Source organism: Pseudomonas sp. IT-93MI4 (assembly GCF_949767635.1).
Classification (GTDB): domain Bacteria; phylum Pseudomonadota; class Gammaproteobacteria; order Pseudomonadales; family Pseudomonadaceae; genus Aquipseudomonas; species Aquipseudomonas putida_A.
This window is the reverse complement of the sequence record NZ_CATKPP010000022.1, coordinates 168935-226605: the sequence shown is the minus strand read 5'-3', so window position 1 is coordinate 226605 and position 57671 is coordinate 168935. Positions and strand designations below refer to the sequence as shown.

The window sequence follows — 57671 nt, the reverse complement described above, 5'->3', positions numbered from 1 at the left end:
TGGTCTACGCCATCAAGCATTCACCGACATTGCGTCAGTCGGTCCTCGCCTGGTTGCCGGACAGTGCGCGCGCCAACTATGCCAATTACGTATTCAGCGATGATCGACCCTCGGTATGGTCGCTCTCACAACTGCTCGCCGATCCCCTGACTTCCTTGCAGATGAGCGGCACGCTGACCTTGGGAACAGCAGTCATCGCTACCAATTACCTGGCTTTTCTGTTCAAGGCCAACGTCAGTGCAATGGTCGAACTGGCGAATCGGCAATCGGTGTCCAATAGCGAAAGTCGCTGGGAAAGCTTCAAGCATGCGAGCTGGATGATCCTCAGCGCCGCACTGCCGTTTTTCGGTCGAACCGTCGGTACCGCCGCCTGGATCTGGCAAGTGCTGGACGACCTGCAACAAACCTTCGACGCCGCCGCCACAGGCGACACCGGGCAGCAGAAAACCGCGATGACCGATCTGTTGCTGACCCTGGCCATGGTGCTCGCCCATCACGCCAGCACTCGTAACGCGACGCCTCGGGACATCACTGAAAAGAAGCCGGTGACCGTCGAAACCGAGCCCAAGGAGCCGGTGCCACCAACGCCGGTAAACATCGTGCAACGCCCTGATGTGATCGGTGAGTATCCGGCGCAACATCAGACTTCGTTGATGACCGACACCGTGCTGAGCCTGACCCAAACCCTGGATCGCTTTGCCGTTACGCGCCCCGAAGCGCTCACCCCGACCGCCAGCGACGCCGGTCTTTATCGCCACCTTTATCGACATGCCAGCGGGTACTACGCACCCGTGGGTGAGCGCTGGTTCGAAGTGGCGGTCGCCGACACCGGTGAGGTTTCGATCATCAATTCGCAGCGACAGCCCGGACGTGCGGGTCCGGGCTTGATCCGCAATCGGCGGGGCGAGTGGTTCGTCGACACTCGCCTGCGTCTGCGCGGTGGTGGTCTGTCGAGTCGGCGCAAGGCCAAACGACGGGAAAACAATGAACGCATCGCCGAACTCAAGAAACAACTGACCGAGTTCGATAACACGCGCGAGCAGGCCCGCGCAGAGCTGACAGCCGCTCACACCGCCATGACTGCGGCCAGCGACGACACTCTGGTGGCGCAGCAGACCACGTTTCTTGCAGCACTTGAACGCCGCACCGAGGAATACGCGGCGCCCATCGACCAGCTGAAATCGCTGAACCTGCTTGAGACCGTACCCCATTTCCGCACCGCCATGACCGAGATGCTCGGTACCCAGTTGTTCTTCAACCAGACATGGCTCGCTCAACGTGATCCCCTCTTCGCCAGAACCCTCAAGGAAACCCTGGTGCTGCTCGAGGCCGAAGAAACGGCGGCAGGCACCGGTGACCCTGTCACCTACCGCAGAATGTACGATTTGACCGAGGACATGATCAGCAAGATCGAGTTTGCCCAGTCACGTTTTCAGGAGTTGAGCCGACTGGGCAAACGTGCCGCTGAAGTCGCCAATACCTATCGAGCAAAGCTGCCTGTGTTCAGTCTCAATGATCTCAAGGCGCTTCAGGTGTCGCTGGCTCGCGACATCTGCCTGAAAGACCAGGCTTCGCCAGCGCTGACTCAGGCGCAAGGCGATCTGGTACGCCTGCTCGACACAACCAACCTGGTGATTCAGACCTCCCAGGAACTGCTGCTTGACCACACCAGCCTGGGGGCCAACGAGCGGATCGAAGGCCTCAACGGCATGCTCGAACAGTTTGCCGCCATCGATCAGTCGTTTGAGGATTTCGCCCTCAACCACAAGGATGTGCTGCTCGACGAGCCCTTCAGCCACACGCGTAAACGAATCAACGAGTTTCAACGCCAGACCGAAGAGCACCTGGCGCAATTGCTCCTCGAACACCGGCCGGTGGAGCCTCGGCCCGGTCCTTCAAGGCCAGCGCCAGCCTCACGTAAACGGATTATCAAAACCCGCTTCAAGGGCACAGTGGTCGGCGAGTTGCGTTCCTCGGCGCCAGGGCAACCGGTTCTGCTTGACGTGAAAGCGCCCATGACCGGGAACGTCATCGCCACTTTTCACGAGAAAACGCCCGGTGTCTGGGTCGAACGCATTCAGCCCGGACGGCGCCGCCCGCCTGCTCCGGTAGCGGATCTCGCCACCCAGATCAGCCAGGGCCAGGCGCTGCTTGATGGCGTAGAAAGCTTCATCCGGCAAACCGAAGCCCATGCCAAAAAACCCGGTCGGATTCCGGTCGAGATCGAAGAGCAGTTCCAGCGCAAGGCCGAACAGCTCGACGAAAGCGCGAAAAGCCTTGAACAGGCCCGGCTGCGGGCGAACAGCACCGAGGAGCCGCCAGCCCTGATCGCCCAATTGAACCAGGCGGGTGAACGCCTGTACGCCGAGGGCTACCGGATACGGGTCGAGATGACCAAGCAACAACCGCCAACTGCCGCCCGGGTCGAATGGTTATTGCACAAGGATGAGATCGACATTGTGTCTGGCGGTGCCCGGCGTCGCCTCAAAGGCCCGCGCAGGGATTATCTGCAGGAGTACGAAATTCGCGAGCGGCGCACCGGCAAGACGTTGTGGTACGCGCACTTCCATTACAACAGCCCCGATGCACCGGCCGACGCCTTCACCGCCGCCCATTTGAAACTGCAGGAGCAACGGCGGATGGCCGGCGCCTTCGACCTGGACTCAGCCACCAGCAACCCGCAAATCATCGCTATCTATCGCAGCGCGATCAGCCCGCAGCTGGCGCGTTCGCTGTTTTTCTCATAAGCCCCAAACGTCAAAAAGGACAATGACAATGACTGAGCATTCAGCGAACACCGAAACCCATGCATTGCTGCAAAAGAGCCAGATCGTCCATCAGACCAGTCGCGGACCCACAGTCGATGAAGTCGCCAGCGCAGTGCTGCGTCAGGCGCTCGAAGCGCTGTATCCACAACGCAAGATTGATCCCGAGCAGGCCATGATCGGCACGCCACAATGGCAATGGCTAAACGCGGAACGAGTGGCCCTGCCGACCCGATTTGAATCACTGACAGAGGCACTCGTCCGGCAATTTTTCAACGGCTCCAGCGCCAACTATCTGGAGGGTGAACACTTTCTGACCTTGAACCACCAGGCCACGCCAGTGGTGCATATGGATGTCGATATCGAGGCCATTGCCGATCTGCTCAACGATTATGCGCCCCTGTTGTTTGTTGCCTTCGCCGAGCGACAGCTGGATTACTGGAACAGCACCCGACGCCAATTGCCGCGCTGGCAAGAACTCTCCGATGCCCTGCGCGAAGCCCTGAACGTCCATAACGCCGAGGGCTGGGACGATGAACAGTGCCTGGTCGCCCGGGCGATTTCGCGGCGCCCGGACAAACAGGAGCGCCAGCGTCACGACATAACACTGTCGGACATCCGCGTGTGCCTGATCGACATCGACTCGGTCGATGCTCAAGGCGCTGCCCGGCACCTGATTCTGGGCGGCGCCGTGGTGATTTTCGGACGCTATGGCCTGCGCGATCTGGTCATGATGTACACCGTGGAAGATGGTTACGAGACATTCGACTCTCTGCAGCAACTGGGTGAATCACTGCCGCAGCGTATCGAACTGTTGCCGGCCGGACAGAATCTGCAGTGGCAGTTGTTCGAACCCGAGGGCAATTTTTTCGACCACATGGCGTGGGTCCTGATTGCCAACCAGCTCGATGCCATCCGGGCAATCACCCGACAAAGTCTCGACGAGGAGACCGAGGACGGTATCTCCCTTCTGCCCCTGATCGAGCAAGCCAGCGAACCGCAGAAAAACACCCTCATCGACCTCGATGATTCGATACCCGACTGGTTGCTCGACGCTTCGGCTTCCGAGCTCGATCAATACAGCCAGTCGATCAATGCGCTGGGCCAGTTGTACCGGCAGGCAGACAAGGCGCTGATGCCAATCCCGTCGATTGATACGTATGCGCACAATTGCATGCGTGAGGCGATCATTGCCGATCAGCCATCGGCGGCCAGGCTGCCTTTGGACAAATTGCAAATCCGCATCACCAACAGCTTCGAATCGGGAGGCGTGACACTGCCCGATCCGCATGACACCCATATCGAAACCCTGGGCGAGTACGCCTTGCAAAACCGCACGCCGTATCTGGCGACGCTGCAATTCGACCCGCCACAAGCGCTGCCGCAGTGGCTGACTGTCGCCTACCTGACGAAGATGGCAAACAAGATCGACATGGGTGAGGTATACCCCGGCTTGATCAGGGACAGGCTGATCAACGATCCGCTGCAGGCCCCCCTGCAGCAGCGCTTTTACATCCGCCAGTTGCACGCACTGCTGCCGCTGATTGCACTGGAATCCAAGCTGCGTCGCCTCGGCGGCGTGGATGAGCAAGGTTATCGCTGTGTCCAGGAGTGGCTCAAACCGATACCCGGTCATCCACACACTGTGGTCATTCGCCCGCTGACGTTTATCCATGCCGGGGAGACTGTTGGCGATGTTGTCACCAACATGTTCATCATTGCTCCGCGTCTGCCTGGAGCCGGGCCATGCCTGCTGTATCGTCCGCTGCTTGAGCAGCCATTGCTGCAATTCCCCTCAACGCAAAACCTGCTGTACGCCATACATCAGCCAGGCGAATTGAGAGATTCGGTGCTCGCGTGGCTGGCGGATTCGCAAACCAGTTTCAAATATGCCCAATACACCTTCCCCATCGGTCTGCCCAGTCCGTGGCTGGGCGCGCAGTTGCTCGCCGAACCCTGGACCAGCGTCAAGTGGGCCGGGCCGGTCGGGCTTGCCTCCACGGCGCTGACTGGCGACGTGTTCCCGGTGCTGTTCAAGACCCATGCACTGGCGATGGCCGAACTCGCCGACCGACAGTCGTTGTCCAATGCGCAACGCCGCTGGGCCTTGCTGCGAGACAGCGGGTGGGCGTTGTTCAACGTTGCCGCGAACTTTCTCTGCGGCCCGGCAGGCGCGGCGATCTGGGTCTGGCAAAGCATCAGCGAAATCGATCAGGTCGTGGATGCCCACAACCGTGGCGATACCCACGCCCAGTGGAGCGCGGTTGCCGATATGTTGCTGAACCTGGGCATGATCCTGGCCCATCATGCGGCCACCCAACGCACAACCGGCCCCCGCACAGCGTTGCGCAGCGAAGGCGCAAGCGATATCGAAAGCGAAGGACTGCCCCGGATCCAGACCGCCCCTGCACAAGCGCCTGTCCCGCCCACGGTTACACACGTCACCACGCTGTTGAGTGACCCACTCCCGGCCAGCCATTACTCCTCGCTTGAAGCCTACGGCTCGGTGCCCCGGCGTTCGCCCGGTGCCTTGGCAACGTTTCTGAATACTCTGGCCGTGCCGGCTCCCGACCTCACGGTAGCCGCGGTGGAAACCCTGCTGCGCGGCAAGGCGACCCTGTATCGCCTCGCTAACAGCACCTATGCGCAGGCGGGCGATCGCTGGTTCCGCGTGATTGAAAACGATGACCAGCAGGTGCAAATCGTTGATCCGCAGACACCGTCAAAAACCGGTCCGCTGCTGATTCACAACCAGCAAGGCCAATGGTTCGTGGATACCCGACTGCGTCTGCGCGGTGGCGCCGGGGGCACCAGCCTGCAAAGTCAGCTCAAGGCCCAGCGCAAGGAAAAGGAAACCCAGAGGAACCAGCTCGGTACGGCTCTGGAAGCATTCAGAAATCAGGAAGCCGTCGGCAACGCTGCTCTGGAACAAGCCCAGTCAGCCATGCTTGGCGCCTCCGGACAAGCCCACGAAGAGGCGACCCGGCGTTACCTTGAACACGTCGAAAAGCTGATCGGGGATTACGACGAGGCCTTGAAAATACTCGGCCAATGGCGCCTCAAAGGGGGGAGCGATGGCTATTTCGTCGAATTGCAGCGCATGACCACTTTGCTGCAAAAAAACCTCAGCCTCTGGTTCGTTCTCAAACGCAACGCTTACGCAGTATTGACCCGTAAATTGGCTCAACACACGGTCATCAATACACCGCAAGCGCTGCAAAGTTACAACGAGGAACTGCACCAGGCTCTGGCTTTGAGCCAGGACATGATCGCCCGCCTGCAGCTTTCCCGTACCTCCTTGGAAACCCTCGACACCATCGGCAGTGCAGGCATGACCACCGCGCAACGCTTGCGCCAACTGCTCCCGGCGTTTAACCAGTGGGACCTGAAATCCAATGCCATCGGCATGTCTCACGAGTTGTGCATGCAGGAAACAGCCACCGAAGCGGCGCGGGAAGCCACCGGTTGGCTGATAATCGAAGCCGCCACCGCCACACACCGCCATGCCGCCCTGATCAGGAAACCCGACAACGGCGACAGCACGGCGCTGCGCATTGATCGTCTGAGCCGACTGATTGATGTCTATGTCGATGCCGATCAGCGTCTGGGGGACTTGCCAGGCGAATATCCGGGCATGGTGGTTGCGGCAGAACTGACGCGGCTAAGAAGCTTGCTCGGCGAATTCAGACAACTGGCGCAGGAGCAACTGAGCGAACTGCTGCCGGAAACCGGAGCCCGCAGCACGCCGGCCACACCGGGCCCCTCTGTCGCAGGACCGTCCCGACCGGTTGGCAAGGTCACCAAAAGCCGGCCTCGTGACCCTGCGCCCGCCAGGCCCGCAGCCGCCAGCGAATCACCTCTGGAAGAAATGCTTCCCGTCAGACCCACCGCCTCCCCGACGACGCAGGTGGGCGACATCGAGTTCATTGCCGATGCCCTGAACCAGAATGAGCGAGTGCAGGCGTTCATTGACCGGACCCGGCGTGACGCTCTGAGGCCCAACCGCATACCGGCAGACATGCAGGATCTGTTCGATCAGCAGGCTCGGCGACTGGAACAGATTGCTGCCAGCGTCGAACAGGCGCAGGCACGCATTGTCGCCTCTGGAGGCACGCGGTTGCCGGTGGGCAACTTGAGTGCGGAACTCAACAGCGCCGCGATCCGGTTACGTGCTCAAGGCATCGCCGTGCGCGCCAGTCTGCTCAAGGACCGCCAACCTCGACAAGCCTATTTGCAATGGTTGCTGGACAATCATCAGGTACGGATCGTCAGGAACGTCCAGGGCCGGATCAAGACCAAAAAGCGCCAGGATTATTTTCAGGAGTATCAGATACTCGACAGCACCCAGCATGATCAGCCGTTATGGCTCGCGCATTTTCACTACGACTCGCCCGAAGCCGCGCCGGAACAATTCACCGCGGCGCACCTGAAAATCGCCGATGCGCATTTGAAGACCCTCAGCGCAGAACGTCGACAGGCTCTGACAAGTCTGACGCCAATCGATTACGTGCTGCGCCGGATTGGCGATCCGAGCCTGTTCCTGCAACTCGAAGCACAACCGTGATACCGCCGTCGGGCGCGTCGATCCGCGCCCGCTTCAGAGGGTGTGCCACACGGTTCGCAAACGCTCGAGCGCCGCTTCGATTGCGCGCTCAGGCACCGCGGCAAAGCCCAGCACCAGTCCGGCGCGCTGGTCGACCGGGGTCGTGGAATCAGGCAGCCAATAGCTGCTCAGACCATTGATCTCGACGTCAACGCTACGCGCCAGTTCGATCAGTTGGCTTTCACGCGCCACACTGGCGACCGGCACGGTCAGGTGCAGCCCGGCGGCAACGCCGGGCAACTGGCCGACGCCCGGAATTTTCTGCGGCCAGCCACCGAGCAGGACATTGCGTCGGCTCAGCGCCGCGCGGCGCATGCGTCGGATGTGCCGCTGGAAATGCCCGGCGGCCATGAACTCGGCCATCACCGCCTGGGTACTGACTTCGGAGTGACGCACATCCACCGCACGCCTTTGCGCAAATGCCTCCACCAACCCCGGCGGCAACACCAGATACCCCAGGCGCAACGCCGGGAACGCGACCTTGCCGAACGTGCCGACATACAGCACTCGCCCCTGTCGATCGAGAGCGGCCAAAGGCGCCAGCGGCGCGCCGCTGTAACGATACTCGCCATCGTAATCATCCTCGACGATCCAGCCCTGCGTGCGCTCGGCCCAGGCCAGCAATTCGAGGCGGCGGGCCAGACTCATTACCACCCCCGTGGGGTACTGGTGGGATGGCGTGACATAGATAAGGCGGCAATCGGTCAGTCCTGCCAGTTGCTGACAGTCGATTCCCTCGCTGTCCACCGCCACCCCGTGCAACCGGGCACCGGCCACGGCGAAGGCATGACCGGCCGCTCGATACCCGGGATTTTCAATCGCTACGCCGTCGCCCGGCGCTACCAGCAACTGTGCACAAAGGCTTATGCCCTGCTGTGCGCCACTGGTGATCACAATTTGCTCAGCCGTGCACTGCATGCCCCGTGAGCTGCGCAAATAGGCCGCGATCATCCCGCGCAACCGCGCATCGCCCGCCGGATCGCCATAACACAACTGCTGCAAATCCGGCTTGCGCCAGAAAGCCGCGTTCAGCTTGGCCCAGACGTCAAACGGGAACAGATCGAAGGCTGGAACGCCGACCCGAAAAGCACGCGGCGGACCACTGGGTGGCAGGGCCAGATGATTGTTTTCAACCCGCCGCAATGCATCGCTGTGGATAACTTTACTGGATGGAACCACAGGTAAATCCAGCCAATTTGTGGATAAGGCTGTGGGTAAGCTTGTTGAAAACCCTGTGGATACTTTTGTGGATAGTTTTTTTGTGGGCAATGCGCTTTGCGGCAATTGCGCCACATACGTGCCGTCCCCGACGCGGCCCTCGATGAAGCCTTCGGCGTACAACTGATCGTAGGCGCGCACCACGCTGTTGCGGGAAATCGCCAATGCCGCCGCCAGATCACGGCTGGCCGGCAGCCGCGTGCCACTGGCCAGACGCCCGTCCAGCACCCGCAGGCGCAGCGCCTGATAGAGCTGGCGGCTCAAACCCTGACGGCGGTCGAGCTCGATACCGGCCGGATTAAACGGCATGGACAGCGTGGGCGATTCGGGCATGACAATGGACCTATGAAATTGGTCATCAATGGCTCTTACAACAGACCAATAGCCTGCCTAGGATGCAGGCATTCGCCAAGGAAAATCTATCCATGTACACGCCCCGCGCCTTTGCCATCGACGAACTGTCGCAACTGCACGAACTGATCCTCGCCACTCGCCTCGCGATTCTGGTGAGCCACGGTGAAAACGGCCTTCAAGCCAGCCACGTGCCAGTGCTGCTGCACCGCGAACAGGGTCCGAACGGCACGCTGTACGGGCACCTGGCCAAAGCCAATCCGCAATGGAAAGACCTGCGCGACGGCGCTGAAGCGATGCTGATTTTTGCCGGCCCCGACGCCTACGTCAGCCCGGGGTTTTACCCGAGCAAGGCCGAGCACGGCAAAGTCGTGCCGACCTGGAACTACGTCGCCGTGCACGCCTACGGCCACGCCGAAACCTTCAGCGACGGCGGGCGCCTGCTCGACATCGTCAGCACGCTGACTGATCGCCATGAAGCCGGTCGCGCACAACCGTGGAAGGTCGACGATGCGCCGGCCGACTACATCGACGGCATGCTCAAGGCCATCGTCGGTTTCGCCATTCCCATCGACCGCCTCGAAGGCAAGCGCAAGCTCAGCCAGAACCGCAGCGCCGAAGACATTGCCGGCGTGCGCGAAGGCCTGGCTGCCAGCCCCGACATCGCCGACCGAACCCTCGCCCACTTGATGCGTTAAGGAAATCAGCATGAGTCAGATCCAGATCCGCCCGGTGACCGCCGGTGATCACGCCGCCTGGTTGCCGCTGTGGCAGGCCTACCTGCGCTTCTACAATACCGAGTTGCCGGACGCCGTCACGCACAGCACCTGGCAGCGTTTCCTCGACCCGAGCGAACCAACCCACGCCGCCCTCGCCTGGGCTGACGGCAAAGCAGTGGGCATGGTGCATTTCATTTATCACCGCTCCAATTGGAGCATCGAAAACTCCTGCTACCTGCAGGACCTGCTGGTGGCGCCGGAGACTCGTGGCACCGGCGTCGGTCGCTTGCTGATCGAACACGTCTACGCCACTGCCAAGGCCGACGGTTGCTGCAAAGTGCATTGGCTGACCCACGAAACCAATGCCACCGCGATTCAGCTCTACGAGCGCATCGCCGAGCGCCCGGGATTCATCCAGTTTCGCAAAGCCATTTAAGGAGCCGCGTACATGACCACTGCACTTGCCGACTGGAAAGGCGTCCCCGCCCCCACCGCCACCTTGCTCGAAGGCCGCTTCATCCGCCTGGAACGCCTCGACCCGGCGCGCCACGGCGACGAGTTGTTCAACGCCCTCGAAGGCCCCGGCGCCGACCCGAAGCTGTGGGATTACTTGCCCTATGGGCCGTTCCCCGAGCGCAGCGTTTTCAATGACTGGTTGAACAACCATGCGGCCAGCAGCGATCCGTATTTCTTCAGCGTGATCGACCGCGTCACGGGCCAGGTGCAAGGCATTCTGAGCCTGATGTCGATCGTCCCGGCGCAGGGGCGCATCGAGATCGGCCACGTCACCTTCGGTGCGCCAATGCAACGTTCACCGAAGAGTACCGAAGCGGTTTACCTGTTGGCCAAATACGCCTTCGAACAGGGCTATCGTCGCCTGGAATGGAAGTGCAACAACGGCAACGCCCGCTCCAAATACGCCGCCGAACGTCTGGGTTTCAGCTTCGAAGGCGTGTTCCGCCAGCACATGGTGGTCAAGGGCCAGAACCGCGATACCGCGTGGTATTCGATTGTGGATTCGGAGTGGCCGGCGATTGCGACAGGGTTCGAGCAGTGGTTGAGCGATGCCAACCAGACGCCGACCGGGCAGGTGAAAGGTTTGGTCGAGTGCCGTAATTAAATCGTCAAAGCAAAAGATCGCAGCCTGCGGCAGCTCCTACAGGGTGAACGTCAATCCCATGTAGGAGCTGCCGCAGGCTGCGATCTTTTGATCTGTTGTTTACCCCAACTTTTGCGCCAGCACCGCGATGTGTTCCGGGCCGATCCCGCAGCAACCGCCCAGGTGACTGGCACCACGCTGCTGCCAATCCTTCGCCCAGTGCAGATACCCTGGCGGATCCAGATCGTCGCGCAGCGGGTCGAGACCGTCGTTAGCGGTCGCCTCTTTCGGTTGCGGTGGAAACGCATTGGCATACGCGCCGATATGAATCTGCACACCCAGGCGTTCGAAGGTATCGCGCGCCGCATCAATCGCCGCACCGATCACTTCCGGCTGGCTGCAGTTGAACAGCAGCGTCTCGACGCCCAATTCCGCCGCCACCGCCGCTGCTTCGGCCACCGGTTCGCCGGAACGCAGACGCGGCACCTCATCGGTGTCTTCATCCTTCAAAGTAAACGACAGCCAGAACGGTTTGCCGTCCTGCGGCAGACCGGCGCGAATGGAACGCGCCTCGATGATCGAGCTCTGGGTTTCCGCGAGCCACAGGTCGACATGTGGCGCCAGGCCGGTCACCAGTGGCGTCAGCAATTCGTTCACCCGCGCCGCTTCGAACAGATCCGGGCGATAGGAGCCGAACAGCGGCGGCAACGAACCGGCCACTCGCACCGCTTTGCCCGAGGCCTGCACCGCACGCTGCGCCAGCTCTCCGGCCAACGCCGCCAGTGCCTGACCTTCAGCGGCAAACCGCGCCTCGCCGATGTGAAACGGCACGACCGCATAGCTGTTGCTGGTGATCACATTGGCGCCGCTGGCGATGTAGGCGGCGTGCACCGCTTCGACAGCTTGCGGTGCTTCGATCAGGGCCAGCGCCGACCACTCGGGCTGCCGAAACGGCGCCCCGGCGCGTTGCAACTCACGGCCCATGCCGCCATCGAGAATTACCGTGCTTGCTGTGCCCATATGCTTTTCGCTCATATGCTTATGAAAATTACTCACTACCAGAGTGGTTCTTATAACTATTTAATACGCACCATTCGGTTAATAACAACCCCTTTTTTTCAGGTGTCGACTGTGAAACTTCAACCGCTACTGGCCCTGGGCCTGACGATTCTGGCCGCGTCCACTCAAGCCTTCGGCGGCGCCACACTCGATCGCGTCGAACAGAAAAAACAACTGGTCGGCGTGCTGATGGAAAGCTACCCACCCTTCTCGTTTCTCAATGAGCAGAATCAGCTCGACGGCTTCGACGTGGACGTCGCCAAAGCCGTTGCGGACAAGCTGGGGGTCAAGCTGCGCCTCGAAACACCCTCCTGGGACGTGATCGCTGCCGGCCGCTGGAGCGGGCGCTATGACATCTGCATCTGCTCCATGACCCCGAGCAAGGCGCGCGCCGAAGTGTTCGATTTCCCGGTCGAGTACTACGCCTCGCCCGCCGTGATCGTGGTCAACGCCAAGGACGATCGCATCCACGGCGCCAAAGACTTGAGCGGCAAGAAAGTCGGCCTGACCAGCGCCTCCAGCTACGAAAGCTATCTGAACAAGAATCTGGTCATCGAAGGCGCCGAAGACACGCGTCTGGAGTACCCGTTCGAGGATGTGCAGATCGCTCCGTACGATACCGACAACGTTGCCTTCCAGGACCTGGGCCTGGGCGCCGGTGTGCGCCTGGACGCCATCCTCACCAACCTGGTGACCGCGCAGCCGCGCCTGAATCAGGACCAGCGCTTCAAACTGGCCGGCGCGCCGCTGTACTCGGAGCCGAACTCGGTGGCCATCGAAAAGGGTGATGCCGAGTGGGACGCCAAAGTGCGCGAGGTGTTTGCGCAACTCAAGCAGGACGGCACGCTGAGCAAGCTGTCGCAGAAATGGATCGGCGCCGATATCAGCCAATGACTGCCTTCCCGACACCTCCACAGCCGCCGCAACCGGTGGCTGAATCGCGCCTGCAACGGCTGCTTGGTTTCCGCACGCGCCTGTACCTGACCTGGGCGGCGATGTTCAGCCTGTTTGCCGGTTTTTTCCTCAGCTTCGACCTGAAGCTCTCGATCATCCTCGACAAGCTGCCGAATCTGCTCGGCGTGCACCTGGCGCCCAACGGCTTTCTGCAGGGCGCGGCCCTGACCCTGTTTCTCTGCGCCTGCGCGATCGTCGCCTCGTCCTTGCTGGGCTTCGTCACCGCTCTGGCGCGCCTGTCGAAAAGCGCCGTGGCATTCGGGATCGCCAGTTTCTACACCTCGTTCTTTCGCGGCACGCCGCTGCTGATCCAGATCCTGCTGATCTACCTCGGCCTGCCGCAACTGGGTGTGGTGCCCGGCGCGGTGGTGGCGGGGATCATTGCCCTGTCACTTAACTACGGCGCCTACCTCAGCGAAATTTTCCGCGCCGGTATCCTCGGCGTGCCCTACGGCCAACGCGAAGCTTCGCTGGCGCTGGGCATGCGCGAGAGCGTGATCTTCTGGCGCATCACCCTGCCCCAGGCGATGCGCACGATCATCCCGCCGACCACCAACCAGTTCATCTCGATGCTCAAGGACTCGTCACTGATCTCGGTGATGGGCGTCTGGGAAGTGATGTTTCTGGCGCAGTCTTACGGACGCTCGAGCTACCGCTATATCGAGATGCTGACCACGGCGGCGATCATCTACTGGCTGATGTCGATCGGTCTGGAGCTGATCCAGGCGCGCATGGAGCGGTATTACGGCAAGGCTTATGTGCGGCGTAGATAGGTTAATCAGCACCTTGCGCCAGCGTCGGTTTTTAATTGATCTCTCGTCGGATCCGCACCACGCCCATTTTCAGTCCAAACGGACGAAACACCGCATTCAACGATTTCAATGTCTGATTGCCCTCGCCATGCTCGATATGCACCAGCGTGCGAACCGATATTTTGCACATCCTGGCAAACTGGGTTTGATGCAGACCGGTCACTTCCACGCGTAGACGACGAACCGCTTCACCGATCTCCAGTGTCCCTTGGGCCAGCGCCTCTTGAATGTTTTCGATGAGCACCGTGCGCTCGGCTACTGTCATGCTCATTTCAGATCCCACTCTTTCAAGCGTTGCTCCAGATTTTTCAGATGGATTCCCGGGTGGTTCATCGTTCTGTCGGGCAAACCACTCGCCGTCAATATGTCGGGGAGCGCCGACAGACGCTGGGCATCTTCACGCAAGCGTTCGAAAGGATCTGATGCGTCGGTCAAACCTGCCAAAGGGTCTTTAGGATCGGTGATATCAGCCAATGCGCGGCACACTCCCCGCCAATCGACCTCTCCCGCCCTCTCCAGATCTTTTGGCCATTTGGTTGTACGGGTCACACCCTCGTCATCCATGACCATCGGGGCCAAGTCATAGATCGGCGCCAGACGAAACGAACTTTCCTGGCGAATTATCGCGGTGTTACGACCATGGTTATCCGAGTTACCGAGGATCTTGTTGATCAGGTCCCGACGTAAGTAATCCGTCACCAGTGCGGGAATCTGACTGGCCTGTCCTGCTTTTCGCCAGAGCCCGGCGAGCATGCGGATGACATCCATATGGTTCATTGCACTTCCCGGCGCCGTTACTTGAGCCAGTGAATAAATCGACTCGACAGCAAAACGACTGACTTCACCGTTCGTTACTTCTCGATCAAAGCGCTGCATCCACAAGCTCGGCTTACTCGCCTCTTCTAGTGCCAAACCTTCTACCGCGATCGTTTCAATGCCGAGTTTCTGAAGCGCCTTGTAGTAATGGAACTCGCTGCGCAGGATATCTTGATCGACCAGACTTCCTTTGTTTCTGGCAAATTTTATAAACCAATGCTGCCTGACCTCTTCATCGCCCAATACCGCATCGGGGTACAAAAGGCCGGCCTTGTTTTCAGTCAACAATAGCTTCGGTGCTTCACCGCCTGCCCCTGTAGCACCACCAATTGCCGCACCTTGCTCATAGGCATATTCCAGAAAGCGACTGTCGCGGTGAACAACATCCTCACGCTTGAATCCGATGGGCTCACGCTCATCGACAGCCTCGGCCGACTCTTTTATGCGCATATTGCCAATGGGAGCTGGAGTGCTCTGGCCGAGCAGATACAGATCGGCACCGATATGCGCCGGTTTCTCCTGCCCCAGACGCGCAAGCAGAAATCTTTTTGCCGCTCCTGCGGGGGCAGTGTCATAGACAAATGCGGGCGTACTGGAGCGTCGCCCTTCCCAATCCAATGGATACAACGCACTGACGGCCTTGGAAAACGGAGAGCCTGTGGCTTCAATATTTTCGACAAGGTATGGCGTCTCGTAGCCGAAGCTGCAGCGACTTTCGAACCCCTTTTCAGGATTGTCGAACCTGAGAATCATTGCGTCGTGCCATTTTCCAGCACTGAATATCTGTAATGTCAGGTCGTACATGTCTCGACACCTGCATTTAATTGCATTCAAACAGGCGATTTATTGCCCGCAGATGCAATATAGTGCATTTCGACGGATGATGGGGCGTTGCAATCTGCAACAAAATGCAGATACGACTGAGCTTAAGATCATCTGAACGCAAAATAATGCAGGTCATCCTCCGACTTCATTCTGTAAGAACCCCTCGATTTACGGACCGCCCGCTAGTAACAAAAGGCCCTCCATCCATGCCTTTCTCGCCCTGCAGCGGCGAGATTGGAAGCAACAGTCGCAACCACGGGTTGATCGGCACTGGCAAATGAATTTCTGATCATTACAAGCGGCTAATGGCAATTCAATTTGTAGGAAAAGACAACGCGACGGCACGACGTAATCCGCCAATTTTTGTCGAGCCGCTCTTTTCCGAAGATCAAACAGACGCAGCCCGCAGCACCGAGCGATCCGGCTGACATCGGCGCCTGCCGGCTCCAACTTAGAGTTTGGCCTCCTTCCACGAGAGGCTGAACTCGATGCCCGTTCAATTCCACTTTCGACCAAAACACCTGACATTAGCCATTGCTTTGGCCATGGGATGTGCCGATCTGTCCATGGCTCAGGACGCACCGCCTGAAACTCAAGGCATCTCTCCCGCTTACCCTGAAACATTCAAATCAGCGATCAACGCTTTCACCAATCATCCGGAAACCGTCCAACTGAAGGTCAGCAAAGCCTATCCGGCACAGGAGGGTGTGGCGCTGGCGCTCGATGAGCGCAATGACCTTGTCACAGTGCAATCTCGGGGCAGTTTCGCCGGCCTGGTCGACGGTGGCGGGGGCGATAACCTGCTGCAACTCGACGCGAACAGGAAAGGCGTGCTGGGTGAAACCCGTAACTTCAGTGGGCTGGAGGTCAGGCGCGGGAGCTGGACCCGCAGCGGACCGGGTGATTTCAGCCTCGGTGTACTGGTTCATCCGAAGGCTCTGCTGGTCAATGAAGGGCAAATTCTGGGCTCGGCAGTGACCGAGGGCATCTTGATCAACAAAGGGGCGATCAATGGCGGCGCCACTGTCGCGTCTGGCGGCGACCTCACCAACCAGGGCCTGATTGACGGCATGGTGGAGGTTCAGGAAAACGGCCATATAGCCGGGAATGGTGCGGTTAATCATTTGAACGTGTACGGACGCATGACCGTCGACGATGTCTACGGCGCCCCCAAGGTCGCGGGAGATCTGCGCCTGACCCGTTCTGCCGTGCTGGCCTATGCCGTGGATGCCTCCGGTAACAGTCCGACCGTGATCGTCAAGGGAACTGCTCATTTGGGTGACGCCACCCTGAAACTCGTCACCGCCGGCGACTACCCGCAAAGCAGTCAGCACACCGTTCTGGAAGCGGGAAAGATTGAGGGACAGTTCGGCACCATTGAAAACGATCTGGCATACATGACCCCGACGCTGCACTACGAAACACAACGAGTGGGCTTGCTCTATGCCCGTAACGATGTGCCGCTCGAAAACCTTGCGACCACGCAGAATAGTCAGGCGCTCGCGCAAAGCATTGACGAGACACCCTCCACCCCTCAGCAACCTCAGCAACCTCAGCAACCTCAGCAACCTCAGCAACCTCAAGAACCTGCGGTATCTCGCCAACCAAGCACAGCCATGGGCGCGGCCACACCTCAAAATACTGCCGTCACGGCCCTGCTCGGCGCCAGCAAGCCAACGGCCAGCGTGGCTCTCGAACAACTCGCCGCCGGCAGCAACGCCAACCTCGCCAAAGCCACACTGAGCAGCGTCAATCCGCTCAGCGCCAGCATGCTTTCGGCCATGCATCAACTGGACAGCGCCAATGGAGCGCGGAGCTCAGGGAATGCACCACGTCTGGCTGCTTCCGACGAAGGCAATGGACGGGTCTGGCTGCAAGCGCTGGGGCATGGCGGCAAGGTCGACCGGGACGCCGACAGTGTCCTGAAGCATTCCACTCAAGGTCTGATCATGGGGGCCGACTGGCGAATCGACGAGCAATGGCATGTCGGCCTGATGGGCGCAAAAGCGCAAACCCGCTTCGATGCCCGGCAGTTCGACGGTGATCTCGACAGCTGGCACCTCGGCGCCTACGCGCTGCGTCAGGACGGCCCGTTCGCCCTGCGCCTGGGCGCCTCGTACGGTAGTCATGACGGCAGTGGCAAACGTCGCGTTGCCTTCAATGGTTTCAGTGATCGCCTCAAGAGCAGCTATGACGCCAGCACCCAGCAGGTGTTTGCCGAAGTCGGCTACAACCTGGGACGTGGCAACGTCAGCTTCGAACCGTTCGCCAGTGTCGGTTATCAACGCTACCAGCGTGATGGTTACACCGAGAAAGGTGGCAATGCGGCGCTCAAGGTTCAGGGGCAGACCCGGGCGAACCCGAGCAGCACCGTCGGCCTGCGCCTGGCGAAAACCAGTCACCTGGCCAACGGCATGCAGTTGACGCCACGTCTCAGCGCCAGCGTGAAACATACCTACGGCGAGCTCGATAACGAAACGCGCCAGCAACTGGTCAAGGGTGGCAGAAGCTTTAAAGTCGCCGGGGCCGAGATGGATCGCAACAGCTTCACGCTGGACGCCGGTCTGGATCTGACCCTGTCCGCCCGTAACACTCTGGGCGTTGGGCTCACTGGCGAGGCCGGTAGCGACAGCCGCAGTTACGGCGTGATGGGCCAGTGGCGCATGGCGTTCTGACACAAAGCGACGTGTAGCTGCCGCAGGCCCGAGCCTTCGGCAGCTCCTACAGAGAACGGCATATTGCAGGCGAAAAAAAAGGGGAGCACATGCCCCCCCCGAGGTTTAAAACGTTGAATCGCGGCAGTTATCTCAGCCTTCGATCTCGATCAGGATTTCGCCAGGATTCACCCGGTCGCCCTTGGCCACATGGATGGCGGTGACCTTGCCGGCAATCGCTGCCTGAACTTCGGTTTCCATCTTCATCGCTTCGGTGATCAGCACCGACTGGCCAGCCTTGACGGTGTCGCCTTCCTTCACCAGCACATCGACGATGTTGCCCGGCATGGTGGTGCTGACGTGGCCCGGTGCCGATGCTTGTTTGCGTTTGCTGCTGCCACCGCCGACAAATTCGTTGAGCGGTTCGAACACCACTTCTTCCGGCATGCCATCGATGGACAGGTAGAAGTGACGCTTGCCTTCGGCCTTCACGCCGACACCGGTGATGTCGACGCGGTAGGTTTCGCCGTGGACGTCGATGACAAACTCGGTCGGCACGCCTTCGCCGCCGGCCTTCGCCACACCACCGGCCTCAGGGATCGGCAACAGCACTTCCGGAACGAGAGTGCCGGCGGCACGCTCTTCGAGGAATTTGCGGCCGATGTCCGGGAACATGGCGAAAGTCAGCACGTCTTCTTCAGACTTGGCCAGTGCGCCAATGTCGGCACGCAGCTTGGTCATCTCCGGCTTGAGCAGATCGGCCGGACGTACGTCGATCACCTCTTCGCTGCCGATGGCCTGACGACGCAGTTTTTCGTTGACCACGCCCGGCGCCTTGCCGTAACCGCCCTGCAGGTACAGCTTCACTTCGTTGGTGATGGTCTTGTAACGCTCGCCGGCCAGCACGTTGAAGAACGCCTGGGTGCCGACGATCTGCGAAGTCGGGGTCACCAGTGGCGGGAAACCAAGGTCTTCACGCACCCGCGGGATTTCCGCCAGCACTTCGGCCATGCGGTTCAGTGCGCCCTGCTCTTTCAGCTGGTTGGCGAGGTTGGAGATCATCCCGCCCGGTACCTGGTTGACTTGCACGCGGGTATCGACTGCGGTGAACTCGCTTTCGAACTGGTGGTACTTCTTGCGCACGGCGTAGAAGTACAGACCGATTTCCTGCAGCAGCTCCAGGTTCAGACCGGTGTCGTACTCGGTGCCTTTGAGCGCAGCAACCATCGACTCGGTGCCTGGATGGCTGGTGCCCGAGGCGAAGCTGGAGATCGCGGTATCAATGTGATCGGCACCATTTTCGATGGCTTTCAATTGGCACATCGCCGCCAGACCCGCCGTGTCATGCGAGTGGATGAACACTGGCAGCGACTGCTCGGCTTTCAGTGCGCGAACCAGTTCGCCGGTGGCGTACGGTGTCAGCAGACCGGCCATGTCCTTGATCGCCACCGAGTCGCAACCCATGGCTTCCATCTGCTTGGCTTGCGCCACAAACGCGTCGATGGTGTGCACCGGGCTGGTGGTATAGGCGATGGTGCCCTGAGCGTGTTTGCCGGCAGCCTTCACCGCTTCGATCGCTACGCGCAGGTTACGCACGTCGTTCATTGCGTCGAAGATGCGGAACACGTCGATGCCGTTGACCGCTGCCTTGGCAACGAAAGCTTTGACCACGTCGTCGCTGTAGTGGCGGTAGCCCAGCAGGTTCTGCCCGCGCAGAAGCATTTGCAGACGGGTGTTGGGCAGCGCGGCGCGCAGTTGGCGCAGACGCTCCCACGGGTCTTCTTTCAGAAAGCGCACGCAGGCGTCGAACGTCGCACCGCCCCAGCACTCCAGCGACCAGTAGCCGACCTTATCGAGCTTGTCGCAGATCGGCAGCATGTCTTCAGTGCGCATGCGGGTGGCGAGCAGCGATTGGTGAGCGTCGCGCAGGATGGTGTCGGTTACGAAAATTTTCTTGGACATTGTTGTATTCCTCACAGGCCTGCGTGGGCGGCGATGGCGGCGGCGATGGCCAGGGCCAGCTCTTCGGGTTTGCGCTTGATCGAGTAGTTGGTCAGTTCAGGGTGGCTTTCAACGAAGCTGGTATTGAACTGGCCGCTACGGAATTCCGGATTGCGCAGGATTTCCTGGTAGTACGCGGCGGTGGTTTTCACGCCTTGCAGACGCATGTCGTCGAGGGCGCGCAGGCCCCGGTCCATCGCCTCTTCCCAGGTCAACGCCCAGACCACCAGCTTCAGGCACATCGAGTCGTAGAACGGCGGAATGGTGTAGCCGGTGTAGATCGCCGTGTCGGTACGCACGCCGGGGCCGCCGGGGGCGTAGTAGCGGGTGATCTTGCCGAAGCTCGGCAGGAAGTTGTTCTTCGGATCCTCAGCGTTGATGCGGAACTGCAACGCGAAACCACGATGCTGAATGTCTTCCTGCTTCACCGACAGCGGCAGGCCGGAGGCGATGCGGATCTGTTCGCGGACGATATCGATCCCGGTGATTTCTTCGGTGATGGTGTGTTCCACCTGCACCCGGGTGTTCATCTCCATGAAGTACACCTCGCCCTCGGCGAGCAGGAACTCCACGGTGCCGGCATTCTCGTAGCCCACAGCCTTGGCCGCACGCACCGACAGGTCGCCGATGTAGGCGCGCTGTTCCGGGGTCAGTTGCGGGCTCGGGGCAATCTCGATCAGCTTCTGGTTGCGGCGCTGAATCGAGCAGTCACGCTCGAACAGGTGCACCACATTGCCGAAGCTGTCGCCGAGGATCTGCGCTTCGATGTGCTTGGGATTGACGATGCACTTCTCCAGGAACACTTCCGCCGAACCGAAAGCCTTGGTCGCTTCGGAGATGACCCGAGGGAAGTTCTGTTCGAGTTCTTCGCGGCTGTTGCAGCGACGAATGCCGCGCCCGCCACCACCGGAGGTGGCCTTGAGCATCACCGGGTAACCGATGCGGTCGCCCTCGGTCAGGGCTTCTTCGATGCCCGACACGTTGCCTTCGGTGCCCGGGGTGACCGGTACGCCGGCCTTGATCATGCTGCGCCGGGCTTCGGTCTTGTCGCCCATGCGGCGAATGACTTCCGCCGACGGGCCAATGAATTTGATTCCGCGTTCGGCGCAGATGTCTGCCAACTCGGCATTTTCCGAGAGGAAGCCGTAACCGGGGTGCAAGGCATCGCAACCGGTTTCCACCGCCAGGTTCACTAGCTTGCGCGGGTTGAGGTAACCGGCCAGTGGCTCGGCACCGATGCTGTGGGCTTCGTCCGCACGCTTCACATGCAGGGCATGGCGATCGGCGTCGGAAAAAATCGCTACCGAGCGAATGCCCATCTCGGCGCAGGCCCGCACGATTCGTACGGCAATCTCACCACGGTTGGCGATCAGGATCTTTTTTATCACTTGGAAATTCCCTTGAGCCGGTGGCACCACGACCTGCTAGACCCAGGTCGACGCGTGACCAAATGTTTCAATCTGGTCGCGCCCCCACACTAGCCCTCACAAGGGATTAACAAAAATGAATAAAAATTGGGTCAGGCATAAGCAAAGACTTATAGTTAAACCATCAGCCTGCCGTCAGAGCCTATAAAAAATGCGTAAGTCCTTGATGCGTATGACATTACGCCAGTTGCAGATCTTCAACGAAGTGTGTGATTTACGTTCCTACAGCCGCGCAGCCGATGAAATGTCTCTGACACAACCGGCCGTCAGCCTGCAGATTCGTCAGCTGGAAGAGCTGATCGGGCAACCATTATTCGATTATGTCGGCAAAAAACTCTACATGACCGAGGCCGCCGAAGCCCTGCAGCGTGCCAGCCGGGACATCTTCGGCCGCCTGGAAAACCTCGACATGCAGCTGTCGGACATGCAGGGCTCGCTGCAAGGCCAGCTGAAACTGGCAGTGGAATCCAGCGCCAAATACTTCGTGCCGCACCTGTTCGCCGCGTTCAAGCGCCAGCATCCGGAAGTGAATCTGCAACTGACGGTGGTTAACCGTGGCCAGGTAATTCGTCGCCTCTCGGACAACCGCGATGATCTGGTGATCATGTCGATGGTGCCGCAGGACATGGGCCTGGAGTTCCTGCCGTTTCTCAATAATCCGATTGTCGCTGTCGCGCGTCCGGACCATCCGCTGGCACACATGGGGCCGCTGCGCCTGCAGGATCTTGAGCCTTACACACTGCTGATCCGCGAACCCGGTTCGGGCACGCGACTGGCCTGTGAAGAGTATTTCAAGGAGAAACGCGTGCACTTTACCCAGACCCAGGAAGTGGCGTCAGCCGAAGCCCAGCGTGAATGCGTGGTGGCGGGTCTGGGCCTGGCGCTGTTGACGCGCCACGCCCTGAACCTGGAGCTGGCGACCGGCGGCCTGGTCGAGCTGCCGGTCGAAGAGTTGCCGCTGTTTCGCAGCTGGTGCCTGGTGCAAGCCAAGGCCAAACGCCTGTCACCGGTGGCGCACGCCTTCCTGGCGTTTATCCGCAGCGAACGGGTGCAGATCAGCGCGCTGGTTGAACGCTTCGACGGGAAGCTGCGGGCGCTGCCTGCCAGTAGTTGAGTTCGATGTCCTCGGGAAAATCGCTGATTTCGCTTTGAAGCTGACGAAGTTCGAAGCGATCTTCGATCGCGCGACGGAATTCCATGCGGCGCTGGTCTTCCTGCTGACGACGGGTTTTCGCGGCGCTGTTGCGTTCTTCGTAGGGCTGAGCCATTTCGAGTCTCCCAAGGCGAGTACGGGAGTTTCACGATAGGCGGGACGGATGACGGTTTGGCTGCGCGGGGATGACAGTGCGATGAAACTTTTGAAAAGTGCGGTGCTATTGAGGACGCCTTCGCGAGCAGGCTCGCTCCCACAGTGGATCTTCTGTGAGCACAAATTTTGTGTCACACCGAGATCAAATGTGGGAGCGAGCCTGCTCGCGATTAAGGTCGGAACGACCTTAGATGACTTCAGTCGTCCAGGGCTTTCACGGCCTTGGGGGATAGCCGCAAGCTGCGCAGGCTGCGCTTCACGCTCTTCAGGTGGTTGACCAGACTCGGCCCGCGCGCCATGGCCACGCCCATCGCCAGCACGTCGATTACCACCAGATGCGCGATTCGCGAGGTCAGCGGTGTATAGATCTCGGTGTCTTCGTGCACATCGATCGCCAGGTTGACGGTCGACAGCTCAGCCAGCGGTGTCTGGCTCGGGCACAAGGTGATCAGCGAAGCGCCGCTCTCGCGAACGAGGTTGGCGGTGATCAGCAGATCCTTGGAGCGCCCGGACTGGGAAATGCAGATCGCCACGTCGGTCGGCTTCAAGGTCACTGCAGACATCGCCTGCATGTGCGGGTCGGAATACGCCGCCGCCGTCAGCAGCAGACGGAAGAACTTGTGCTGCGCATCCGCCGCCACCGCGCCTGACGCACCAAAGCCATAGAACTCGACACGCTGCGCCTGAGACATCAGCGTCACCGCACGCTGCAATTCCACTGGATCGAGCTTCTCGCGAACCTCCATCAGAGTGTGCAGGGTAGTGTCGAAAATTTTCAGGCTGTAGTCGGCGACCGAGTCGTCCTCATGGATCGCGAACTGACCGAAGCTGGCACCAGCGGCCAGGCTTTGCGCCAGTTTCAGCTTGAGATCCTGAAACCCGGAGCAGCCGATGGCCCGGCAGAAACGCACGATGGTCGGCTCGCTGATACCAACGCTGTGGGCCAGATCGGCCATGGAACTGTGCATCACCGCCGCAGGGTCAAGCAGCACGTGGTCGGCGACCTTGAGCTCCGACTTGCGTAACAGGTGACGTGACTGGGCGATGTGTTGCAGCAGATTCAAGGGGCTGGACTCTTCTTATGGGCAAGGATGTAGCACGCTTGTAGTTATACTACATGAATTGGCTTTTTGCCTGCTCAATGCGTAACTCCATGTCCCCGTATCAGGCGCGATGGAGTGCATGTAGCCCTTAAAGCGGATTTCCCTGTTCGCGTAAAAGCCCAGCCAGACGCTCAGCCTCCACCGGGCGGCTGATCAGATACCCCTGAACTTCGTCGCAGCGCTCAGCACGTAAAAACTCCAGCTGCTCCTGCCGCTCGACACCTTCGGCGACCACTTTCAACGACAGCCCGTGAGCCATGGCAATGATCGCCCGAGTGATCGCCGCATCCTCACTGCCCTGCCCCAGCCCGCGAATGAACGCCTGATCGATCTTCACGTAATCCACCGGAATCCGTTTGAGGTAACTCAGCGACGAATAGCCAGTGCCGAAGTCATCGATCGCCAGCTTCACTCCCAAATCGCGCAGTTGCTGGAAGGTCGCGATGATGTGTTCGACGCTGTCGAGCAGTTGACTCTCGGTGAGCTCCAGTTCGAGGTAGTGCGGCGCCAGCCCGGTTTCCTCCAGCACCTGGCGCACCAGACTGACCAGTTTGCCCTGACGCAGTTGATGCACCGACAGGTTCACCGATACCCGAATCGGCTCCAGCCCTTGCCGCTGCCACTCGCACGCCTGCCAGCAGGCCTGACGCAGCACGAATTCGCCGATCGGGCCGATCAGTCCGGTTTCCTCGGCCAAACCAATGAAGTCCCCCGGTGGCACCCGGCCCATGCTTGGATGATCCCAGCGCACCAGCGCTTCCGCCGCATTCAGGCGCCCGGTTTGCAGGCACAGCTTCGGCTGATAGAACACCTTGAGCTGCTTGTCTTCGATGGCTTTGCGCAGCTGGTTTTCCAGTTGCAGGCGCTCAAGGGTACTGGCCTGCAAGCTGTCGGTGTAGAACTGGAAATTGTTGCCGCCCAGATGCTTGGCGTGTTGCATGGCCATGTTCGATTGACTGACCAGCGCAGAGATTTCCCGGGCGTTGTCCGGCAGCATACTGATGCCCATCGAGGCACTGACCACCAGTTCATGCCCTTCGACCGTCAGCGGCAGACGTAGCTTGCTCGACAGCCGCGTAGCGACCCGCGCCAAGCTCGACAGGTTGCCGTAGGCATCGAACAGCACGGCAAATTCATCACCGGATAGTCGGGCAATGGTGTCGGCCTCCGGCAAGGCGTTGACCAGGCGTCGAGCCATTTTCTGCAACAGCTGATCCGCCACCTCGTGGCCTAGGCTGTCGTTGAGCAATTTGAAGCGATCCAGATTGATGTGCAGCAGCGCCAGACTGCGGCGCCCGCCCTGACGCACGCGCTGATGGGCTTCGTGCAGGCGTTCGCGGAACAGCGAGCGGTTGGCCAGCCCGGTCAGCTCATCGTAGTGCGTCAGGAAGCGCATGCGCTCCTCGGATTCGCGCCGCGCGGAAAGATCGGCGAAGAAGCCGACGATATGGCTGACATTTCCTCGACTGTCGCGCACCGCGTTGAGTTGCAGCCACTGCGGATACAGCTCGCCGTTCTTGCGGGTTTCCACCAGTTCGCCCTGCCAACTGCCGTGCTGCTCTAACGCGTGGCGGATCGAAACGTAATGCCGGCGGGCGTCGCGGCTGCACGGCAGTTCGACGACGTTGCGCCCGAGCATGTCTTCAATGTCATAACCGGTGACGCGGCTGAACGCCTGATTGATCGCGATCAAGGCGTAGTTCGGATCAAGAATGACGATGCCTTCGCTGGCCGCTTCGAACACCGTGGCCGCCAGTCGCTGCTGTTCTTCGAGGCTTTTGCTCGCGCTGATGTCGCGCCGGGTGCCGACCATGCGGATCACCCGCCCACTGTCACTGCGCTCCACGGCGCGACCGCGATCCTCGATCCACACCCAATGACCGTCGCCGTGACGTACGCGGTATTCGATCTGATAGTCCTCGGTGCGCCCTTTCAGGTGTTCGATCAGCGCCTGCTTGAGCCCTGGCACATCCTCCGGGTGCAGGCGTGGCTTGAGGTCGCGCAAGATCGCCGTGACGTACTCCGGCGCGAGGCCGAACAGCTCCTGAATCTGCGTGTGGTGGACTTCGTCGGTTTGCAGGTTCCAGTCCCACAGCCCCAGTTCACTGGCCTTCAACGCCAGGGCCAGACGGGCTTCGCTTTTGCTCAACGCCTGATTGGCCACGTCCAGTTCGCGACTGCGCTGGGCCACGCGATCTTCCAGCTCGATCTGTGCTTCACGCAATTGGCCCTCGGCACAGCGCCGCTGTTCGATCTCCTTGGCCAGCGCCTGATTGAGCTGCTCGCTGCGGTTCTGCGCTTGCTGCAGGTGTTCGATCAAGTGCTGATTCTGAAAGCGTCGCAGCAAGCCGCGATCAATCAGCCGATTGACCTGCCAGGCGACCACGCTTAGCGAACCGAGCAGAATCAACCCGAGCCAGCCCCAACCGCGCGCTTGCTCATCACCGCCCCAGAAAAGGTAACCGATCGCCGGCAGCAGGCACGGCAAGGTAAAGGACAGAAACGCCGGCAGGCTGACGGCGTAGGCAACGCTGGCCGATAACGTCGCGGCACCGATCAGGCCGAACACCCAGGCTTGCTGCATGAAGTTGTCGGCGGGCACCAGGGCGATGCCGGCACCGGCCAGGGTCAGACCGGTCATGGTCGAGCCGAGCAGGAACATGCGAAACCAGATCGGCTGAGCCTGACGGTCCGGGATCGCCGAATCGAACGCCGCGACCTGAATCACCCGCAGTGCCACCAGCGACAACAACCAGACCAGCCAGATGCTGACCACGAAATAGCGCTGCGGGCTCCAGAGCAAAGCGGCGCAGACCAGACCATTGAGTAACATGAACATCGTCGGCAGCAGCGAGCCCTGATACAGCAGGCGCGTGCGTTCGACCGCCATTTCGACGGCGTAATGCTTGCGGATGACCCGGGGTTCCACAGAGGGGCCCGACAGGTCTGAGCTGAGGGTCTTGTGCAATGTTGTTGTTCTTATAAGAGTGAGCATGGGCCCGAAACGTGGACGGAGCATACACAAGCCAACCCCGTTGCCAAACTGCTCCAGATCATAATTTGCCGGAAACTTTCCGCCGTCCGATCACTGGCAAAACCCGCAGAGTGAGGCGGGCCGAAGCCTGTAGCCAGTGACCGACCGGTCGTCATCGGCGGCACTTTCATCGGCTAATGCAAAGCTCGGTTTGCCCGGGCCTGCGGCGCACCCTAGAATGCCCCGATGCGCGATGATCTCTCCCTTCTGCTGAACTCCCTCAACGATGCCCAACGCCAGGCCGTAGCAGCCCCCGTTGGCCGTCAGTTGGTCCTGGCCGGTGCCGGTTCCGGTAAAACCCGAGTGCTGGTGCACCGTATCGCCTGGTTGATCCAGGTCGAAAACGCCTCGCCCCACTCCATTCTGTCGGTGACCTTCACCAACAAGGCCGCTGCCGAGATGCGTCATCGCATCGAGCAGTTGCTGGGTATCAACCCGGCCGGCATGTGGGTCGGCACCTTCCACGGCCTGGCGCACCGCTTGCTGCGGGCGCACTGGCAGGAAGCCGGGTTGAGCCAGACTTTCCAGATTCTCGACAGCGACGACCAGCAGCGGCTGGTCAAGCGGGTGATCCGCGAGCTGGGGCTGGACGAACAACGCTGGCCGGCCCGTCAGGCCCAGTGGTTCATCAACGGGCAGAAAGACGAAGGTCTGCGTCCGCAACACATTCAGGCCAGCGGCGACTTGTACCTGGCGACCATGCGCGGCATTTACGAAGCTTACGAGGCGGCCTGCCAGCGCGCCGGCGTCATCGACTTCTCCGAACTGCTGCTGCGCGCCCTCGACCTGTGGCGCGATCACCCGGGTCTGCTGGCGCACTATCAGAAGCGCTTCCGCCACATCCTCGTCGACGAATTCCAGGACACCAACGCCGTGCAGTACGCCTGGTTGCGCCTGCTCGGCAAGGGCGGCGACAGCCTGATGGTGGTCGGCGACGACGACCAGTCGATCTACGGCTGGCGCGGGGCGAAAATCGAGAACATTCATCAGTACTCGTCCGACTTCCCGGATTCGGTGACCATTCGTCTGGAGCAGAACTACCGCTCCACCGCCGGCATCCTCAAGGCGGCCAACGCCCTGATCGCCAACAACACCGGACGTCTCGGCAAAGAGCTGTGGACCGACGGTGGCGATGGTGAAGCGATCAACCTGTACGCCGCGTTCAACGAACACGACGAAGCACGCTACGTTGTCGAAACCATCGAAAGCGCGCTGAAAACCGGCCTGGCTCGGAGCGATATCGCGATTCTCTACCGCTCCAACGCCCAATCGCGCGTTCTCGAAGAAGCCTTGCTCCGTGAGCGCATTCCGTACCGCATCTATGGCGGCCAGCGCTTCTTCGAGCGCGCGGAAATCAAGAACGCCATGGCTTACCTGCGCTTGCTCGAAGGCCGTGGCAACGACGCCGCGCTGGAGCGGGTGATCAACGTCCCGGCCCGTGGCATTGGCGAGAAAACCGTCGAAGCGATCCGCGACCATGCACGTCACAGCGATGTGTCGATGTGGGAAGCGATGCGCCAACTGGTCGCCAATAAAGGCCTGACCGGTCGCGCTGCCGGCGCGTTGGGTGCGTTTATCGAACTGATCGAGAACCTTGCCGCCAAGTGCATGGAGATGCCGCTGCACTTGATGACGCAGACCGTCATCGAGCAATCGGGGCTGATCGCCTATCACGAAGCGGAAAAAGGCGAGAAAGGCCAGGCCCGGGTGGAAAACCTCGAGGAATTGGTCAGCGCCGCGCGCAACTTCGAAACCACCGAAGAAGACGAAGAGCTGACGCCACTGGCGGCATTCCTCGGCCATGCTTCGCTGGAAGCCGGTGATACCCAGGCCGACGAGCATGAAGACAGCATTCAGCTGATGACCCTGCACAGCGCCAAAGGCCTGGAATTCCCTTACGTGTTCCTGGTGGGCATGGAAGAAGGCCTGTTCCCGCACAAGATGAGCCTGGAAGAACCGGGGCGCCTTGAAGAAGAACGTCGCCTGGCCTACGTCGGCATCACCCGGGCCATGCAGAATCTGGTGATGACCTATGCTGAAACCCGGCGCCTGTACGGCAGCGAAACCTACAACAAGGTCTCGCGTTTCGTCCGTGAAGTGCCGAAGGGGCTGATTCAGGAAGTGCGCCTGTCGAACAGTGTCAGCCGACCGTTCGGCGGCAACCAGTCGATGAGCGGCAGCAACCTGTTCAGCGGTAGCGAGATCCCGGAAACCGGCTTCAGCCTCGGTCAGGCGGTACGACATTCGATCTTCGGCGACGGCGTGATCCTCAACTTCGAAGGTTCCGGCGCGCAGGCGCGGGTGCAGGTGAACTTCAGCGAAGGCAGCAAGTGGCTGATGCTGGGATACGCCAAGCTGGAAGCCATCTGACGCCGGTTTCGCTTTTCTGTGGGAGCGAGCCTGCTCGCGAATGACATCACCGTGGTTGATCTGATAAACCGCAGCGTGGCTTTCGCGAGCAGGCTCGCTCCCACAGGGGTCGGATGATCTAACAAGGATATTTGCATGGGCTCAGGCTTCTTTTCTTCCTGGACATTCTGGGCCCTGCTCTCGGCGACTTTTGCCGCGCTGACGGCGATCTTCGCCAAGATCGGCATCGAAAACGTCAATTCCGACTTCGCTACCCTGCTGCGCACCATCGTGGTCCTGGTCAGCCTGGCCTTGATTTTGTACGCGACGGGCCAATATCAGTCATTGGGATCAATTTCCGCCAAGAGCTACTTGTTCCTGCTGTTATCTGGCCTGGGTACCGGCGCATCGTGGCTGTGTTACTTCCGCGCGCTGAAAGTCGGCCCGGCTTCGCTGGTCGCGCCAGTGGACAAGCTCAGCGTGGTACTGGTGGCGGTGCTCGGCGTGATCCTGCTGGGCGAGAAACTCGACCTGCGCCAATGGGGCGGCATCGGCCTGATCACCGCCGGTGTGGTAATGCTGGCGTTGCGTCGATAAGCAGGTTTCCCGCTGAACCTATCCCATTTTCCTACAGACAAAAGTACATGGCCTTATTGCTTCGATGGAGCTGAACCTAAGCTGTCAGGCAAAAGCCCGAAACACTCTCTCGCTAGCCAGTAACACTTCAGCTGTGCAACATGGCGCGCGTGTCTCCACAAACGGGAATTCCCTTTATGAAACGTTTTCTTAGCATCGCCATGGCGTTGTGCATCGGCCTGACGATGAGCCTCGACGCCAACGCCAAGCGCTTTGGTGGTGGCAAAAGCGCCGGCGCTGCGCCGACGCACCAGACCAGCCAGATGGCTCCTTCTTCCCCAGGCATGGGCGGCGCAGCAGCGACCGCTGGTGCAGCCGGCGCTGCCGGTGCCGCGGCCAAGGCTGGCGGCGCTTCTAAATGGCTCGGCCCTCTGGCCGGTATCGCCGCCGGTGGCCTGCTCGCGTCCATGTTCATGGGCGGCGGCTTCCAGGGCATGCAGATCTTCGACATCCTGATCATGGCCGTGATCGCGTTCGTGATCTTCCGCTTCATCGCCGCGCGTCGACGCAAGCAGCAGGAGCACCTGGCTCCGGCCGGCGCGCCGATGCAGCGTGAAGTGTTCGAGCAGAAGCCTGCCGCCATGGGTTCGATCTTCGGTGGTTCGGCCGCGCCGGTTGCCGCTCGTCCGGTGATCAACGCGCCGGCCTGGTTCAACGAGCAGAACTTCCTTGCCGCCGCGCGCAGCCACTTCCAGTCGCTGCAGCAGCACTGGGACGCCAACGAAATGGACAAGATCGCCGAGTTCGTGACCCCGCAGATGCTCGACTTCCTCAAGCGTGAGCGTGCGGACCTGGGCGACGGCTTCCAGTCGACCTACATCGACAACCTGCAGGTGCAGCTGGACGGCGTGGATGATCGTGCCGACAAGACCATCGCCACCCTGACCTTCAGCGGCGTGTCGAAGACCTCGCGTTTCGACCAGGGCGAAGTGTTCAGCGAAAGCTGGAACATGGAACGTCCGCAGGGCGAAAACCAGCCTTGGCTGGTGGCCGGTATCCGCCAGAACGGCTGATCCCCATCGCGTTACGCATGTGGTAATAAAAACCCCGGCCTCGGCCGGGGTTTTCTATTTCGCAGTTGCATCTATAGCGAGCTACTGTATAAACCGGCCCATATAAACCGCGCCATTCAAGCAAGAGGATCCCGGACGTGGAAGAAATCATCGAACAACTGCGCGAAGCCAACGAACCCGTACCGGTTCCCCTGGAGTTGCCCGACGAAGACCAATTGGTGGAGATCGAAGAAGAACTCTTCATCAACATCCCGTTCGTCTTCAAAGAGTTTCTGCTGACCGTCAGCGACGTGGTGTACGGCAGCCTCGAGCCGGTGACCGTCACCGACCCGCAATCACACACCTACTTGCCGGATGTCGCGGCCAATGCCTGGGACGCTGGCGTACCGCGCGACCTGATCCCGATCTGCCAGGACGGCGACAACTACTACTGCGTCGAAGAAGACGGCACCGTGGTGCTGTGGTCCGGCGAAGAAGAGCTGATCACCGAAGAGTCCTGGGAATCGGTGTGGCACTGGGCGCGGGACGTCTGGCTGGAAAGCTGATTCGCCAGACGCCCGGGTCGGTCAGTGCCCCGACGACTCCTTGTGGTTGTCGAGGGTTTCCAGCAGGGCCACCTGCATCCGCGTGTGCACGCGGATGAACCAGCGCCAGAGCAGCGCCGCCACGGCGGCCGCGACCACGGCGACCAGCACCAGCAACTTGTTGGTCGGCAGGATACTGGCCGACAAGGCTGCCAACAGCAGGAAGATCACCAACAGCGAGAGGATCGGGATCACTTCGGAGATCACCCGACGCACTCGCTGCGTGTGACGCCCGGCCATCTCCGGCTTCACACCCATCTCCGCCAACAGCATCGACAACGCCTTGAGCTTGCGATACGCCGCAATCAGGAACGGCAGCGACAGCAACAGTGCCCCGCCCCAGATCAACGCCTTCTGCCAGCTCGGATCAGCGATCCAGTCCTGCATCCACACCGACAACCGTCCGGCGAAGAACGCGCCGCTGAAGAAGATCGCGATCACCAGCGCCAGATTGACCCCGACCTGCAACAGGATCCGCCGGATCATCGCCGCCAGCATCGCGCCCTCGCCTTGCGGTTGAATGCTGCGCAGCCATTCGCCATACATGCCGAACACCCGGCCCAGACGCTTGGGCACCGCCGCCGAGAGCTTGATCGACAGCGGATCGGCCGCACGGATCAGATACGGCGTCAGCAGCGTGGTGATCACCGACACCGCCACCGCAACGGGATAAAGGAAGTTGCTGGTGACCTGCAGCGTCATCCCGAGCGCGGCGATGATGAAGGAAAATTCGCCAATCTGTGACAGCCCCATCCCGACCCGCAGTGAGGTGCGTCCGTCATTGCCGGCGATAAACGCCCCGAGGCCGCAGGACAACATCTTGCCGAGCACCACCGCCACGGTAATGACTGCAATCGGCCACGCGTATTGCAGCAGGATCATAGGATCGAGCATCAGGCCGATGGCGACGAAGAAGATTGCACTGAACAGGTCGCGAACCGGCTCGATCAGCCGTTCGATCTTCAGCAGCTGCCGCGACTCGGCCATGATCGCGCCGATCAGGAAGGCGCCGAGCACCATGCTGTATTCAAGCTTGACCACCAGCAGGCAGAAACCGAAACACAAACCCAGCACGGTAATCAGCAGCATCTCGTTGCTTTCGAATTTGGCGACATACGCCAGCAGACGCGGTACCAGCAAAATGCCGACCACCAGCGCGACGATCATGAACAGCGACAGTTTGCCGACCGTGGAGAACACTTCGCCGGAGCTGACCGTGCCGCTGACTGCGATGCTCGACAGCAAGGCGATGATGCCAATGCCGAGGATGTCCTCGACGATCAGTACGCCGAAGATCAGTTGCGCAAAGCGCTCGTTCTTCATCTTCAGGTCGTTGAGCGCCTTGACGATGATGGTGGTTGAGGAGATGGCGAGGATTGCGCCGAGGAACAGCGAGTCCATGGTGTTCCAGTCGAACCAGCGGCCGATTTCGTAGCCAATCCAGATCATCAGGACGATTTCAAGGAACGCTGCGATAAACGCCGTGGCCCCGACCTTGAACAACTTGCGCAGACTGAATTCCAGCCCGAGGCAGAACATCAGGAAAATCACCCCCAGCTCGGCGAGGGTCTTGATGGTTTCTTCGTCGTGGATCAGGCCGAACGGCGGTGTGTGCGGGCCGATGATGAAACCGGCGACGATGTAACCGAGCACCACCGGCTGCTTGAAGCGGTGAAACAGCACGGTGACCACACCTGCGACCAACATGATCACTGCCAGGTCCTGAATAAAGCTGATGGCATGCATGGTGTGGGCTCCTTGTATGACGTGACCCGCCGTCAGACATCAGAAAGGTCTGAGCGAGCTGGGTAAAAATCCGCTTTTCGTGTAGGAATTGCCCTTGGGCAGGGCCTTTTGCAGGTTAACACCGCGACTTCCGGCTGGAAGGCGGTGCAATATAAGGAAACAGATCGGTCGCGGCGTGACGGCAGCCAGTCGTCTGGCGTCCCGATAACGGTGCTTTTGAAAAAACCACCAGGCACCCGCAGAGGTGCGTCCAGCCATCCAGCCTTGATCCGTGAGAACGTTATGGAACCCGGAAACGCCCAACTGTCGATGACGGTATTGATGACCCCCGACATGGCCAACTTCTCTGGCAATGTCCACGGCGGTACCCTGCTCAAATACCTCGACGAAGTGGCCTACGCCTGTGCGAGCCGCTATGCCGGCCGCTACGTGGTAACGCTGTCGGTGGATCAGGTGATTTTCCGCGAGCCGATCCATGTCGGCGAACTGGTGACCTTCCTCGCGTCGGTCAACTACACCGGCAACACCTCGATGGAAGTCGGCATCAAAGTGGTGACCGAGAACATCCGCGAGCGCTCGGTGCGCCACACCAACAGCTGCTTCTTCACCATGGTTGCGGTGGATGACCAGCGCAAACCGGCCGCCGTGCCGCCGCTGCAACCGCAGAACAGCGAAGACAAGCGTCGTTATATGCAGGCCCAGCAGCGTCGGCAAATTCGCCAGGAGCTGGAAAAGCGTTATCAGGAGATCAAGGGCGACGCCTGATCAGCCCTTTGGAATGATGTCGCTTTACAGATCGCCTTCGCGAGCAAGCCCGCTCCCACATTGAATCGCAGTCCTCCCATGGGAATGCAGTCGAACGTGGGAGCGGGCTTGCTCGCGAATGGACGTAATGCGGTCTTACAGACTGATCGCCGTCGCCTCGAACTTCACCCGCGGATGCGCAATCCGGTCCTGCGCTCGCACCAGTTGCAGCTCGTAACTGGCACACGCCTGGGTTTCCAGCAGCACCTCATGCACCGCCGCTGCGGTGAACTCAAACGCCGCCACCAGACTGTCGCCGAGCAGTACCCGCGCGAGGAACAGCCCAGACGTCAGATCGCCGACACCCACTGGCTGACGCGGAAACGCCAGCAGCGGACGGCGCAGGTGCCAGCTTTCGTCTGCGGTCACCAACAACATCTCGAAACCGTCCGCCGGCTTGCCCGGATAATCCAGATGCTTGACCAGCACCGCTTTCGGCCCACGTGCCAGCAATGCCCGAGCCATCGCCAGACAATCGAACAGCGACTGCGGCTTGCGCCCGGAGAAGCTGTCCAGCTCCAGTTGGTTCGGGCACATGATGTCCGCCACCGCAGCGGCTTCCTCCAGCAGGAAATCGCTGACTTCGGCCGGCACACTGCAGCCCTTCTCCGGATGGCCCATCACCGGGTCGCACAGGTACAACGCCTTCGGATTGACCGACTTGATGCGCTCGACGCCACTGAGAATCGCCCGGCCCTGCGCCGCGCTGCCCAGATAACCGGAAAGCACGGCGTCGCAGTTGCCCAGCTCGCCAATGGCGGCAATGCCTTCGACCAGTTCGGGGATCTGGTGCGGCGCCAGCACTTCACCGGCCCACTGCCCGTACTGGGTGTGATTGGAAAACTGCACGGTGTTGAGCGGCCAGACATTCACCCCGACCCGCTGCATCGGAAACACGGCGGCGCTGTTGCCGGCGTGGCCGAAGACCACATGGGACTGAATGGCGAGCAGATGAGGCGTACGTTTCATTCGGGTTATTCCGTAAAACGATTGAAATTCAAGCCGCGCAGTATGCGATGAAACACAGCCTGTACGACAGACCGGCGACGCAGTTAAGCTGAGCTTATCTTTTGGAGTTTCCTGTTGATGCTGACCCTCGAAAACATCTTCGTGCTGATGCTGTTCGCCGCTGCCGGCGCATGGTTATGGCACAACCACGGCTTGCGCGAGCGGGCGCTGGAGCGGGTCAAGCAGCATTGCATCAACGTCGGCGTCGAACTGCTGGACGGTAACGTCGCGTTGAAAAAAATCGGTCTGATCAAGGACGCCAGCGGGCGGCGGCGCCTGGCCCGGGTCTATAACTTCGAGTTCACCGTGACCGGTGAAACCCGGCACAACGGCACCATCACCCAGTTCGGCGCGCACAGTGCGCAAATCGAACTGGCGCCCTACCCGGCGCCGTTCGACGATACGCCGCCGGTGGTCGAAGTTACCCGCCCACGGGCCGAAGTGATCGAACTGAGCCAGTGGCGGCAGGAACACAACAAGTGGAAGCCTTGAGCTAACCCGCCTGCACCCGGCATTGCGTCAGGCCTGACTGCAAAGCATCGATACGTTGTGCATCGGCAAAGATCAGCTCTATACGTGAATCCCGTCGCCACTCACTCGGTTGCCAATCCAGTTCGGCGTTATCCACCGCATTGGCCGACACCCAGCCCCCGGCGCTGTGGATAACCAGTTTGGCCCGCCGCCAGTCCAGGCTCTGCAGCCATTGGCTCAGACGTTGCGTATCGAACGTCTGTCCAGGGTGCCAACGCCAGCCGATGCTCCAACCGCCCTCCTGTGCCTGACTCAGGCAGATCGGCGATGCCGGGTCGCTCCAGATCGCCGGAATCGGTCCCGATCCCTCGGGCACAACAAGGTTATCCACCGCAGCCCCCGCTTGCGCAGCCACACCCGGCAGCTCGCTCAACGGCAGTTGCGCCTGCTGCGTCCAGATCATTTTGACTGCCGGCAAACGCTCGACGATGGTCTGCCGTGCAGCCTCATCCAGACTTTCTGCCTTGTTCAGCAACAGCAGGCCGGCGCTGGCCAAAGCCTCCTGCTGAGCGGTCGGCAAGGCTTTCCCGGCGGCCAGCGCTTGGGAATCCAGCACTAACACACAGGGCTGCAGCGCCAGTACACCCAACCACGGCGCCTCGCCTAACTGCTTGAGCAATTGCGCCGGATGGCCCAGTCCGGACGGCTCGATGAACAGTCGATCCGGCCTGGCCTTGCGCAGCAAACGGCCGAGGCCGATTTGAAACGGCGCACCGTTCACGCAACAAAGGCACCCTCCGGCGACTTCGCCCAGTGCGATACCATCGGCGTCGCGGGTCAGCAACGCGGCATCGAGGCCGATCTGACCGAACTCGTTGATCAACACCGCCCAGCGCTCGCCGTCCGGCCGTTGGGCCATGAGCTGGCGAATCAGGCTGGTCTTGCCGGCGCCCAAAGGGCCGGCGATGACATGGGTAGGAATGTTCTGCAACATGACTGGGCGTTTTCTGAGGGGATTGGACATGCGTTGGATGGGATGGTCGTTGCTGTTGACGCTGCTGTCGAGCGAAGCATGGGCCCAGGCTTGCGTGGTGCACAGCCAGGGCGAGCGGCTCGACGTCAAAGTCTGCCAGCAGAACCGCAATATTCCCGAGAAGCTGTTCAGCGACGGCTTCTGCCAACCGACCCTGGCCGGGCAGAAAGTCGAGGTGCAGTACGTCGATCAATGCCCGAGCGGCGCGTTCGGCGTGTGCAGCAACGCGCAAGTCGCCAATATGCCCTATCGCCAGGATATCCACTATTACGGCGTCGCCTCCGACGCGGCGTATTTGCAGCCGTACTGCGAAGGCCAGAGCCAGGGCAAGTGGCTCAAGCCTTGAGCCGTCAGCCGAGCCAATCGAGGGTGAGCAGCAGACGTCGCTCACCCGGCGCCGGTTGCGGGGAGCGATGAATCAAGCCATAGCCTTCATTGCCGTGCCACTTCTCGCCTTTCAATAACGCCACGTCACCGCTCTGCAGTTGCTGGATGTTCGCGATGTCCCGTGGTTCGGCGTTTGCCTGGCCCAATTGCTCGCGATCCATCACGCCTTCCTTGAGCCACTGACTGCCGATCCCGCCGTAGGTTGTAATCAAGCGCACCGGCACATGATCGACATGGAAGCGTGGGCACATGGCTTTGTCCAACACCTGCAGGCGCAAACCGATGCGGCGAGCGCCCAGCAGACAGGCGAAGGCACTCACCAGCCATTGCAGGTCCGCGATGAAGCCCTCGTAGCCTTGCAGATCACGGAACCCGGCGGCCAGTCCTTGCAGATCAGGGTCGGCGTCTTCATTCGGCAATTCGATGCACAGTGATTCCGCCAAAGGCTCGTTGAGCGACAGCAGCAACTCTGCGAAATCGGCGATGTGCAGCGGCAGTTGGCGCTGCCAGACCGCGAGATTGACGTCGTCTTCGAGGATTCGCGTCAGCGTTTTCGGCGTCACCCCCTGATGCTGATGGCGCGCCCGGTTTTGCTGCAGTTTGAGCGCAAGCATCAGGCGGCCTCTTCGTGCCAAGGGCCGAACGGGTCCGGCAGCCTGCGCCAACCATCTGCGCCAATGGCCATTTCTTCATCAGTCAGCAGGCAGGCGTCGAGCTCCGACTTGAGCTGTACGAAGTCGATGTTCTGGCCGATGAATACCAGCTCCTGACGACAATCTCCAACGCTCGGTGTCCAGTTCTCCATGATCGCTGCGGTACTTTCCTGATCCTGCGGCCATTGGTTTTTCGGCACGAAACGCCACCAGCGACCGGCGAAACCATGGCGCATCAAACCACCGGCCTGCGACCAACTGCCCGCGTCGCTGGGTTTGCTGGCGAGCCAGAAGAAGCCTTTGGAGCGCAGCAGTTTGCCGTTCGGCCATGGGCGATCGATGAAGTCGAAAAAGCGCTGCGGATGGAACGGACGGCGTGCGCGGTAGGCTGTCGAGGCGATACCGTATTCCGTGGTTTCCGGCACGTGCTCACCGCGCAATTCCTGCAACCAGCCTGGGGCCTGAGCGGCTTTCTCGAAATCGAAACGCCCGGTGTTGAGGATCTTCTCCAGCTGCACCTCGCCCATCACCATCGGGATGATCTCCGCCTCGGCGTTGAGGCGTTTGAGGATGGCCATCAGCTCTTCGCGCTCCTGGCGGCTGATGAGGTCGATCTTGCTGATCAGCAGTACATCGGCGAACTCGATTTGTTCGATCAGCAGATCAGTGATTGAGCGTTCATCTTCATCACCCAGGGTCTCGCCTCGGGAAGCCAGACTCTCGGCGGCCTGGTAGTCGAGGAGGAAATTCACGCCGTCGACTACCGTCACCATGGTGTCGAGCCGCGCGACGTCAGCCAGGCTCTGGCCCTGTTCATCGCGGAAGGTAAACGTCTCGGCTACCGGCAGTGGTTCGGAAATACCGGTAGATTCGATGAGCAAGTAATCGAATCTTCCTTCGCGGGCGAGTTTGCTGACTTCTTCGAGCAGGTCCTCGCGTAACGTACAGCAGATACAACCGTTGCTCATCTCCACCAGTTTTTCTTCCGCACGGTTAAGGCTGACATCGCGCTGGACTTCGCTGCCATCAATGTTGATTTCGCTCATATCGTTAACGATGACCGCAACGCGCAAACCCTCTCGATTACGTAGTACGTAATTCAAAAGTGTACTTTTTCCGGCGCCGAGAAAGCCCGATAGAACGGTCACGGGAAGTGGAGATGACATTGGATAATCCTCATCAGGTTGTGGCCGATGTGCGTTTTGGCGTGTTTTGGCGTAGCGCACCGCGTTCTTGGGCTTCAAAACAGCGCTTTGGCAGAAGCAGACGCTTGCAATCGGCGAGCTCAGGCTCAATTCAAATTTATGTTATAGTATAACAATATAAATAAGCCAGCCCGCTCTTGCCCGAACCGATAAAGCGCTGGAAGCTGCACGCAAACTGCCCATCGGATACCGAGATGAAAATTGCCCTGAAATGCTCGCTGCTGAGTCTCGTATTGCTGTCGATGGCCAATGCCTGGGGGAAAATTCCCCCGCCCGCCAACTGCACACGCAGCGCCAATCTGCTGGCCTGCATCGATGCGCAGGGCAATACCTACAGCGTAAACACGGTGGGCAGCACGATTTACCTGCGTGGCTTTGAAAAGCACGGCAATCGCTACTGGGCACAGACCAACAGTCGTTTCGGCCAGCTGACGTTCTTCACCGGGCTCACCTCTGACGGCGAAGCCTGGGTTGGCTACACCCGTCGCGTTGGCTGGACGACGATCAATCGCTTTTCCAGCTCTGGCGGCAGCAGCGCCAAGTTCACCTGCAGTCGGATCACCGGCTGCTAAACCTGCGCTTCTTGCTGCTCCTGCTGCCAGGCGATGTAGCTATCTACTGGCGGATTTTTCTGGAAGTAACGCTGCAGCCCTTCGAATAAACCATCCGCCACGGCCTGCTGATGTCGAGGCGTGACCAGGCGCTGGCTGTCACGGGCGTTGGAAATGAAGCCGGTTTCCACCAGAATCGACGGCACGTCCGGCGACTTCAGCACGGCAAACCCTGCCTGCTCCACGCGCTTCTGATGCAGCGTGGTAATGCCCGCCAGACTGCCGAGAACGGTGCTGCCGAGTTGCAAACTGGCGGCAATGGTGGCGTTCATCGACATGTCGAGAATCACGCCGGCGAGCATCGGATCTTTGTCCTTAAGGTTGAGCAGACTGGTCGCGCCCAGCAGATCCGCGCCATTCTCTCGCTGTGCCATGAAGCGTGCAGTTGCTGACGTCGCACCACCTTCAGACAAGCAATATACAGATCCTCCCGACGCGGTAAGACGCGGCGCCGCATCGGCGTGCACCGAAATAAACATGTCGGCCTTGTGCTGACGTGCGATGTCCACACGCTTGCGCAGCGGCACGAAGAAGTCGTCATTGCGCACCAGTTTTACGTCGAAGCCTTTCTCCCTTTTCAGGCGTTTGGCGAGCAACTGAGCGATGGCAAGAACCACATCTTTTTCCCGCTCACCCTTGGCGCCGACTGCACCTGGATCTTTCCCTCCGTGCCCAGGATCAACGACAACGATGATGTCGCGCTTGGGGTGAGTCTGAGGTGTTTCACGTGGAACCATTGCCAGACTGGATGCCTGTTTGGCGTTTACCAGATCCAGCACCAAGCGGTGTCCTTGACCATCTTGAGGCGCCAAAAGGAAGCTGTTCAATAGCACCGGATGGTGCAGGTCGAGAACGATCCGTGTATCACCTTGACCAAAGTGCCCTGTTCGAATCGAACGAATCGCAGTATTGGCAAGCTTCAATTGACTGAGATCGCTACTCAAACTCGCCCCGGAAAGGTCGATGATCAAGCGTTCTGGAGCGCTCAGCGAAAAGGTTTTGTAGCGCATAGGACCGCTAAGGTCGAATACCAATCTGAGCTTGTCATCCGAACGCCAGAGGCGTGCATTGCGAATTTGCGTAGCCGAAACGGTGAAGGGAAAAGCCAAGGCCGTGCTGGCCAGAAGCAGGTTGAGCAGATGACGTCGGTACATATGAAGGCCTGTTCATGAAAAAGGCATCGTGATTTGAATTGTTATAATGTAACATCTAATTCAATCAACACGACGGTTCCGAACATGAATTCGCTGACACTTCCGGATATTGCGACTCAAGCCGCTCGGCAGGCGTTACCGCTTGATTGGGTGGGAATGTGCGGCATTGCTCTGCCAGTTTTATTGCAAGGCCAACGTCTGAGCGCAAAAGTAGATGCAGGCGTGAGTCTCGATGATGGCGAAGCGCGCGGCATTCACATGTCGCGGCTATACCTCGCACTGGCGGCACTTGAGCGGCAGGACCTATCACCCTCCTTATTACGGCAGGTTCTCGAGGAATTTCTGGTCAGCCACGATGGTTTATCCAACAGCGCCTACCTGAAAATCCACTGCGAAGTGCTGCTGAAAAGGCCTGCGTTAGTCAGCCCTATAGCGGGTTGGAAGAGCTACCCAGTGAGCATTTCAGCGAGTCTGAAAAACCAAGTGTTCCACGTGGAACTGAAAATCGAGGTGCCCTACTCCTCAACTTGCCCCTGCTCAGCAGCGCTGGCGCGACAGTTGATTCAGCAGCAATTCATCGATGATTTCGCCAACAAGCCACTGCAACATGCCGAAGTGTTGGCTTGGCTAGGATCAAGCCAAGGCATTGTCGCCACCCCGCACAGCCAACGCAGCACCGCGCAATTGCATATGTATCTCGACGAGTTCATCGACGAGCTTCCCCTGAGTGTGATCATCAATGACGCCGAAGCGGCGCTCGGCACCGCCGTGCAAACCGCCGTGAAACGCGCCGACGAGCAAGCCTTCGCGTTGGCCAATGGACAGAACCTGATGTTCTGCGAAGACGCCGCGCGACGACTTAATCTGGCTCTGCGCCGCTCCCCCGGCGTCAGCGGATTCCACCTGCGAGTGATCCACGCCGAAAGCCTGCACGCCCACGACGCGGTCGCCGAAAGCCACTGGCATCGAGAACTCCAATGATCCGTTGCCACACCCTGAGTTGGGGCGCACCCGGCCAACCACTGACTTCGCCACTGACCCTCTCGCTGGAACACGGCAGCCTCGGCGCCATCATCGGCGCCAACGGCTGCGGTAAGAGCAGCCTGTTGAAAGTCATCGCCGGATTGCAGAAGCCGTTATCGGGAAAGGTCGCACTGGGTGTTCCACGTCAGGGCGGTTTTGCGTTCCTGCCGCAACAGCAACACCTCGACCGGCAGTTCCCCATCAGCCTCGAAGAACTGGTAGCCGCGGGTTTCTGGGGGCGTCGATTGTCGACGCAACTGCGCGCACAACGACTCGTCAACGCCCTGGAAAATTGGCACTTGAGCGGATTGGAAAAGCGCCCGCTGATGGCTCTTTCCGGTGGCGAGTTGCAACGTGCCCTGCTCGCCCGTTTGAGTCTAACCGACGCCCCATTGCTACTCCTCGACGAACCCCACGCAGCACTCGATGAACTGGGCCAGCAGTTACTCTGGCAACACATCCATGCCTGGCACTCCGAAGGACGAACACTGCTGATGGTCTGCCATGACCTCGCCGCCGTCCGCCAACACATCCCGCAGACACTGCTGATCAAAAACCGCGAATGCCTGTTCGGACCCAGTGCCGAACTGATCCAGCAAACACCCAATATGCAGGTGGCCTGATGCTCACCGTCGCCCACCTCTGGCAACCGTTCAGCGAGTTCGTGTTCATGCGCCGAGCGCTGCTCGGCGGACTGGTATTGGCCTGCAGCACAGCGCCACTTGGCGTGTTTCTGATCCTGCGGCGCATGAGCCTGATCGGTGACGCCGTTGCCCACGGTATCCTTCCCGGCGCGGCATTGGGCTTCTGGCTCGCCGGTCTGAGTCTGCCCGCGTTGACCTTCGGTGGTCTGGGCGCCGGCCTGGGCATGGCCGGTCTCGCCGCCTGGATTACCCGTCGCACCGGCCTGCGCGAAGACGCCAGCCTCGCCGCGATCTACCCGATCTCGCTCGCCAGTAGCGTGCTGATTCTTGGCATCGCCGGCAAGCGCCTCGACTTGCTGCACTTGCTGTTCGGCTCAGCGCTCGCCGTCGACGGTCCGACCCTCAATGGAATGTTGTGGGTGTCGGGACTGAGTCTGGTCGCCATGGCCTTGATCTACAAACCGCTGCTGCTCGATACCCTCGATCCTCTATTCCTGCAAACCGTCAGCCGTCTCGGTCCACTCGCCCACGGCGTGTTCCTGACCTTGGTGGTGCTCAATCTGGTGATCGGTTTCCAGGCCATCGGCGCCTTGATGGTGGTCGGCCTGATGATGCTGCCCGCCGCCGCATCACGGTTCTGGACTCGTCGCCTGCCGAGCCTGATTGCCATCTCGGCGCTTATCGGCTGCCTCTCGGTGTGGTGCGGATTGTTGATCTCGTTCTACTACTCGCTGCCGAGCGGTCCGGCGATCGTGCTGGTCGCGGGTATCGGTTATCTGCTGTCCGTGGTGTTCGGGCCGGTGCACGGCTTGTTGCGCCGCCCGCCTTTGCTCACATCCCAATGAGGTGTTTCCCGATGCGCGCTCTACTCGTGTTGTTCAGCTTGCTGCTGTCGATGTCGTTATCGGCGGCGGAAAAATTGCCGGTGGTCACCAGCTTCAGCATCCTCGCCGACATGGTTCACCAGGTGGGTGGCGAGCATATCCAGATCACCAACATGGTCGGCCCGGACGCCGACGCACACACCTATGAACCGACGCCTGATGATGCCAAAGCGCTGCTCAAAGCCAAACTGATTATCAAGAATGGCCTGGGTTTCGAGCCATGGCTCGATCGCCTGGTGACCAGCACCGAGACCAAAGCCCCCGTCATCAGTGCCAGTCATGGCGTGATTCCACGCTCGCTGGTGGAAGACGGCGAGACCATTCCCGACCCGCACGCCTGGCACAACCTGGCCAATACCGAACTGTACATCGCCAACATCACCAAGGCGCTGATCGCCGCTGATCCGGCGAACAAGGCCGACTACCAACGCAACAGCCAGACCTACCTGAAACAGATCTACGCCCTGCTCGCCGAAGCCAAGGCCAAGCTCGGCTCGCTGCCACCGGGCAATCGCAAGATCGTCACCAGCCACGATGCCTTCGGTTATCTCGGGCAGGCCTACGGCATCGACTTCATGGCGCCGCAAGGTCTGTCCACAGAGCGTGAACCGTCAGCCGCCGAAGTCGCCGCGCTGATCACGCAGATCCGTCAGGCCAAGGTCAAAGCGGTGTTCATGGAAAATATCAAAGACGCGCGCCTGCTCAAGCAGATCGCCGAGGAAAGCGGCGCGCACATCGGCGGCACGTTGTACTCCGATGCCCTCGCCGCTAGCGGCCCGGCCAGCACCTTTACCGGACTGTTCGAATACAACCTCAACACCCTTTACGACGCACTGAGCCAGCCATGATCCGTAAAAATCCTTCCGGCGATCTTCCGCAAATTGCCGAGTCGGCCTACGTCGACAAAACCGCGATCATCTGCGGCAAGGTGGTCGTTGGCGAGAACGTCTTCGTCGGCCCCTACGCCGTGATTCGCGCCGATGAAGTAGACGCTTCAGGCGCGATGGAGCCGATCACCATCGGCGCCAATTCGAACATCCAGGACGGCGTGGTGATCCATTCGAAATCCGGTGCTGCCGTGACCATCGGCGAATTCACCTCGATCGCTCACCGCTCGATCGTGCATGGTCCGTGCGTGGTCGGCGACCGGGTGTTCATCGGCTTCAACAGCGTGCTGTTCAATTGCGTGATCGGTGACGGCTGTGTGGTGCGGCACAACTCGGTGGTCGATGGCCGCGATTTGCCGGATGCGTTCTACGTGCCCTCCACCACCCGCATCGGCCCCAATACCGACCTCTCGCAGTTCCCGCCGGTGAGTGTCAGCGCCTCGGAGTTTTCCGAAGACGTGGCACGCACCAATGTCGATCTGGTACGCGGCTACAAAGCCTTGCAGAACGAGTTCTGAATCATGAGCAGCGTGCTGATTCGCAACGCCAGACTGGTCAATGAAGGACGCGAGTTCGATGGCGATCTGCTGGTCAACCATGGCCGCATCGTCAAGATCGCGCGCAGCATCTATGGTGAAAATGCCCGTGTGGAAATCGACGCCAATGGCCAATGGCTGTTGCCGGGGATGATTGATGACCAGGTGCATTTTCGCGAGCCGGGGGCGCCGGCCAAGGGCTGCATCCACACCGAGTCGCGCGCAGCGGTGGCGGGCGGCATCACCAGTTTCATGGACATGCCCAACACCCAGCCGCCCACCCTCACCCTCGAAGCGATGGCGGATAAAAAGCGTCGGGCGGCAATTAACTCCGTGGCCAACTACGGCTTTCACTTTGGCGTGAGCCAGGACAACCTCGACACCGTCGCCGCGCTCAACCCCTGCGAAGTAGCCGGGGTCAAAGTGTTCATGGGTGCCTCCACCGGCAATATGTTGGTGGACGATCCGAGAACGCTTGAGCGTTTATTCGCCGAAGTGCCGACGATACTGCTGGCGCATTGCGAACACACGCCGAGCATCGAGGCCAATGCAACACGTCTGCGCGAACGTCTTGGCGAACACCTGCCCGCGAATATCCATGCACTGATTCGCGATGCCGAGGCTTGCTACCGCTCCTCTTCGTTGGCAGTGGAACTGGCCAGACGTCACGGCACCCGCCTGCACGTTTTGCATCTGACCACCGCTCGCGAACTCGAGTTGTTCGAGGACAAGCCGCTCGCCCAGAAACACATCACGGCCGAAGTCTGCCTGCATCATCTGCTATTCGATGACCGCGACTATCCGGCCCTCGGCAACCTGATCAAATGCAACCCGGCGATCAAGACACAAGCCGACCGAGACGCGCTCCGTCAGGCCTTGCTGAGCAATCGACTGGATGTGATCGGCAGCGATCACGCGCCACATACCTGGGCGGAAAAACAGCGCCCATATGCCGAAGCGCCGTCCGGTTTGCCACTGGTGCAACACGCTTTGCCGGCGCTACTGGATCTGGTGGCCGATGGCGTGCTGCCGATCACCACGCTGGTGGCGAAGACCAGCCATCGGGTGGCGGATCTGTTTGCGATTCCGGATCGGGGTTATTTGCGCGAGGGGTATTGGGCGGATCTGGTGCTGGTTGAGCCCTTGGCTCTTGAAGTGTCGCGGCAACCGATTCTGTCACAGTGCGGCTGGACGCCGTTTGCTGACAAGACTTTTCGCTATCGGGTGAATACCACGTTGGTGTCGGGGCAGATTGCCTGGCGAGAGCAGCGTATCAACGAAGGATGTCAGGGGCTGGCGCTGCGATTCATGCGGTGACAACCAAGACGCCTTCGCGAGCAAGCCCGCTCCCACAAGGATTGTGCTGTCCCCTGTGGGAGCGGGCTTGCTCGCGAAGCTTTTAAGCTCTTGGCTTCACAGTGCCGCAATCCTGACCCAACCACACCGCACGGGTTTCCAGGCTGCCCTTCTGGTTGATCCCGATGGCGTTGAACGTGCCGTTGGCCACCGTGGTGAACTCACGATCACTGAGGAACGTGGCAACCCCGGTGCCTTGCGCTTTCGGGCAGCTGAAGCGGAATTTCCACTGGTTGCCGGTGCGCTCGGTGATCTGCTGTTTGCAGCCCGACTGCGGATCGGCCAAGGGAATATCGTTGGTCGCCACTTGCTGCGGCGTCAGGCAGGCACGAATGCCCTTGCCGCCGATGTTGATGCCGTTCTTCTCCAGCGCCGCACGCTGTTGCGGGGTCATCTGGCCTTGCAACTGGCCAAGAATCGATTGCACATCCATGGGCTGGTCATCGACCTTGACGTTGCTCGAGGTCATTTCCCACAGCCCCGGCTGCAGCATTTGCGCCTGCGCTACCACCGGCATTGCCAAACCCAGGCCCAGCGCCAAACCCAGCAGACGAACGTTCATCGAAAAACTCCTGATCAGTAGTGGCCGTTAGACGTCGGCCGATTGCTTCGGTTCATGCACCAATTAAATAGCGACATTCGCCTCGGAACATGGTCTGTTACGCATTGAGTCTTCAGGAGCAAGGCTGCCCCATGGATTATTTTGGACCGCACATTTTCGGTTATCTGATCGCCCTGATACATAGCCTCGGCTTGATCGCCGCCATCCATGCGGTGCTGACCGTACGCACCGCCCAAGGCTCGATCGCCTGGGCATTGTCGCTTATTTTCATTCCCTACCTGACCCTCATCCCTTATCTGGTTTTCGGCCGCAGCACCTTCGACGGCTATATCAAGGCGCGGCGTCAAGCCAACGAACAGATGCGTCAGGCGATCTCCGAGTTGAACTGGCGCCCGTGGGTTGAAGAAGCCCTCACCGCCCGCGCCTCGAAGGCCTACGCCTCGCTGCGCGCCATGCCCAAACTGGGACGCATGCCGTGCCTGGCGAACAACCAGGTGCAACTGCTGGTGAATGGCCACGCGACCTTCGAGGCGATCTTCCACGCCATCGATCAAGCGCGCGAAGCCGTACTGGTACAGTTTTTCATCATCCATGACGACCGCCTCGGTCAGCGCCTGCGCGATCTGTTGCTGAAGAAAGCGGCTGAGGGCGTGGCGATTCATCTGCTCTATGACCGGATCGGCAGCCACGCCCTGCCCCACAGTTATGTGCAGGCGCTGCGCGATGGCGGTGTCGAGGTCAAAGCCTTCGCCACACGCAGCGGCTGGCTCAATCGCTTCCAGGTGAATTTCCGCAACCACCGCAAAATCGTCGTGGTCGATGGCGTACTCGGCTTCGTCGGCGGGCATAACGTCGGCGATGAATACATGGGCGCGAAACCGCCCCTGGCGCCGTGGCGCGATACCCATGTTCAGGTGCGCGGGCCGGTGGTGGCCTGCATGCAGGAGTCGTTTGCCGAGGACTGGTTCTGGGCAGCACGGACGTTGCCACCGCTGATCCTGCCGGATGTCTACCCGGAAGATGGCGTGCTCTGCCAATTGCTGGCGAGCGGCCCGGCGGATGCCTACGAAACCTGTTCACTGTTCTTCGTCGAAGCCATCCACGCGGCGACGGAACGAGTGTGGATCACCAGCCCCTACTTCATTCCCGATGAAGCCGTGTTCGCCGCGTTGCGCCTGGCGGTGCTGCGCGGCGTCGACGTGCGCCTGCTGCTGCCCTCACGCCCTGATCACCGCATCGTCTACGCCGCGTCCAGCCTGTATGCGTTTGAAGCGGTGCGTGCCGGCGTGCGGGTATTCCGCTACGAGCCGGGGTTCCTGCATCAGAAAGTGGTGTTGATCGACAGCGAAATCAGCGCCATCGGCAGCGCCAATCTGGACAACCGCTCGTTCCGGCTGAATTTCGAAGTGATGCTGCTTACCGTCGACAGCGAGTTCGCCGCCCACGTGGAACAGATGCTCAACGAAGACTTCGAGCAGGCTTATGAAGTCGCCAAAGAAGAAAGCCGGGAGATCCACCGCCTGCAACAGCTCGGCATGCGGATCGCCCGGCTTATTTCACCGATTCTTTAACCGGCCGCTCGCTCGAACGAGCGAACGGTCGTCAGGCCTCAGGGGTGATAAATGTCGTCGCGGGTCCAGGGCAGTTCATGGCTGCCATCCGGATGCGCCTTCACCGCAAGAATCTGGTGCAGGTTGATCCAGCCACGCGCGAACGCGTAGGCACATCCAGCCAGATACAGCCGCCAGATACGCAACGCCTGATCCGGCACCAGTTTCCCGGCGGCCTCGAGGTTGTCCTCCAGCCGCTCGCTCCAATGGTCGAGTGTGCGCGCGTAGTGCAAACGCAGGCTTTCCACGTCGACGATCTCCAGTCCGGCTTCGCTGATCTCGGCCGAGATCATCGCCAGGTGCGGCAGCTCGCCGTTGGGGAACACGTATTTCTCGATGAAGTCGCCAGCACCGCGTCCCACGGGACGGCCATCGGTGTGTTTGGCGGTGATGCCGTGGTTCATCACCAGACCGCCCTCCTTCACCGCGCCGAACAGGACCTTGCAGTACTCGGCGAGGTTGGCGTGGCCGACGTGTTCGAACATGCCGACGCTGACTACCTTGTCGAAACGCCCGTCCTGCGGCAGATCGCGGTAGTCGAGCAATTGCAGCTCAACCTGATCTTCCAGGCCCTCGGCCTTGACCCGCTCTCGGGCCAGTTCCAGCTGTTCCTTGCTCAAGGTGATGCCGAACACTTTGGCGCCGAATTCACGCGCGGCGTAACGCGCCAGACCACCCCAGCCGCAACCGACATCCAGCAGATAATCACCGGGCTGCAAACGCAGTTTGCGACACAGATGTCGGAACTTGGCCTGCTGTGCCTGTTCCAGAGTTTCGCTGCCGGTTTCGAAATACGCGCAGGAATACGCCATGTCGCTGTCCAGCCACAGCTGATAGAACGCGTTGGACAGGTCATAGTGATAGGAAATGGCTTTGGCGTCGGTTTCCTTGTCGTGCACCGCACGCACTGGCTGCGCGCTTTCGTCTTCATCGAGCAAGGCGCTGCTCAATTCGTCGCAGACCCGGATGACCTCGCTGATCGAGCCCTCCAGTTCCAGCCTGCCTTCGACAAACGCCGCCCCCAGCGCGTCGAGACTCGGATGGGTGAACTGGGTGACCATCGTCGGGTCCTTGACCACAATGGTGACACTGGGCGTCGGCCCCAGGTTGAACTCATGGCCATCCCAGAGTCGCAAGCGAAGCGGAAGCTGCAGATTCTGTAAGGCCGGTGGAAGTTGCGCGAGCATGGAAAATCCCCCTTGTTTCAGACGTCAGATCTGAGGGTAGACCATCCTTGAAAAATAGCAGGCTATCGATTTAATTAGCCGAGACTATCGTTCCAGGCGCTCCTGCATGCCGTCATGCACCCACTACTGCTTTAGCCCAGGTAACGGCGTGAAGTGTGCGCCCTCTCCATAGATGACTGCCTATTCGGCGCACAGTTCGCTGAAACTCACTTCAGTGATCATCCTTGAGCTTGAGCAATGGCTCCTGAAACCGCAGCAGCCGTCCGGCATTGCCCAACACCAGCAGCGTGCTGAGGTTGTGCAGCAGCGCGGCGATCATCGCCCCGGCCGCGCCGAGCCAGCCGAACGCCGCAAACACCACGATCGCCAGGGTCCAGCCCAGACCGATGATCACGTTGACCTGCAAGGTTCGACGGCACTGACGACTCAGCCGCACACAGGTGCCCAGACGGCGCAGATCGCTGCCGATCAACACGATATCCGCCGAGGCCAGCGCGATGTCGGCACCGCCGGCGCCCATCGCCACACCCACCACCCCGGCCTTGAGCGCCAGCGAATCATTGATGCCGTCACCCACCACCATCGGCCGGAAACCGTTGTCGATTTCCTTGAGCACGCGGTTGAGCTTGTCCTCAGGCAGCGCCTGCGCTTCCACCTCTTGCAGGCCGACCTCGCGGGCCAGGGTCTGCGCAACACTCTGGCGGTCGCCGGTCAACAGCAACTGGCGACCCAGCCCCAGTTCGCGCAATTCAGCGAGGGCAAAGCGCGCTTCCGGTTTGACGCTGTCGGCCAGCAACAGCCAGGCGACAAATTCGCCGTTCAGTGCCAATCCGGCAATCGGCCCGTCGTGCTCGGGAACGATGGTAGTGACGATGCCCAGTTGCGCGAACAGTTCGGGACGCCCCAGCGCCGCCTCGCCCTGCGTGGTCATGGCGACCACCCCAAGACCCTGACGCTCGTGAATATCTGTTAGCGGCAGGCTCTGCTCTTGACTCACCAGCCCCGCCAACGCCCGGCTGACAGGATGACTGCTGGCCGCACCGAGACTGGCGGCCAGCGCCATCACCGAGGCCTGATCCAGACGCGGGCTGCTGATCGATTGCAAACGCAAGGTGCCGTAAGTCAGCGTGCCGGTCTTGTCGACCACCAGTGATGTGAGGTCTGCCAACTCCTCAAGGAACGCCGAGCTGCGGATCAGAATACCGTGGCGCGCCGCCACCGCCACTCCGGCAATTGCTGTGGCCGGTGCCGACAGCACCAAAGCGCAAGGACATGCGGCTACCAGCACCGCGAGCATCGCTTGCGCGTCATGGGTGACAAACCAGGTCACCGCCGCCAACAGCAACACCAGCACCATGTAGCTGCCGGCATAGCGTTCAAGCAGACGGGTGATCGGCGGCTTCGAACGCTCGGCGTTCTGCATCAGCGCGATGACTTTGCCCAGCGTCGATTGATCACCGGTGCGGGTCACCTCAATGCGCAGCAAGCCATCGAGGTTGATCGCGCCGCCAAACACCGTCATGCCCACTGCCGTTTCCACTGGCACCGACTCGCCGGTAATCGACGCCGTATCGAGGCTGGCCTGGCCAAACAACACTCGGCCATCCGCCGGCACCCGATCGCCGGCGCGCACTTCGACTGTGTCACCGGGTTGGAGGGTGCCGTTATCGACTTCGATGATCGAGCCGTCCGCCTGAATCTTGCGCGCGTGACTACGGGTCAATTGGCCGAGAGCGTGAATCGCTTCCTGCGAGCCGATCACGCTGCGCTCTTCCAGCACGTGGCCGAAGATCATGATGATCGGCAGCAACGCGGCGGTCAGCAGATCGCCAGTCGCCCAGGCACCGAGCATCGCCAAAGCAATCAGTTGATCGGTGATGCCGTGCAGGCTCGGATAACGCAAGCTGTACCAAGCAGAGCGCATCACCGGCACCGCTACTAATAAGGAGGCGAAACCCAGCAGCAACTGACTGACACCGGTTTGCTCCGGCACCATCCAGCGCCAGATCAAACCGAGGCCGAGCAAGCCCAAGGCGAGCATTGCCAAAGTCAATTGGCGCGCAGCGCGGCGCTGTTCGGCCGAGGACAACAGGCTCGGTGCAGCGGTGGTCGCAGTCATTTACTGGCTCCCTGAATGATCAGGCGGGAATCGTCTTTCGGATCGACCGTGGTCACCGAACCGGCCTGACCAAGAATTTTCGGCATGCGTTCGCGGTACAGCCGCAGGAGCATCTGCGGGTCGGTGCCTTGTTGTTGCGCCTTGGCCAGGCTCATGACCGTGGCAGTGTCGGCAGAGGCTTTGGCCAAGCGTTCGCCTGCCTGTGCATGGGCCACTTGCAGCGTGCGGTCGGCTTGCTCGTTCGCAGTCTGGGTGAGTTTTTCCGCCTCGGTGCGTGCATTGGCGACGGCTTTGTCGGCCTGCTGACTGGCGGTCAACACCGCATTAAAGGCACTGACCGCCGGATCCGGCAGACTCGACTGAACGTCGACCCGCGCCACTTCGATGCCGATGCCCTGCCCACTCGTCTTCAATTCAGCCAAGCGCTTGTTGATGCCTTGCACCAGATCACCGCGCAGACGCTCACGACGTTCAGCCGCTTGATTGTCGGCGCCGATCAACTCCGGCCGAGCGACCAGAATCGTATCCAGATCCCGAGCAGCGGTCAGGGCCACAGCGCTGCGGGTGACCAGCCGATCCAGTGCTGGCAGCACATGATCACCCTGCAGCACGAAGTCATAGGGATCGCTGACTTTGTAAAACACCCGCACATCCAGTTGCACCACGCCGGCGTCGCCGGTCAGCAGATAGCCGGAACCGGCCAGTGCATCGCTCAGTGGCGTGGCGAAGGTTGCTACACGATCAGCCTTGATCGCCTCACTGCTGCGCAGCAGGTTTTCCACTCGGCGCTCGATGACCCGATCCGCTGCCGGCAGCAAAACCACCTGCTCGAACGGCTGCGGCCAAGCCAGCAACAGCCCGGCATTCTGGACGCGGTGCAGTGCGCCAAAGTGCAAGACCACCGCGCGATTTTGCGGATCAATCTGCCGCACATTGGAAAACGCCCACGCCAACGCAGCCAATACCGTTACCGCATATAAGGCGAAAAACGCCAGGCGTCCGGCCTGAATCCACGGACTGCTCAACGAATGTGTTCCACGTGGAACTTCATCACTCATGGCTGCGATCCGGATTTGTTTTCAACAGTCGGCGGGCCGTCCACCAGCACGCGGAATGGCGCGGCGTCGGTGCGCAGGATCAGCTTGGTGTCCGGCGTAACGATGGTGCCAAGGGTATCGAGTGAGCGCAGCAGGTTGTACAGCTGCGGCGAGCCAGCATAGGCACGGCCGTAGATTTGCGCGGCTTCGACCCGCGACTGTGCTTCGATTTCTGCGGCCTTCACCGTGGCATCGGCCTGGACAATTCGCGCATCGCGCTCGGCCGCAGAACGGATCTGCGCGGCTTCTCGCTTGCCGATGGCGGTGCGTTCGGTGGCGATTGTTTCACGCTCGGCGCGCATCCGATCAACCGTGGCCGTGAGCGTGACCGAAGGCAAGGTCAGGCGTTCGATGCCCACCTGAACCACACGCACGCCGTAGGTGGCCAGCAACTGCTGGTCGATCTGCTGACGCAGTTGCGCTTCGAAATCGGCGATACGCACTTTGCTGGCATCGGTATTCACCAGATCCGCCAGGTCGAAACTGCTGGCGGTGGTTTCCAGCGCCGAACCAACAAAGGTGCGAATCTGCCGCGCCGCTTCGTCCGGCTGGTTCTGCACCGCGCGCATGAAACGCTGCACATTGTCCGGGTCGCCCTGCACCTGCCACGCCACGTAGGCCTGAACGATGATGCGCAAACCGTCGCGGGTGCCGACATCCTGCAAACCACTCGAGGTGGTACGCAGGCGCAGATCCACCGGGATCGCCGCTTCGAACGGCGCCGGCCAGCGCCAGCTCAAACCCGGCTCAAGCAGCACCCGCGACGGATTACCGAAACGGGTGATGACGGTGGCCTCGCCCGAGCGCACCTGAACCAGGCTTGCCGCCGCGATGGCAAACCCCACCAGCAACAGCGCCCAGCCCATGCGCCGCCACGGGAGCGGCCCCGCCTCTTCCGGCGCTCCGTGGTGATGGTGATGATGCCCATGATGATGGTGATGCCCGGCGTGGCCATGATCGTGGCCGCTGTGGTCATGGGAATCGTGAGAGTGCGACTGGCTCAAGGGGCAACTCCTGGTTGAGCGGTGGTGCGCGCAGGCGTCGGATCAGCCGGCAGCGTAAACGTACGCAGATCGATGGTCGGCGCATTGCTGCTGCCGCCTAAACGGTGGTCGAGTATTAACAATTTGGCCTTGTTCAGACCCAGGCTGAGCTGATTCAGATATTGCTCAAGCACGAACGCCTGGCCAGCGCTGGAATAGGCTTTCTGCTCAGCCTTGAATTTCAGATCCGCCGCCTGCGCGGTGGCGTTGATTTCACGGGCGCTGGCACTCGCCTGATCGCGGGCCAGGCTGGCCTGCAACTGCGCCTGATTACTGGCTTCTGCCGCAGCGCCGCGTTCACGGGAGATCAACGCCTGCGCGCCGATCTGTGCTGCTTGCACGCTGTGATAAGCATTAGCCGCACCGGCTGGCGGGTGAATCGCTTCGACCACGGTGGCGAGAATCTCCACACCGCTGTCGAGTTTCTGTAGATCACCTTGCACTGCGCGGCCGATTTCTTCGCCCAGCCCTACCCGGTCAGCGCCGAGCAAACCGTCGAGGGTGCGCGAGGCAAAATCGTGCACCAGAATCCGGCTCGCGGTGCTGCGAATCAGCGTCGGCACATCAGCGTTGTTGTAAGTGGCGGCCAAGGCATCCTGATCACGCAGACCAATGCGATAAACGAAGCGCACGTCCATGTTGACGATCTGAAAGCTCTGCTGATCGCCACGGCTGCTGGCGATCACCTGGGATTTGTCATTGACGTGGCTGGCATCCCACAAGCGGTTGGCGGTCATCGGTGCCGGGCCTTCGGCAGGCTCAGCCTGGGTTGGCGCGGGAGCATCGCCGACGCTGGTTGCCAACTCGTGCACCACGCCATTCTCGACGCTCAATACACGGCCCAATGGCCACGGCAGACCGGCATGCAATCCGGGGCCGAACACTTGCACCGGTTTGCCGAAGCGCTCGTAGATACCTCGCCCCTGCAGCGGGATTTCGTGGATACCGGTCAGTAACCAGCCGACCGCAGCGACCAGCACCAGCACCGGCAGGAAGGCCCGGCGCATATAGCTGAACGCCCAGATCTGGCGCAGATCGATGCCGAACCGGTTGTGCAGTTCATGCTGCAAGGCGAGCAACGGCTGCGGTGGCCAGCGCAGCATATCGGCAACAAAACTGCGCGCCAGCAGGGTCGGTTCGAGCTGCTCGCGTCGAGGGCTGAACACCGACAGAACTGCGCGCAATAGCAACTCGATCGCAACCAATCCAGGCAAGATCCCGATCAATACCGCAAGCCGCACTGGCCACACCGAAGCGTCGCTGGCGAACAGCAGGCACAACGCGCCCAGCACCAGACTGATGATCGCAACCCGCGCCAGTTGGGCGAGAGACCCGGCTTCCGGCCATTGCGCCGGACTCTCCTGAGCCAGTTGCCGCTCCAGCACCAGCAGGCCGAAACCCAGCAACAACATCAGCGCCGCGCCCACCGTGGCCGACAACCCGACCGCAGCGGCAGGCAATGCCAGATTCCACACCTGCCCGACGGCGAGCACCACCAGTACTGACCAGCCGCCCAGCCACAACGTGGCCGCGCCAATCTGACCGAGCAGGTGCAGACCACGCTGACTCAATCGCTCCAGCAGCCGTTCGTACCAGCCATCTGGCGCTACTGGCTCCAGCTCCTCGGTCAGCGCCACCGATATCGGCGGGTCAATCACCCCTGCACGCCATTGCGTCAACCACCACGCCGACTGCAGGCCGGCGACCAGCACCAGCAACGCCGCACCCAAATTCACCAGCAAGACCGGCCATATCGATTGCGCGGCAAACAGCTCGACAAACAACGCCAGCAGCCACCCTGCCCCGGCCAATCCGCCGAGGCCGATGGCCAGACTACGCAAGCGTCGCCCTTGCGCGGCCGCTTGTTGAAAGCGCGGCAACCCGGTCACTTGCGTGCCATCGACATTCAGATCGACTTGCATATCACCCCAAAGCCATTGATTCACCGGTCTTATCGTTACGATATAACGAAAAGCGTGAAATATTCGTACACAAATTCGCTTATCTAAAGATGCGCAACCTGTCGCTTGCCTGAAGCCTTGACCGAAATGTCCGGAAACGCACATATTACGTTCGTAATTTTATCGACCGACTATTTTTAGCGATCCGCATCCCCAACGAGGAGCAACAGCATGAGCAACTACGACGTGGTCATTCTGGGCGGCGGCCCCGGTGGTTATAACGCAGCGATCCGCGCCGGCCAGCTGGGCCTGAAGGCAGCCTGCGTGGAAGGCCGCGCCACCCTCGGCGGCACCTGCCTGAACGTCGGTTGCATGCCGTCGAAGGCCTTGCTGCATGCTTCGGAGCTGTACGACGCGGCCATGGGTGCGGAATTCGCCAACCTCGGCATCGAGGTCAAACCCACGCTCAACCTCGCGCAAATGATGAAACAGAAAGACGAAAGCGTGAGCGGCCTGACCAAAGGCATCGAGTTTCTGTTTCGCAAAAACAAGGTCGACTGGATCAAAGGCTGGGGTCACATCGACGGCCCGGGCAAAGTCACGGTAACCGACGATCAGGGCAACAAGACCGAGCTGAGCGCCAAGGACATCATCATCGCCACCGGCTCCGAACCCACGCCCCTGCCCGGCGTCGAGATCGACAATCAGCGCGTCCTCGACTCCACCGGCGCGCTGTCGCTGAGCGAAGTACCCAAGCATCTGGTGGTGATCGGCGCGGGGGTGATCGGCCTGGAACTGGGCTCGGTCTGGCGGCGTCTCGGCGCCCAGGTGACCGTGGTCGAATACCTCGACCGCATCTGCCCCGGTGTCGATGGCGAGGCCGGCAAAACCCTGCAGCGTGCGCTGAGCAAGCAAGGCATCAGCTTCAAATTGAGCTCGAAGGTCACCAGCGCCACCCCCTCGATCAACGGTGTGCAGCTCAGCGTCGAACCCGCCGCCGGTGGCAGCGCCGAGTTACTGGAAGCCGACTACGTGCTGGTCGCGATCGGCCGGCGCCCGTACACCAAAGGCCTGGGCCTGGAGAACGTCGGCCTGAGCACCGACAAACGCGGCATGCTCGCCAACCGCCAGCACCGTACCGAAGCCTCCGGCGTGTGGGTGATCGGCGACGTGACATCCGGCCCGATGCTTGCACATAAGGCCGAAGACGAAGCGATGGCCTGCGTGGAACAGATCGTCGGCAAGGCCGGCGAGGTCAACTACGAGCTGATCCCCAACGTCATCTACACCCGGCCCGAGCTGGCCAGCGTCGGCAAGACCGAGGAGCAGCTCAAGGCTGAAGGGCGCACCTATAAAGTCGGTAAATTCCCGTTCACCGCCAACAGCCGGGCCAAGATCAACCATGAAACCGAAGGTTTTGCCAAAGTCCTCGCCGACGAACGCACGGACGAAATCCTCGGCGTGCATCTGGTCGGCCCGAGCGTCAGTGAAATGATCGGTGAATACTGCGTGGCTATGGAGTTCAGCGCGTCAGCCGAAGACATCGCGCTGACTTGCCATCCGCACCCGACCCGCTCCGAGGCGCTGCGTCAGGCGGCGATGAATGTCGAGGGCATGGCGACGCAGATGTAACCGTCGACCGCCAACCTCTTCGCGAGCAGGCTCGCTCCCACATTCGATCACATTCCAATGTGGGAGCGAGCCTGCTCGCGAAGGGAGCAACCCGCTCTACAGCGGAAGATGCCCCAACGGCAACGCCCCCGGCGTCTTCACCGTGTGAATCGCAAAGTTGCTGCGAATGTCACTCACCCCCGGCAGCTTCAGCAGGCAGCCGCTGAGAAAGCGGTCGTATGCGCGCAGGTCCGGCACCACCACCTGCAACAGAAAGTCCGACTCCCCCGACACCAGAAACGCCGAGATCACTTCCGGCAGGGCGGTGACCGCCGCGTAAAAGGCTTCGGCCTGCTCATCGTTGTGGCGCTCGACCTTGACCCCGACAAACACCGTCAGCCCCAGTCCCACTTCATCGCGATCGAGGTTGGCCTGGTAGCCACGAATCACCCCGGCCTCCTCCAGCATCCGCACCCGGCGCAAGCAAGGTGACGCCGACAGGCCGATCTCGTCCGCCAGCTCGACATTGCTCAGCCGTCCGTTGCGCTGCAAGGCAGCGAGAATCTTGCGATCAAAAGCGTCGAGTTTCATGTTTGGCAGATCCTGCTGGTCAAGGCACAAAAAGAAAGCAGGTTATGCCAATCCCAAGGGTTTTTGAAGCTGACTTCGCAAGCACCTGCCCCGCCCTTGCGCCATAGACTTTGCTCACCGAATCGATAACGAAAGGGCTGCGACATGACGAGTTTCTGGCTGTTTTTTCTGGCATTGGCGGTGGTCTTCCTGTTGCCCGGCCCGGACATGATTCTGT

General features: G+C 60.6%; 48 protein-coding genes (2 of these 48 running past the window's edge). 26 read left to right on the top strand and 22 right to left on the bottom strand.

From position 1 onward, the window contains the following. Positions 1-2747 carry the 3' portion of a hypothetical protein gene (locus ACM6I7_RS12820; RefSeq protein ID WP_414888688.1) on the top strand. The gene continues 1828 nt to the left of window position 1, outside the view, so the window shows 2747 of its 4575 coding nt (coding positions 1829-4575); its start codon lies off the left edge, out of view; the stop codon is at positions 2745-2747. A gap of 28 nt (positions 2748-2775) precedes the next feature. Next, complete coding sequence (locus tag ACM6I7_RS12815; protein WP_414888687.1) at positions 2776-7329, top strand: hypothetical protein; 4554 nt, start codon at positions 2776-2778, stop codon at positions 7327-7329. A 33-nt stretch (positions 7330-7362) separates the two neighbouring features. Here the strand turns inward: ACM6I7_RS12815 and ACM6I7_RS12810 are convergent, their stop codons facing one another. Further along, entirely contained in the window at positions 7363-8919 is a 1557-nt protein-coding gene (locus ACM6I7_RS12810; RefSeq protein WP_097089437.1) for a PLP-dependent aminotransferase family protein, read from the bottom strand. A 92-nt stretch (positions 8920-9011) separates the two neighbouring features. Here ACM6I7_RS12810 and ACM6I7_RS12805 point away from each other — a divergent pair, with 92 nt between their 5' ends. Genes ACM6I7_RS12805 through ACM6I7_RS12795 form a run of 3 tightly spaced genes read left to right on the top strand, consistent with a single transcriptional unit; the run spans position 9012 to position 10776 of the window. Then, entirely contained in the window at positions 9012-9635 is a 624-nt protein-coding gene (locus tag ACM6I7_RS12805) for an FMN-binding negative transcriptional regulator (RefSeq protein ID WP_027610354.1), read from the top strand. A 10-nt stretch (positions 9636-9645) separates the two neighbouring features. Further along, positions 9646-10092: a GNAT family N-acetyltransferase gene (locus tag ACM6I7_RS12800; protein WP_064589872.1), complete on the top strand. Its 447-nt coding sequence runs from the start codon at positions 9646-9648 to the stop codon at positions 10090-10092. A 12-nt stretch (positions 10093-10104) separates the two neighbouring features. Beyond that, entirely contained in the window at positions 10105-10776 is a 672-nt protein-coding gene (locus ACM6I7_RS12795) for a GNAT family N-acetyltransferase (protein WP_414888686.1), read from the top strand. Positions 10777-10875: 99 nt separating this feature from the next. On the opposite strand, the gene ACM6I7_RS12790 is transcribed toward ACM6I7_RS12795, so the two are convergent. Further along, positions 10876-11775 (bottom strand): homocysteine S-methyltransferase family protein, encoded by a 900-nt coding sequence (locus tag ACM6I7_RS12790; protein WP_027610351.1) that lies wholly within the window; start codon positions 11773-11775, stop codon positions 10876-10878. 111 nt (positions 11776-11886) lie between these two features. On the opposite strand from ACM6I7_RS12790, the gene ACM6I7_RS12785 reads away from it, so the two are divergent. Together ACM6I7_RS12785 and ACM6I7_RS12780 are read left to right on the top strand one after the other, a co-directional pair. Beyond that, positions 11887-12708: an ABC transporter substrate-binding protein gene (locus ACM6I7_RS12785; protein WP_027610350.1), complete on the top strand. Its 822-nt coding sequence runs from the start codon at positions 11887-11889 to the stop codon at positions 12706-12708. Then, the gene (locus tag ACM6I7_RS12780) at positions 12705-13541 is read left to right on the top strand and encodes an amino acid ABC transporter permease (protein ID WP_414888685.1); all 837 of its coding nucleotides are present in this window, start codon (positions 12705-12707) and stop codon (positions 13539-13541) included. Before ACM6I7_RS12785 ends, ACM6I7_RS12780 begins: the two co-directional genes overlap by 4 nt. Positions 13542-13572: 31 nt before the next feature. Here ACM6I7_RS12780 and ACM6I7_RS12775 read toward each other — a convergent pair whose 3' ends face one another. After that, a complete protein-coding gene (locus tag ACM6I7_RS12775; RefSeq protein WP_027610348.1) occupies positions 13573-13851 on the bottom strand; it encodes a helix-turn-helix domain-containing protein in 279 nt (92 codons plus the stop codon). Continuing rightward, entirely contained in the window at positions 13848-15200 is a 1353-nt protein-coding gene (locus tag ACM6I7_RS12770; protein ID WP_414888684.1) for a HipA domain-containing protein, read from the bottom strand. The genes ACM6I7_RS12775 and ACM6I7_RS12770 overlap by 4 nt, the downstream gene beginning before the upstream one ends. Positions 15201-15709: 509 nt before the next feature. Between ACM6I7_RS12770 and ACM6I7_RS12765 the strand changes: the two genes are divergently transcribed. Beyond that, on the top strand, positions 15710-17896 hold the full coding sequence (locus ACM6I7_RS12765; protein WP_414888683.1) for an autotransporter domain-containing protein: 2187 nt from the start codon (positions 15710-15712) through the stop codon (positions 17894-17896). 132 nt (positions 17897-18028) lie between these two features. Here ACM6I7_RS12765 and oadA read toward each other — a convergent pair whose 3' ends face one another. Together oadA and ACM6I7_RS12755 are read right to left on the bottom strand one after the other, a co-directional pair. After that, positions 18029-19837: a sodium-extruding oxaloacetate decarboxylase subunit alpha gene (gene oadA, locus ACM6I7_RS12760; protein ID WP_097089427.1), complete on the bottom strand. Its 1809-nt coding sequence runs from the start codon at positions 19835-19837 to the stop codon at positions 18029-18031. Between the two features lie 11 nt (positions 19838-19848). Then, entirely contained in the window at positions 19849-21264 is a 1416-nt protein-coding gene (locus ACM6I7_RS12755; protein WP_027610345.1) for an acetyl-CoA carboxylase biotin carboxylase subunit, read from the bottom strand. 190 nt (positions 21265-21454) lie between these two features. Here ACM6I7_RS12755 and ACM6I7_RS12750 point away from each other — a divergent pair, with 190 nt between their 5' ends. Beyond that, positions 21455-22417, top strand: coding sequence for a LysR family transcriptional regulator (locus ACM6I7_RS12750; RefSeq protein ID WP_027610344.1), 963 nt, complete (start codon positions 21455-21457; stop codon positions 22415-22417). On the opposite strand, the gene ACM6I7_RS12745 is transcribed toward ACM6I7_RS12750, so the two are convergent. The 3 genes from ACM6I7_RS12745 to ACM6I7_RS12735 form a co-directional block, all read right to left on the bottom strand. After that, positions 22359-22571 (bottom strand): PA3496 family putative envelope integrity protein, encoded by a 213-nt coding sequence (locus ACM6I7_RS12745; RefSeq protein ID WP_027610343.1) that lies wholly within the window; start codon positions 22569-22571, stop codon positions 22359-22361. The genes ACM6I7_RS12750 and ACM6I7_RS12745 overlap by 59 nt on opposite strands. A 238-nt stretch (positions 22572-22809) precedes the next feature. Continuing rightward, positions 22810-23676: a transcriptional regulator HexR gene (gene hexR, locus ACM6I7_RS12740; protein ID WP_007962240.1), complete on the bottom strand. Its 867-nt coding sequence runs from the start codon at positions 23674-23676 to the stop codon at positions 22810-22812. 127 nt (positions 23677-23803) lie between these two features. Further along, complete coding sequence (locus ACM6I7_RS12735) at positions 23804-26734, bottom strand: GGDEF domain-containing phosphodiesterase (RefSeq protein WP_190953459.1); 2931 nt, start codon at positions 26732-26734, stop codon at positions 23804-23806. Between the two features lie 201 nt (positions 26735-26935). Between ACM6I7_RS12735 and uvrD the strand changes: the two genes are divergently transcribed. The 4 genes from uvrD to ACM6I7_RS12715 all read left to right on the top strand — a co-directional run bounded on the left by uvrD (position 26936) and on the right by ACM6I7_RS12715 (position 31292). After that, entirely contained in the window at positions 26936-29119 is a 2184-nt protein-coding gene (gene uvrD, locus ACM6I7_RS12730; protein WP_095137765.1) for a DNA helicase II, read from the top strand. Between the two features lie 135 nt (positions 29120-29254). Then, entirely contained in the window at positions 29255-29695 is a 441-nt protein-coding gene (locus ACM6I7_RS12725; protein WP_027610340.1) for an EamA family transporter, read from the top strand. Positions 29696-29871: 176 nt separating this feature from the next. Continuing rightward, complete coding sequence (locus ACM6I7_RS12720) at positions 29872-30747, top strand: Tim44 domain-containing protein (protein ID WP_007962237.1); 876 nt, start codon at positions 29872-29874, stop codon at positions 30745-30747. Between the two features lie 137 nt (positions 30748-30884). Then, the gene (locus ACM6I7_RS12715) at positions 30885-31292 is read left to right on the top strand and encodes an SMI1/KNR4 family protein (RefSeq protein WP_024164487.1); all 408 of its coding nucleotides are present in this window, start codon (positions 30885-30887) and stop codon (positions 31290-31292) included. 21 nt (positions 31293-31313) lie between these two features. Here ACM6I7_RS12715 and ACM6I7_RS12710 read toward each other — a convergent pair whose 3' ends face one another. Then, complete coding sequence (locus ACM6I7_RS12710) at positions 31314-33077, bottom strand: cation:proton antiporter (RefSeq protein ID WP_007960872.1); 1764 nt, start codon at positions 33075-33077, stop codon at positions 31314-31316. A 282-nt stretch (positions 33078-33359) separates the two neighbouring features. Between ACM6I7_RS12710 and ACM6I7_RS12705 the strand changes: the two genes are divergently transcribed. Beyond that, complete coding sequence (locus ACM6I7_RS12705) at positions 33360-33842, top strand: acyl-CoA thioesterase (RefSeq protein WP_003229693.1); 483 nt, start codon at positions 33360-33362, stop codon at positions 33840-33842. A 135-nt stretch (positions 33843-33977) separates the two neighbouring features. On the opposite strand, the gene pdxY is transcribed toward ACM6I7_RS12705, so the two are convergent. Further along, positions 33978-34850 carry a pyridoxal kinase PdxY gene (gene pdxY, locus ACM6I7_RS12700; RefSeq protein ID WP_027610337.1) on the bottom strand — a complete coding sequence of 291 codons (873 nt, stop codon included), beginning with the start codon at positions 34848-34850 and terminating at the stop codon, positions 33978-33980. 117 nt (positions 34851-34967) lie between these two features. Here pdxY and ACM6I7_RS12695 point away from each other — a divergent pair, with 117 nt between their 5' ends. Continuing rightward, positions 34968-35381: a DUF3301 domain-containing protein gene (locus ACM6I7_RS12695; RefSeq protein ID WP_025112628.1), complete on the top strand. Its 414-nt coding sequence runs from the start codon at positions 34968-34970 to the stop codon at positions 35379-35381. A gap of 1 nt (position 35382) precedes the next feature. Here the strand turns inward: ACM6I7_RS12695 and ACM6I7_RS12690 are convergent, their stop codons facing one another. Further along, positions 35383-36354 carry a CobW family GTP-binding protein gene (locus ACM6I7_RS12690; RefSeq protein WP_414888682.1) on the bottom strand — a complete coding sequence of 324 codons (972 nt, stop codon included), beginning with the start codon at positions 36352-36354 and terminating at the stop codon, positions 35383-35385. Positions 36355-36382: 28 nt separating this feature from the next. On the opposite strand from ACM6I7_RS12690, the gene ACM6I7_RS12685 reads away from it, so the two are divergent. After that, positions 36383-36739, top strand: coding sequence for a hypothetical protein (locus ACM6I7_RS12685; RefSeq protein WP_027610335.1), 357 nt, complete (start codon positions 36383-36385; stop codon positions 36737-36739). A 4-nt stretch (positions 36740-36743) separates the two neighbouring features. Here the strand turns inward: ACM6I7_RS12685 and ACM6I7_RS12680 are convergent, their stop codons facing one another. Together ACM6I7_RS12680 and zigA are read right to left on the bottom strand one after the other, a co-directional pair. Further along, on the bottom strand, positions 36744-37394 hold the full coding sequence (locus tag ACM6I7_RS12680) for a DUF1826 domain-containing protein (protein ID WP_027610334.1): 651 nt from the start codon (positions 37392-37394) through the stop codon (positions 36744-36746). Further along, positions 37394-38599 (bottom strand): zinc metallochaperone GTPase ZigA, encoded by a 1206-nt coding sequence (gene zigA, locus ACM6I7_RS12675; protein ID WP_096795433.1) that lies wholly within the window; start codon positions 38597-38599, stop codon positions 37394-37396. Before zigA ends, ACM6I7_RS12680 begins: the two co-directional genes overlap by 1 nt. 233 nt (positions 38600-38832) lie before the next feature. Between zigA and ACM6I7_RS12670 the strand changes: the two genes are divergently transcribed. Beyond that, the gene (locus tag ACM6I7_RS12670; protein ID WP_103369760.1) at positions 38833-39210 is read left to right on the top strand and encodes a glutamine synthetase; all 378 of its coding nucleotides are present in this window, start codon (positions 38833-38835) and stop codon (positions 39208-39210) included. On the opposite strand, the gene ACM6I7_RS12665 is transcribed toward ACM6I7_RS12670, so the two are convergent. After that, entirely contained in the window at positions 39207-40403 is a 1197-nt protein-coding gene (locus tag ACM6I7_RS12665; RefSeq protein WP_414888681.1) for an N-acetylmuramoyl-L-alanine amidase, read from the bottom strand. The two genes, ACM6I7_RS12670 and ACM6I7_RS12665, sit on opposite strands and share 4 nt — an antisense overlap. 84 nt (positions 40404-40487) lie before the next feature. Between ACM6I7_RS12665 and folE2 the strand changes: the two genes are divergently transcribed. Genes folE2 through ACM6I7_RS12635 form a run of 6 tightly spaced genes read left to right on the top strand, consistent with a single transcriptional unit; the run spans position 40488 to position 45694 of the window. Next, the gene (gene folE2, locus ACM6I7_RS12660; protein ID WP_097090257.1) at positions 40488-41384 is read left to right on the top strand and encodes a GTP cyclohydrolase FolE2; all 897 of its coding nucleotides are present in this window, start codon (positions 40488-40490) and stop codon (positions 41382-41384) included. Further along, on the top strand, positions 41381-42049 hold the full coding sequence (locus ACM6I7_RS12655) for a metal ABC transporter ATP-binding protein (protein WP_285373456.1): 669 nt from the start codon (positions 41381-41383) through the stop codon (positions 42047-42049). The genes folE2 and ACM6I7_RS12655 overlap by 4 nt, the downstream gene beginning before the upstream one ends. After that, positions 42049-42915, top strand: a complete 867-nt coding sequence (locus tag ACM6I7_RS12650; protein ID WP_414888680.1) for a metal ABC transporter permease — start codon at positions 42049-42051, stop codon at positions 42913-42915. Before ACM6I7_RS12655 ends, ACM6I7_RS12650 begins: the two co-directional genes overlap by 1 nt. Positions 42916-42926: 11 nt before the next feature. Next, positions 42927-43802 (top strand): metal ABC transporter substrate-binding protein, encoded by an 876-nt coding sequence (locus ACM6I7_RS12645; protein ID WP_336839539.1) that lies wholly within the window; start codon positions 42927-42929, stop codon positions 43800-43802. Next, entirely contained in the window at positions 43799-44359 is a 561-nt protein-coding gene (locus tag ACM6I7_RS12640; RefSeq protein WP_027610326.1) for a DapH/DapD/GlmU-related protein, read from the top strand. Before ACM6I7_RS12645 ends, ACM6I7_RS12640 begins: the two co-directional genes overlap by 4 nt. Positions 44360-44362: 3 nt before the next feature. Then, entirely contained in the window at positions 44363-45694 is a 1332-nt protein-coding gene (locus tag ACM6I7_RS12635; RefSeq protein ID WP_414888679.1) for a dihydroorotase, read from the top strand. Positions 45695-45776: 82 nt separating this feature from the next. Here ACM6I7_RS12635 and ACM6I7_RS12630 read toward each other — a convergent pair whose 3' ends face one another. Further along, positions 45777-46295: a DUF3617 domain-containing protein gene (locus ACM6I7_RS12630; RefSeq protein WP_027610324.1), complete on the bottom strand. Its 519-nt coding sequence runs from the start codon at positions 46293-46295 to the stop codon at positions 45777-45779. A gap of 131 nt (positions 46296-46426) precedes the next feature. On the opposite strand from ACM6I7_RS12630, the gene cls reads away from it, so the two are divergent. After that, a complete protein-coding gene (gene cls, locus ACM6I7_RS12625) occupies positions 46427-47866 on the top strand; it encodes a cardiolipin synthase (RefSeq protein ID WP_096795441.1) in 1440 nt (479 codons plus the stop codon). A 38-nt stretch (positions 47867-47904) separates the two neighbouring features. On the opposite strand, the gene cfaB is transcribed toward cls, so the two are convergent. The 5 genes from cfaB to hflK (ACM6I7_RS12600) all read right to left on the bottom strand — a co-directional run bounded on the left by cfaB (position 47905) and on the right by hflK (ACM6I7_RS12600) (position 55273). After that, positions 47905-49092, bottom strand: coding sequence for a C17 cyclopropane fatty acid synthase CfaB (gene cfaB / locus ACM6I7_RS12620; RefSeq protein WP_027610322.1), 1188 nt, complete (start codon positions 49090-49092; stop codon positions 47905-47907). A gap of 211 nt (positions 49093-49303) precedes the next feature. After that, positions 49304-51211 (bottom strand): heavy metal translocating P-type ATPase, encoded by a 1908-nt coding sequence (locus tag ACM6I7_RS12615; RefSeq protein ID WP_414888678.1) that lies wholly within the window; start codon positions 51209-51211, stop codon positions 49304-49306. After that, positions 51208-52269 carry a protease modulator HflK gene (gene hflK / locus ACM6I7_RS12610; RefSeq protein ID WP_414888677.1) on the bottom strand — a complete coding sequence of 354 codons (1062 nt, stop codon included), beginning with the start codon at positions 52267-52269 and terminating at the stop codon, positions 51208-51210. The genes ACM6I7_RS12615 and hflK (ACM6I7_RS12610) overlap by 4 nt, the downstream gene beginning before the upstream one ends. After that, positions 52266-53312 carry a protease modulator HflC gene (hflC, locus tag ACM6I7_RS12605; protein WP_027610319.1) on the bottom strand — a complete coding sequence of 349 codons (1047 nt, stop codon included), beginning with the start codon at positions 53310-53312 and terminating at the stop codon, positions 52266-52268. Before hflC ends, hflK (ACM6I7_RS12610) begins: the two co-directional genes overlap by 4 nt. After that, complete coding sequence (gene hflK / locus ACM6I7_RS12600) at positions 53309-55273, bottom strand: protease modulator HflK (RefSeq protein ID WP_414888779.1); 1965 nt, start codon at positions 55271-55273, stop codon at positions 53309-53311. Before hflK (ACM6I7_RS12600) ends, hflC begins: the two co-directional genes overlap by 4 nt. Before the next feature lie 210 nt (positions 55274-55483). On the opposite strand from hflK (ACM6I7_RS12600), the gene lpdA reads away from it, so the two are divergent. Continuing rightward, entirely contained in the window at positions 55484-56884 is a 1401-nt protein-coding gene (gene lpdA, locus ACM6I7_RS12595; protein WP_414888676.1) for a dihydrolipoyl dehydrogenase, read from the top strand. Between the two features lie 96 nt (positions 56885-56980). Here lpdA and ACM6I7_RS12590 read toward each other — a convergent pair whose 3' ends face one another. Continuing rightward, entirely contained in the window at positions 56981-57454 is a 474-nt protein-coding gene (locus tag ACM6I7_RS12590) for an Lrp/AsnC family transcriptional regulator (protein WP_007960832.1), read from the bottom strand. Between the two features lie 144 nt (positions 57455-57598). On the opposite strand from ACM6I7_RS12590, the gene ACM6I7_RS12585 reads away from it, so the two are divergent. Beyond that, positions 57599-57671: the 5' portion of a LysE family translocator gene (locus tag ACM6I7_RS12585; protein ID WP_103367956.1), read on the top strand. The gene runs 557 nt beyond the window's last position; 73 of the gene's 630 nt are visible here — the first part of the coding sequence; its start codon is at positions 57599-57601; the stop codon falls past the right edge of the window.

What these genes read in the sequence shown, in the direction of transcription:
- ACM6I7_RS12815 (WP_414888687.1), top strand. Translation starts at nt 2,776, where the DNA reads ATGACTGAGCATTCAGCGAACACCGAAACCCATGCATTGCTGCAAAAG.
- ACM6I7_RS12810 (WP_097089437.1), bottom strand. Translation starts at nt 8,919, where the DNA reads ATGCCCGAATCGCCCACGCTGTCCATGCCGTTTAATCCGGCCGGTATC.
- ACM6I7_RS12805 (WP_027610354.1), top strand. Translation starts at nt 9,012, where the DNA reads ATGTACACGCCCCGCGCCTTTGCCATCGACGAACTGTCGCAACTGCAC.
- ACM6I7_RS12800 (WP_064589872.1), top strand. Translation starts at nt 9,646, where the DNA reads ATGAGTCAGATCCAGATCCGCCCGGTGACCGCCGGTGATCACGCCGCC.
- ACM6I7_RS12795 (WP_414888686.1), top strand. Translation starts at nt 10,105, where the DNA reads ATGACCACTGCACTTGCCGACTGGAAAGGCGTCCCCGCCCCCACCGCC.
- ACM6I7_RS12790 (WP_027610351.1), bottom strand. Translation starts at nt 11,775, where the DNA reads ATGGGCACAGCAAGCACGGTAATTCTCGATGGCGGCATGGGCCGTGAG.
- ACM6I7_RS12780 (WP_414888685.1), top strand. Translation starts at nt 12,705, where the DNA reads ATGACTGCCTTCCCGACACCTCCACAGCCGCCGCAACCGGTGGCTGAA.
- ACM6I7_RS12775 (WP_027610348.1), bottom strand. Translation starts at nt 13,851, where the DNA reads ATGAGCATGACAGTAGCCGAGCGCACGGTGCTCATCGAAAACATTCAA.
- ACM6I7_RS12770 (WP_414888684.1), bottom strand. Translation starts at nt 15,200, where the DNA reads ATGTACGACCTGACATTACAGATATTCAGTGCTGGAAAATGGCACGAC.
- ACM6I7_RS12765 (WP_414888683.1), top strand. Translation starts at nt 15,710, where the DNA reads ATGCCCGTTCAATTCCACTTTCGACCAAAACACCTGACATTAGCCATT.
- oadA (WP_097089427.1), bottom strand. Translation starts at nt 19,837, where the DNA reads ATGTCCAAGAAAATTTTCGTAACCGACACCATCCTGCGCGACGCTCAC.
- ACM6I7_RS12750 (WP_027610344.1), top strand. Translation starts at nt 21,455, where the DNA reads ATGCGTAAGTCCTTGATGCGTATGACATTACGCCAGTTGCAGATCTTC.
- ACM6I7_RS12745 (WP_027610343.1), bottom strand. Translation starts at nt 22,571, where the DNA reads ATGGCTCAGCCCTACGAAGAACGCAACAGCGCCGCGAAAACCCGTCGT.
- ACM6I7_RS12735 (WP_190953459.1), bottom strand. Translation starts at nt 26,734, where the DNA reads ATGCTCCGTCCACGTTTCGGGCCCATGCTCACTCTTATAAGAACAACA.
- uvrD (WP_095137765.1), top strand. Translation starts at nt 26,936, where the DNA reads ATGCGCGATGATCTCTCCCTTCTGCTGAACTCCCTCAACGATGCCCAA.
- ACM6I7_RS12725 (WP_027610340.1), top strand. Translation starts at nt 29,255, where the DNA reads ATGGGCTCAGGCTTCTTTTCTTCCTGGACATTCTGGGCCCTGCTCTCG.
- ACM6I7_RS12720 (WP_007962237.1), top strand. Translation starts at nt 29,872, where the DNA reads ATGAAACGTTTTCTTAGCATCGCCATGGCGTTGTGCATCGGCCTGACG.
- ACM6I7_RS12710 (WP_007960872.1), bottom strand. Translation starts at nt 33,077, where the DNA reads ATGCATGCCATCAGCTTTATTCAGGACCTGGCAGTGATCATGTTGGTC.
- ACM6I7_RS12705 (WP_003229693.1), top strand. Translation starts at nt 33,360, where the DNA reads ATGGAACCCGGAAACGCCCAACTGTCGATGACGGTATTGATGACCCCC.
- pdxY (WP_027610337.1), bottom strand. Translation starts at nt 34,850, where the DNA reads ATGAAACGTACGCCTCATCTGCTCGCCATTCAGTCCCATGTGGTCTTC.
- ACM6I7_RS12695 (WP_025112628.1), top strand. Translation starts at nt 34,968, where the DNA reads ATGCTGACCCTCGAAAACATCTTCGTGCTGATGCTGTTCGCCGCTGCC.
- ACM6I7_RS12690 (WP_414888682.1), bottom strand. Translation starts at nt 36,354, where the DNA reads ATGTTGCAGAACATTCCTACCCATGTCATCGCCGGCCCTTTGGGCGCC.
- ACM6I7_RS12685 (WP_027610335.1), top strand. Translation starts at nt 36,383, where the DNA reads ATGCGTTGGATGGGATGGTCGTTGCTGTTGACGCTGCTGTCGAGCGAA.
- ACM6I7_RS12680 (WP_027610334.1), bottom strand. Translation starts at nt 37,394, where the DNA reads ATGCTTGCGCTCAAACTGCAGCAAAACCGGGCGCGCCATCAGCATCAG.
- zigA (WP_096795433.1), bottom strand. Translation starts at nt 38,599, where the DNA reads ATGTCATCTCCACTTCCCGTGACCGTTCTATCGGGCTTTCTCGGCGCC.
- ACM6I7_RS12670 (WP_103369760.1), top strand. Translation starts at nt 38,833, where the DNA reads ATGAAAATTGCCCTGAAATGCTCGCTGCTGAGTCTCGTATTGCTGTCG.
- ACM6I7_RS12665 (WP_414888681.1), bottom strand. Translation starts at nt 40,403, where the DNA reads ATGTACCGACGTCATCTGCTCAACCTGCTTCTGGCCAGCACGGCCTTG.
- folE2 (WP_097090257.1), top strand. Translation starts at nt 40,488, where the DNA reads ATGAATTCGCTGACACTTCCGGATATTGCGACTCAAGCCGCTCGGCAG.
- ACM6I7_RS12655 (WP_285373456.1), top strand. Translation starts at nt 41,381, where the DNA reads ATGATCCGTTGCCACACCCTGAGTTGGGGCGCACCCGGCCAACCACTG.
- ACM6I7_RS12650 (WP_414888680.1), top strand. Translation starts at nt 42,049, where the DNA reads ATGCTCACCGTCGCCCACCTCTGGCAACCGTTCAGCGAGTTCGTGTTC.
- ACM6I7_RS12645 (WP_336839539.1), top strand. Translation starts at nt 42,927, where the DNA reads ATGCGCGCTCTACTCGTGTTGTTCAGCTTGCTGCTGTCGATGTCGTTA.
- ACM6I7_RS12640 (WP_027610326.1), top strand. Translation starts at nt 43,799, where the DNA reads ATGATCCGTAAAAATCCTTCCGGCGATCTTCCGCAAATTGCCGAGTCG.
- ACM6I7_RS12635 (WP_414888679.1), top strand. Translation starts at nt 44,363, where the DNA reads ATGAGCAGCGTGCTGATTCGCAACGCCAGACTGGTCAATGAAGGACGC.
- ACM6I7_RS12630 (WP_027610324.1), bottom strand. Translation starts at nt 46,295, where the DNA reads ATGAACGTTCGTCTGCTGGGTTTGGCGCTGGGCCTGGGTTTGGCAATG.
- cls (WP_096795441.1), top strand. Translation starts at nt 46,427, where the DNA reads ATGGATTATTTTGGACCGCACATTTTCGGTTATCTGATCGCCCTGATA.
- cfaB (WP_027610322.1), bottom strand. Translation starts at nt 49,092, where the DNA reads ATGCTCGCGCAACTTCCACCGGCCTTACAGAATCTGCAGCTTCCGCTT.
- ACM6I7_RS12615 (WP_414888678.1), bottom strand. Translation starts at nt 51,211, where the DNA reads ATGACTGCGACCACCGCTGCACCGAGCCTGTTGTCCTCGGCCGAACAG.
- hflK (WP_414888677.1), bottom strand. Translation starts at nt 52,269, where the DNA reads ATGAGTGATGAAGTTCCACGTGGAACACATTCGTTGAGCAGTCCGTGG.
- hflK (WP_414888779.1), bottom strand. Translation starts at nt 55,273, where the DNA reads ATGCAAGTCGATCTGAATGTCGATGGCACGCAAGTGACCGGGTTGCCG.
- lpdA (WP_414888676.1), top strand. Translation starts at nt 55,484, where the DNA reads ATGAGCAACTACGACGTGGTCATTCTGGGCGGCGGCCCCGGTGGTTAT.
- ACM6I7_RS12590 (WP_007960832.1), bottom strand. Translation starts at nt 57,454, where the DNA reads ATGAAACTCGACGCTTTTGATCGCAAGATTCTCGCTGCCTTGCAGCGC.